At 33.5% G+C, this 57,671-nt stretch carries 56 protein-coding genes (2 of these 56 cut by a window edge); 40 read left to right on the top strand and 16 right to left on the bottom strand.

Features of this window, described 5'->3' with window-relative positions; all coding sequences use genetic code 11:
• The 4 genes from KCG49_RS04875 to KCG49_RS04890 form a co-directional block, all read right to left on the bottom strand.
• Positions 1-881, bottom strand: the 5' portion of a protein-coding gene (locus KCG49_RS04875) for a DUF349 domain-containing protein (protein ID WP_218545078.1). It extends 1,111 nt beyond the left edge of the window; only the first 881 of its 1,992 coding nucleotides appear in the window; its start codon is at positions 879-881; its stop codon lies beyond the left edge, outside the window.
• Between the two features lie 310 nt (positions 882-1,191).
• Entirely contained in the window at positions 1,192-1,881 is a 690-nt protein-coding gene (locus KCG49_RS04880; RefSeq protein WP_218545079.1) for an ABC transporter ATP-binding protein, read from the bottom strand.
• 86 nt (positions 1,882-1,967) lie between these two features.
• Entirely contained in the window at positions 1,968-2,753 is a 786-nt protein-coding gene (locus tag KCG49_RS04885; protein ID WP_256259866.1) for an O-methyltransferase, read from the bottom strand.
• Between the two features lie 254 nt (positions 2,754-3,007).
• Complete coding sequence (locus tag KCG49_RS04890) at positions 3,008-4,870, bottom strand: ABC-F family ATP-binding cassette domain-containing protein (protein WP_218545080.1); 1,863 nt, start codon at positions 4,868-4,870, stop codon at positions 3,008-3,010.
• 101 nt (positions 4,871-4,971) lie between these two features.
• Here KCG49_RS04890 and KCG49_RS04895 point away from each other — a divergent pair, with 101 nt between their 5' ends.
• The 33 genes from KCG49_RS04895 (at position 4,972) to KCG49_RS05055 (ending at position 40,644) form a co-directional block, all read left to right on the top strand.
• The gene (locus KCG49_RS04895; protein WP_218545081.1) at positions 4,972-5,772 is read left to right on the top strand and encodes a polysaccharide biosynthesis/export family protein; all 801 of its coding nucleotides are present in this window, start codon (positions 4,972-4,974) and stop codon (positions 5,770-5,772) included.
• Between the two features lie 3 nt (positions 5,773-5,775).
• Positions 5,776-8,259, top strand: coding sequence for a polysaccharide biosynthesis tyrosine autokinase (locus KCG49_RS04900; protein WP_218545082.1), 2,484 nt, complete (start codon positions 5,776-5,778; stop codon positions 8,257-8,259).
• Between the two features lie 20 nt (positions 8,260-8,279).
• A complete protein-coding gene (locus tag KCG49_RS04905; RefSeq protein ID WP_256259867.1) occupies positions 8,280-8,870 on the top strand; it encodes a sugar transferase in 591 nt (196 codons plus the stop codon).
• The gene (locus KCG49_RS04910; protein ID WP_218545083.1) at positions 8,867-10,162 is read left to right on the top strand and encodes a nucleotide sugar dehydrogenase; all 1,296 of its coding nucleotides are present in this window, start codon (positions 8,867-8,869) and stop codon (positions 10,160-10,162) included. Before KCG49_RS04905 ends, KCG49_RS04910 begins: the two co-directional genes overlap by 4 nt.
• A gap of 21 nt (positions 10,163-10,183) precedes the next feature.
• Positions 10,184-11,161 (top strand): SDR family oxidoreductase, encoded by a 978-nt coding sequence (locus tag KCG49_RS04915; protein WP_218545084.1) that lies wholly within the window; start codon positions 10,184-10,186, stop codon positions 11,159-11,161.
• Positions 11,162-11,283: 122 nt separating this feature from the next.
• A complete protein-coding gene (locus tag KCG49_RS04920) occupies positions 11,284-12,231 on the top strand; it encodes an NAD-dependent epimerase/dehydratase family protein (RefSeq protein WP_218545085.1) in 948 nt (315 codons plus the stop codon).
• A 109-nt stretch (positions 12,232-12,340) separates the two neighbouring features.
• Positions 12,341-13,207 (top strand): ABC transporter permease, encoded by an 867-nt coding sequence (locus KCG49_RS04925; protein WP_218545086.1) that lies wholly within the window; start codon positions 12,341-12,343, stop codon positions 13,205-13,207.
• Positions 13,208-13,210: 3 nt separating this feature from the next.
• The gene (locus tag KCG49_RS04930) at positions 13,211-14,062 is read left to right on the top strand and encodes a class I SAM-dependent methyltransferase (protein ID WP_218545087.1); all 852 of its coding nucleotides are present in this window, start codon (positions 13,211-13,213) and stop codon (positions 14,060-14,062) included.
• Positions 14,063-15,337, top strand: a complete 1,275-nt coding sequence (locus KCG49_RS04935) for an ABC transporter ATP-binding protein (protein WP_218545088.1) — start codon at positions 14,063-14,065, stop codon at positions 15,335-15,337.
• Between the two features lie 19 nt (positions 15,338-15,356).
• Positions 15,357-16,610, top strand: coding sequence for a glycosyltransferase family protein (locus KCG49_RS04940; protein ID WP_256259869.1), 1,254 nt, complete (start codon positions 15,357-15,359; stop codon positions 16,608-16,610).
• Positions 16,611-16,677: 67 nt separating this feature from the next.
• Positions 16,678-17,196, top strand: coding sequence for a methyltransferase domain-containing protein (locus KCG49_RS04945; protein WP_218545089.1), 519 nt, complete (start codon positions 16,678-16,680; stop codon positions 17,194-17,196).
• Positions 17,193-18,287, top strand: coding sequence for a glycosyltransferase family 2 protein (locus KCG49_RS04950; RefSeq protein WP_218545090.1), 1,095 nt, complete (start codon positions 17,193-17,195; stop codon positions 18,285-18,287). Before KCG49_RS04945 ends, KCG49_RS04950 begins: the two co-directional genes overlap by 4 nt.
• On the top strand, positions 18,287-19,102 hold the full coding sequence (locus tag KCG49_RS04955) for a polysaccharide pyruvyl transferase family protein (RefSeq protein ID WP_256259870.1): 816 nt from the start codon (positions 18,287-18,289) through the stop codon (positions 19,100-19,102). The genes KCG49_RS04950 and KCG49_RS04955 overlap by 1 nt, the downstream gene beginning before the upstream one ends.
• Before the next feature lie 134 nt (positions 19,103-19,236).
• Entirely contained in the window at positions 19,237-19,977 is a 741-nt protein-coding gene (locus tag KCG49_RS04960) for an FkbM family methyltransferase (protein ID WP_218545091.1), read from the top strand.
• 6 nt (positions 19,978-19,983) lie between these two features.
• The gene (locus KCG49_RS04965; RefSeq protein WP_218545092.1) at positions 19,984-20,655 is read left to right on the top strand and encodes an acylneuraminate cytidylyltransferase family protein; all 672 of its coding nucleotides are present in this window, start codon (positions 19,984-19,986) and stop codon (positions 20,653-20,655) included.
• Between the two features lie 48 nt (positions 20,656-20,703).
• A complete protein-coding gene (locus tag KCG49_RS04970; protein WP_218545093.1) occupies positions 20,704-21,747 on the top strand; it encodes an N-acetylneuraminate synthase family protein in 1,044 nt (347 codons plus the stop codon).
• Positions 21,747-22,406, top strand: coding sequence for a TylF/MycF/NovP-related O-methyltransferase (locus KCG49_RS04975; protein WP_218545094.1), 660 nt, complete (start codon positions 21,747-21,749; stop codon positions 22,404-22,406). Before KCG49_RS04970 ends, KCG49_RS04975 begins: the two co-directional genes overlap by 1 nt.
• A 1-nt stretch (position 22,407) precedes the next feature.
• Positions 22,408-23,529: a UDP-N-acetylglucosamine 2-epimerase gene (neuC, locus tag KCG49_RS04980; protein ID WP_218545095.1), complete on the top strand. Its 1,122-nt coding sequence runs from the start codon at positions 22,408-22,410 to the stop codon at positions 23,527-23,529.
• Positions 23,516-24,910, top strand: a complete 1,395-nt coding sequence (locus KCG49_RS04985) for a CDP-glycerol glycerophosphotransferase family protein (RefSeq protein WP_218545096.1) — start codon at positions 23,516-23,518, stop codon at positions 24,908-24,910. Before neuC ends, KCG49_RS04985 begins: the two co-directional genes overlap by 14 nt.
• Before the next feature lie 23 nt (positions 24,911-24,933).
• On the top strand, positions 24,934-26,367 hold the full coding sequence (locus KCG49_RS04990) for an MBOAT family O-acyltransferase (RefSeq protein ID WP_218545097.1): 1,434 nt from the start codon (positions 24,934-24,936) through the stop codon (positions 26,365-26,367).
• A 16-nt stretch (positions 26,368-26,383) separates the two neighbouring features.
• On the top strand, positions 26,384-27,247 hold the full coding sequence (locus KCG49_RS04995) for a hypothetical protein (RefSeq protein ID WP_218545098.1): 864 nt from the start codon (positions 26,384-26,386) through the stop codon (positions 27,245-27,247).
• On the top strand, positions 27,244-28,395 hold the full coding sequence (locus tag KCG49_RS05000) for a glycosyltransferase family 4 protein (protein ID WP_218545099.1): 1,152 nt from the start codon (positions 27,244-27,246) through the stop codon (positions 28,393-28,395). The genes KCG49_RS04995 and KCG49_RS05000 overlap by 4 nt, the downstream gene beginning before the upstream one ends.
• Positions 28,385-29,920 carry a glycosyltransferase family 2 protein gene (locus KCG49_RS05005; RefSeq protein ID WP_218545100.1) on the top strand — a complete coding sequence of 512 codons (1,536 nt, stop codon included), beginning with the start codon at positions 28,385-28,387 and terminating at the stop codon, positions 29,918-29,920. Before KCG49_RS05000 ends, KCG49_RS05005 begins: the two co-directional genes overlap by 11 nt.
• A 6-nt stretch (positions 29,921-29,926) precedes the next feature.
• Positions 29,927-30,937, top strand: coding sequence for a glycosyltransferase family 2 protein (locus KCG49_RS05010; protein ID WP_218545101.1), 1,011 nt, complete (start codon positions 29,927-29,929; stop codon positions 30,935-30,937).
• 31 nt (positions 30,938-30,968) lie between these two features.
• Complete coding sequence (locus KCG49_RS05015; RefSeq protein WP_218545102.1) at positions 30,969-31,775, top strand: hypothetical protein; 807 nt, start codon at positions 30,969-30,971, stop codon at positions 31,773-31,775.
• Positions 31,776-31,777: 2 nt separating this feature from the next.
• A complete protein-coding gene (locus KCG49_RS05020; RefSeq protein WP_218545103.1) occupies positions 31,778-33,307 on the top strand; it encodes an aldolase catalytic domain-containing protein in 1,530 nt (509 codons plus the stop codon).
• 6 nt (positions 33,308-33,313) lie between these two features.
• Positions 33,314-34,045 carry a 3-deoxy-manno-octulosonate cytidylyltransferase gene (locus KCG49_RS05025; RefSeq protein WP_218545104.1) on the top strand — a complete coding sequence of 244 codons (732 nt, stop codon included), beginning with the start codon at positions 33,314-33,316 and terminating at the stop codon, positions 34,043-34,045.
• A complete protein-coding gene (locus KCG49_RS05030; RefSeq protein ID WP_218545105.1) occupies positions 34,023-34,661 on the top strand; it encodes an HAD family hydrolase in 639 nt (212 codons plus the stop codon). The genes KCG49_RS05025 and KCG49_RS05030 overlap by 23 nt, the downstream gene beginning before the upstream one ends.
• Positions 34,662-34,682: 21 nt before the next feature.
• Positions 34,683-35,801 (top strand): glycosyltransferase family 4 protein, encoded by a 1,119-nt coding sequence (locus KCG49_RS05035; RefSeq protein ID WP_218545106.1) that lies wholly within the window; start codon positions 34,683-34,685, stop codon positions 35,799-35,801.
• Positions 35,738-36,865: a glycosyltransferase gene (locus KCG49_RS05040; protein ID WP_218545107.1), complete on the top strand. Its 1,128-nt coding sequence runs from the start codon at positions 35,738-35,740 to the stop codon at positions 36,863-36,865. The genes KCG49_RS05035 and KCG49_RS05040 overlap by 64 nt, the downstream gene beginning before the upstream one ends.
• A 137-nt stretch (positions 36,866-37,002) precedes the next feature.
• Entirely contained in the window at positions 37,003-38,232 is a 1,230-nt protein-coding gene (locus KCG49_RS05045) for an O-antigen ligase family protein (protein ID WP_369680347.1), read from the top strand.
• Complete coding sequence (locus KCG49_RS05050) at positions 38,186-39,193, top strand: glycosyltransferase family 4 protein (RefSeq protein WP_218545109.1); 1,008 nt, start codon at positions 38,186-38,188, stop codon at positions 39,191-39,193. Before KCG49_RS05045 ends, KCG49_RS05050 begins: the two co-directional genes overlap by 47 nt.
• A 56-nt stretch (positions 39,194-39,249) precedes the next feature.
• Positions 39,250-40,644, top strand: a complete 1,395-nt coding sequence (locus tag KCG49_RS05055; RefSeq protein ID WP_218545110.1) for a sugar transferase — start codon at positions 39,250-39,252, stop codon at positions 40,642-40,644.
• Position 40,645: 1 nt separating this feature from the next.
• Here KCG49_RS05055 and KCG49_RS05060 read toward each other — a convergent pair whose 3' ends face one another.
• Positions 40,646-41,815 (bottom strand): lipoprotein N-acyltransferase Lnb domain-containing protein, encoded by a 1,170-nt coding sequence (locus tag KCG49_RS05060; protein WP_218545111.1) that lies wholly within the window; start codon positions 41,813-41,815, stop codon positions 40,646-40,648.
• An 81-nt stretch (positions 41,816-41,896) separates the two neighbouring features.
• Positions 41,897-42,967 carry a putative type IX sorting system protein PorV2 gene (locus tag KCG49_RS05065; protein ID WP_256259871.1) on the bottom strand — a complete coding sequence of 357 codons (1,071 nt, stop codon included), beginning with the start codon at positions 42,965-42,967 and terminating at the stop codon, positions 41,897-41,899.
• A 144-nt stretch (positions 42,968-43,111) separates the two neighbouring features.
• Between KCG49_RS05065 and KCG49_RS05070 the strand changes: the two genes are divergently transcribed.
• Positions 43,112-43,870, top strand: coding sequence for a CDP-alcohol phosphatidyltransferase family protein (locus KCG49_RS05070; protein ID WP_218545112.1), 759 nt, complete (start codon positions 43,112-43,114; stop codon positions 43,868-43,870).
• Positions 43,871-43,892: 22 nt separating this feature from the next.
• The gene (locus KCG49_RS05075; RefSeq protein WP_218545113.1) at positions 43,893-44,780 is read left to right on the top strand and encodes a DUF808 domain-containing protein; all 888 of its coding nucleotides are present in this window, start codon (positions 43,893-43,895) and stop codon (positions 44,778-44,780) included.
• 18 nt (positions 44,781-44,798) lie between these two features.
• Here KCG49_RS05075 and lptB read toward each other — a convergent pair whose 3' ends face one another.
• From lptB to KCG49_RS05095, 4 genes are all read right to left on the bottom strand, one after another.
• Complete coding sequence (gene lptB, locus KCG49_RS05080; RefSeq protein WP_218545114.1) at positions 44,799-45,539, bottom strand: LPS export ABC transporter ATP-binding protein; 741 nt, start codon at positions 45,537-45,539, stop codon at positions 44,799-44,801.
• 73 nt (positions 45,540-45,612) lie between these two features.
• Positions 45,613-45,969 carry a carboxymuconolactone decarboxylase family protein gene (locus KCG49_RS05085; protein ID WP_218545115.1) on the bottom strand — a complete coding sequence of 119 codons (357 nt, stop codon included), beginning with the start codon at positions 45,967-45,969 and terminating at the stop codon, positions 45,613-45,615.
• The gene (tatC, locus tag KCG49_RS05090) at positions 45,962-46,783 is read right to left on the bottom strand and encodes a twin-arginine translocase subunit TatC (protein ID WP_218545116.1); all 822 of its coding nucleotides are present in this window, start codon (positions 46,781-46,783) and stop codon (positions 45,962-45,964) included. Before tatC ends, KCG49_RS05085 begins: the two co-directional genes overlap by 8 nt.
• Entirely contained in the window at positions 46,783-47,748 is a 966-nt protein-coding gene (locus KCG49_RS05095) for a KpsF/GutQ family sugar-phosphate isomerase (RefSeq protein ID WP_218545117.1), read from the bottom strand. The genes tatC and KCG49_RS05095 overlap by 1 nt, the downstream gene beginning before the upstream one ends.
• A 218-nt stretch (positions 47,749-47,966) precedes the next feature.
• On the opposite strand from KCG49_RS05095, the gene recQ reads away from it, so the two are divergent.
• Complete coding sequence (gene recQ / locus KCG49_RS05100) at positions 47,967-50,168, top strand: DNA helicase RecQ (protein ID WP_218545118.1); 2,202 nt, start codon at positions 47,967-47,969, stop codon at positions 50,166-50,168.
• Positions 50,169-50,233: 65 nt separating this feature from the next.
• Here recQ and KCG49_RS05105 read toward each other — a convergent pair whose 3' ends face one another.
• A complete protein-coding gene (locus KCG49_RS05105; protein WP_218545119.1) occupies positions 50,234-50,677 on the bottom strand; it encodes a hypothetical protein in 444 nt (147 codons plus the stop codon).
• A gap of 204 nt (positions 50,678-50,881) precedes the next feature.
• Between KCG49_RS05105 and KCG49_RS05110 the strand changes: the two genes are divergently transcribed.
• Positions 50,882-51,814 carry a peptidylprolyl isomerase gene (locus tag KCG49_RS05110; protein WP_218545120.1) on the top strand — a complete coding sequence of 311 codons (933 nt, stop codon included), beginning with the start codon at positions 50,882-50,884 and terminating at the stop codon, positions 51,812-51,814.
• A gap of 104 nt (positions 51,815-51,918) precedes the next feature.
• Positions 51,919-52,638, top strand: coding sequence for a tetratricopeptide repeat protein (locus KCG49_RS05115; protein WP_218545121.1), 720 nt, complete (start codon positions 51,919-51,921; stop codon positions 52,636-52,638).
• A 52-nt stretch (positions 52,639-52,690) separates the two neighbouring features.
• Here the strand turns inward: KCG49_RS05115 and KCG49_RS05120 are convergent, their stop codons facing one another.
• Together KCG49_RS05120 and KCG49_RS05125 are read right to left on the bottom strand one after the other, a co-directional pair.
• Positions 52,691-53,233, bottom strand: coding sequence for a DinB family protein (locus tag KCG49_RS05120; RefSeq protein ID WP_218545122.1), 543 nt, complete (start codon positions 53,231-53,233; stop codon positions 52,691-52,693).
• A gap of 205 nt (positions 53,234-53,438) precedes the next feature.
• The gene (locus KCG49_RS05125) at positions 53,439-54,347 is read right to left on the bottom strand and encodes an NAD(P)/FAD-dependent oxidoreductase (protein WP_256259888.1); all 909 of its coding nucleotides are present in this window, start codon (positions 54,345-54,347) and stop codon (positions 53,439-53,441) included.
• Between the two features lie 188 nt (positions 54,348-54,535).
• Here KCG49_RS05125 and KCG49_RS05130 point away from each other — a divergent pair, with 188 nt between their 5' ends.
• Entirely contained in the window at positions 54,536-54,916 is a 381-nt protein-coding gene (locus tag KCG49_RS05130; protein ID WP_218545124.1) for a Fur family transcriptional regulator, read from the top strand.
• A gap of 50 nt (positions 54,917-54,966) precedes the next feature.
• Here the strand turns inward: KCG49_RS05130 and KCG49_RS05135 are convergent, their stop codons facing one another.
• The 3 genes from KCG49_RS05135 to KCG49_RS05145 all read right to left on the bottom strand — a co-directional run bounded on the left by KCG49_RS05135 (position 54,967) and on the right by KCG49_RS05145 (position 56,566).
• Positions 54,967-55,332 carry an NAD-dependent epimerase/dehydratase family protein gene (locus KCG49_RS05135; protein WP_256259872.1) on the bottom strand — a complete coding sequence of 122 codons (366 nt, stop codon included), beginning with the start codon at positions 55,330-55,332 and terminating at the stop codon, positions 54,967-54,969.
• A gap of 107 nt (positions 55,333-55,439) precedes the next feature.
• A complete protein-coding gene (locus tag KCG49_RS05140; protein WP_218545125.1) occupies positions 55,440-56,015 on the bottom strand; it encodes a superoxide dismutase family protein in 576 nt (191 codons plus the stop codon).
• Between the two features lie 62 nt (positions 56,016-56,077).
• On the bottom strand, positions 56,078-56,566 hold the full coding sequence (locus tag KCG49_RS05145) for a YdeI/OmpD-associated family protein (protein WP_218545126.1): 489 nt from the start codon (positions 56,564-56,566) through the stop codon (positions 56,078-56,080).
• Positions 56,567-56,653: 87 nt separating this feature from the next.
• Here KCG49_RS05145 and hemN point away from each other — a divergent pair, with 87 nt between their 5' ends.
• Positions 56,654-57,671, top strand: partial view of an oxygen-independent coproporphyrinogen III oxidase gene (hemN, locus tag KCG49_RS05150; RefSeq protein WP_218545127.1) — the 5' portion only. It continues 347 nt past the right edge of the window; only the first 1,018 of its 1,365 coding nucleotides appear in the window; the start codon lies at positions 56,654-56,656; the stop codon falls past the right edge of the window.

The raw sequence follows: 57,671 nt of genomic DNA on the forward strand, positions 1-57,671 counted from the left end.
TCTCTAAAAGCTCTGTTGATATTGTTGTCCTTGGCAAGTTCTTCGGCACGTTCTATGATTTTGATTTTTTGATCATAGTTATGCTTAAAATCCATATCTCTCAAATCGTTATTGAGATGTAAAAAATCATAAAAACGCTCTACGTGATGATGGTAATTATTCCAGGCATTATTGTATTTATCTCTCGGTATAGGGCCAGCATTACGCCATTTTTCCTGCAATTCCTTGAAGTTTTTATAGGTCGTGCCCATATTTTCCTCAACTGTAAGTAAGCCTTTTATTTCTTCAATAATGGCTAATCTGTCGTCTAGATTTTGCTTAAGGTTTTGCTCGCGTTCTTTGTAATAGCTGCTTATAGATTGCTTATAATCTTTATAGAATTGATTGAAAAGCTTTTTGGTTTCGTTGGTGTAATAAAAGTCAATTTCGTTTCCACCATCTTCTAAAAATTCTTCCTTTTTCTGTTCGAGCAGTTCATTAAACTTGGCATTGAATTCTGCCTTGATTTGATTGACCTGCTTAGATATAGTTTGAACTTTATGATGTTTTAAAAGCCGATTGAGTTCTGTTGCTAAGTCTTGTATTGACATAGCGTGGTAGTCTTTTTCTTCTACTTCGTGGCGCTCAGAATTGGATTCGTCTTCAGCATCTTCAGCATTAGACGCTTCAATTTCATCTACATGTTCCTCTACAGAATCTAGGGCCGGAGTTTCAGCATTTGTTTGTTCCTCAAGAGTTTCAGCCTCAACAACGGTTTCAGTTTCTACTTCAGTTTCTGCCTTGGTTTCAAAGGTGTTGGTTGCATCTTGTTTTGGCGTAGAGTTTTGAGTTTCTATTTCTTTTTTTCCATCTGCATCTTGCAGGTTATCAGTCTCAGACATAAGTCGTAAATTTATTTTAGGATGTTAAAGATACTAACAACTCCTTGAACTACAAAGGAAATGAGCGCTGAGATTCAATCGGCGCGTTTGTGGGTCTCGGATTTGGTTAAAAGTTGATTTGTCTAGCACTTTTTGGTGGTATGCTTCTTAATTTTACAGGTCACTAACTGTTTATAATTTGCTAATCTCTAAATCTTCTTTTTCTGAATTTACTTGGGCTTTGGTTGGTTTTTCGTTCCGTATTTTCAGCAATCGCTTTTACGATTAAGTAGACTCCAACAAGTATTAAAATAACAAGCATTAAATCTGTTTATTCATTAAAAGTATCACTTTCAATTACACCGTCGCGTAAACGGATAACGCGTTTGGCGTGTGCTGCAATATCTTCTTCGTGTGTTACCATAATAACTGTATTGCCAGCAGCGTGAATTTCATCAAAAAGGCCCATGATTTCAGTACCGGTTTTAGAATCAAGGTTACCAGTTGGCTCATCTGCTAAGATTATTGACGGTTTATTCACCAAAGCACGACCCACAGCAACACGCTGTCGTTGTCCACCAGACAATTGATTGGGTTTATGATCCATACGGTCTGCTAAACCGACATCAGTTAAAACTTCGGATGCTCTATCATTACGCTGTTTTTTTGATGCGCCAGCATACACCATTGGTAAAGCTACGTTATCTAAAGCCGTCGTTCGAGGTAATAGGTTAAAGGTTTGAAAAACGAATCCGATTTCGGTATTTCTAATATCGGCCAACTCGTCATCAGACATTTGACTTACGTCCTTGCCATTTAATCTATACAAACCAGCGGTAGGGGTATCTAAACACCCCAATAAGTTCATTAAAGTGGATTTGCCAGAGCCCGATGGTCCCATTATGGCCACATATTCACCACGTTTTATATCTAAATCAATACCTTTTAATACATGGACAATTTCTTGGCCTAATTTAAAATCCCTAATGATGCCTCTAATCTCAATGACGTTGTCACTCATGGTAATCTATCTATAGCTGTTGGTTGAAATTCTTCCTGCAAGATACAGGAATTTACAGTTAATAAGACGTTAAAGTTGCAAGCTTGTTACACTCTAATTCTAAAATGTTCTTTGGCTTGTTCTTTTCTAAAGAATACAAAGCCTAAATGGAAACAATCTACAGTCACGGTAACAGCTTCGTGAGATTTGATATATTCCCATGCTTCTGTCATTCCTTTGGACCAATATATGTCATCAAACACAAAAACAGTTTCGTTATGGATCTTTGGTAAAAGTGATTTGAAATATTGAATTGTAGCAGCTTTGTTGTGATGCCCATCAAAAAAAATAAAATCGAATTTTTCTTTTTTTAGTGATGGGATCATTAGTGTGAAATCACCTCTAACAAATGATACATTTTTCACCTCTAATACTCTGAATTTTGATTTAGTAAAGTTTGATGTATTGGGGCAGCCTTCAATTGTAGTGATACTTGAATCCTTATTGGCTAATGCCAAAGCATAAGCACCCATGCCTAAAGAAGTGCCTAATTCTAAAATTGTTTTTGGATCAAAGTATTTAGTTGCTTTAAAAAGCAGTTTGGTTTCTTTTTTAGTACTGCTAGAGTTGCGTATCATTTTAGCAACTCGACGTTTTTTAGAGCCAAGTACTTTTGAACCTTCCCCTAAGTCTGTAATTTCTAGAATTGTATTTGATTGTTTTAAAGTATTTCGATAAGTATTGAGTTTTTTGTATTCAGGATAATTAAATTTATCATACAAACATTTTGTAACGAAATTATATATGAACGGTGAATGAACACCATGTTGATTGGTGGATGAGAAGAGGAATTTTATGTAAGATAATGTTTGATACATTTTTTCTTTATCCATTTTGTCTTGATACAAAACGAACCAAAAAATCACAATCAAAATTAGGAAATTGCAAAGCAACATTTGCTTTCGAAACTTCATGCTTGAAGCTGCGCTTCGCAGTTACGTTTCTTCGCTCATTATTTCTGAATTTTGATGCTTCCGACTTTGTCGGAAATGGGACTTGCTTATTTTTAAGATTAGTAAAAAATTTTAAGTTTTTGATTGTTTTCCTTATAAAGATGAAACTGGGTACTCATAACTGAGACTGAAAACTAATCACCTAGTTTCTCAGCCAACTCAAACCAACGCATTTCTTTTTCTTCAATCATATCAATGATAACCTGAAGCTCATCAGACAATTTATTAATATTATCTTGTGATAGTTCTGGGTTATTGAATTTAGTTTCCAAGGCTTTTTTATCAAGCTCTAAAGACCGAATTTTAGATTCTAAATTCTTGTATTCTTTCTGTTCATTGTAAGATAATTTATTGGCTTCGTTTTGCTTTACTGCTTTTGTACTATCTGCTTTTGTAGACGCTTCAGTTTGCTTAGGTAAGCTGCTATCATAAAACCTAAAGTCTGAATAATTTCCTGGGAAATTATCGACTTTGCCACTGCCTCTAAATACAAATAAGTGATCCACAATTTTATCCATAAAATACCTATCGTGAGAAACCACCAAGAGCACACCAGGAAAATCCATTAAGAAACTTTCCAATACATTTAAGGTTACGATATCCAGATCGTTTGTTGGTTCATCTAGGATTAATACATTTGGATTTTGGATGAGAACCGTGCATAAATAGAGACGTTTTTGTTCACCACCACTTAGTTTTTCAACAAAATCATATTGTTTCTTTCTATCGAACAAAAAGCGTTCTAATAATTGTTGGGCACTTATTTGTCTTCCCTTGGCCAAAGGAATGTAATCTCCATAAGCTCTAATAACATCAATAACTTTTTGCTCTGGTTTTACTGTGATGCCACCTTGTGTATAGTACCCAATTTTTACAGTTTCACCCAATACAATTTTTCCTCCATCTGGCTGAACACTACCAGTAAGTAAGTTTAAAAACGTAGATTTCCCTGTTCCATTTTTACCAATAATACCAATGCGTTCGCCTTTTTTAAATGTGTAATCGAACCCGTTGAGTATTTTTTTGTCTTTAAATGCTTTAGAAACATTATGAAACTCTATGATCTTGCTGCCGAGGCGTTCCATATTAATTTCTAATTGTATCTGATGATCTTTTCGTCTCTGATGTGCCTTTTTCTTTATTTCAAAGAAATCATCTATTCTACTCTTGGATTTTGTTGTACGTGCTTTGGGCTGACGACGCATCCAATCGAGTTCTTTTTTAAAGAGCTGTTTTGCCTTACCGGTTTCAATGGCTTGGTTTTCAATTCGGGCTTCCTTCTTCTCTAAATAATAAGAGTAATTGCCCTTATATGTATAAAGCTGACCATGATCTAGTTCTATAATCTCATTACAGACACGCTCTAAAAAATAACGGTCGTGCGTTACCATAAAAAGTGTTTGTTGGGTTTTTGAAAAGTAATCTTCTAACCATTCTATCATTTCTAAATCGAGGTGATTGGTGGGCTCGTCTAAAATTAAGATATCAGGTTTGCTCAACAAAGCCTGAGCCAGTGCCAACCGCTTTTTTTGCCCACCAGAAAGTGTGCTCACTTTCATGGATAAATCATCTAGTTTTAATTGCGATAGTACCTGTTGGTATTGCGTTTCAAATTCCCAAGCATTGTTTCTGTCCATAGCTTCAAAGGCTAATTGGTAAGCTTCTGTATCCTCAGGGTTTTTCAATGCATTCTCGTAAGTTTCTATGGTTTTTAAGATAGGAATATCTGACGCAAAAATCGTTTCTTCAATGGTAAGCTTTTGATCTAAATTGGGCTCTTGATCTAAAAAGGCCAGGCGCAATCCTTTTCTAACAACTACTTGCCCTTCGTCTGGTGTGTCTTTTCCAGATAAAATATTTAGAATAGATGTCTTTCCGCTTCCGTTTTTTGCAACAAAAGCAATCTTCTGATCTTTATGGATACTAAATGACAAATCCTTAAAGAGAACAAGCTCTCCATAAGACTTGGATATATTTTCTACATTGAGGTAATTCACACTAAAATTTTTACAAAGAACGAAATAAACCAAAAAGAAACCTAATAGTTTTGTTATTGCTATTGATACATTATATTTGTCTGTAAACATCCATTTTACCTATGAGAAGCATCAAGCTTTTGATTATTATTCTTAGTAGTATTCTTATCTCTTCTTGTATTCCTCACAAAGACACGGTTTATTTACAGAACAAGGAAAACGCTACAAATGATACAATTCCATATAACTTATCTGAAGTTCAAAAACCTTACAGGATTCAGGTTGATGATATTCTAAATATTAGAATAAAAGTTTTAGATCAGGATAATGTTCAGATATTCAACCCGATAGGAGAGGCAAACCTTAATGCCAGTAGTGCTGAACGCGCTTACTTCGATGGTTTTACAGTAGATTTACATGGCAATGTTAGAATTCCTGTTTTGGGAGATATGAATGTTTTGGGTTACACGGTTGCTGAAATTGAAGAAAAAATAAAAAAGAAATTATTGGATGAACAATTTAAGGAAACCTCTAATATTTTCGTTACCGTAAAGCTGGCGGGTTTGAGGTACACTGCTACTGGAGAAATCAATAGTCCAGGAACCGTTACTTTATTTAAAGAGCGTGTTAATATCTTTGAAGCTATCGCCAATGCTGGGGAAATACCAATAACGGGCAATAGAAAGGATGTTATGGTAATTAGGCAATACCCACAGGGTCAAAAAATCCACCATTTAGATTTAACGGATGTTAATGTTATGCAGTCACCATATTACTATATTCAACCCAACGATATGATATATGTTAAGCCTCTAAAGCAAAAATCCATTGGTACAGGTGAGACTGCAGTCTCTAGCTTAACTACTATTGCAACTATTGTTTCGTTAATTACGTCTTCAGTTTTAATTTTCACAAGATTATAATACATGGATTATAAAGATTTTGAGGATATTGAATCGCAAGAGTCACAACACATAGGTTTTGATTTTAAAGGCTTTTTATTCAAAGCACTTAATCTTTGGAGGCTAGTATTGCTTTGTATTGGTGTTGCTTTAATTATAGCATATTTTATTAACGTAAGAAAGCAGAATATTTACAGGCTTGATTCACTGATTACAGTGGAGAACGACCAAAATCCTTTTTTTACCTCTACAACAAGTATCTCCTTTAACTGGGGTGGAGTATCTGGGAAAGTGGGAAGTATAATAACTGAAGTGAAAACAAGAACTCATAACGAACTTGTTGTGGATTCTCTAGAGTATTACAAGCAATACTTAGAAGAAGGTAAATATTACCTCTTGGATATTTACAAGGACGCACCATTTATTGTAGAAACCGATAAATCTAAACCTCAAGTTCTAGGAAAACCTATAGGAATTAAAATAATAGACAATAATACTTATGAATTGTTCTATGAGTTTGAAGTTGAAAAAGTATTATGCCAATTTTATGATTCTAAAAAGAAAATATCAGTACCAGTAAAACAAGGTAAGTTTAGTGAATCATTTAAGTTTGGCGAAACAGTGAATCTACCTTTTTTTAATGGAGTTGTTGATTTAAGGCCTAGAGCTAATATTCCAATAGGGAAAAGTTATTTTGTAAGATATTTAAATTTTGATGCTGTCGTTAATAACTATAAAAATAATATTAAAATAGAGCCTTCTTCCAAGCAAGCTTCCTCAGTTCTAAAGTTATCTTTAATCGGAAAGAATAAATCTAAAATAGTAGATTATCTCAATGCTACTTCGGCAATATTAAGTAGAACAGAACTACAAAGAAAGAATTTGTATGCTACAAATACTATAAAATTTATAGATAGCAGTCTTGGTGCGGTTAATACAGACTTAAAAGCTGTAACCGACGAAATGAATGAGTTTACAAAAGCTAACAAAGTTTTTAATGTAGAAGCTTCTGCTGCACAGCTTTCAGATCAACTTAAGGATTACGATCAAGAAAAATTGAAAGTACAATCAAAGCTCAACTACCTTAATTCACTCGAAAGTTATTTGAGAACTAAAAATGATTACAGCCAAATAGCGGCACCATCATCAGTAGGTATTGAAGAGGTTAATATCTTATCTAGTGTTAGTAAAATTATCGCTCTATCTGTTGAACGCCGGAATTTAGAATATTCCACAAAAGAAGGATCTATACTTTTTGATGAATTAGATCGTAGAATTGATACGGAAAAAAGTGTTCTGTTAGAGGCCATTGATGTAACAAAACAAACAATAAGCATACAATTAGGAACTATAAACAGAAAAATAGCCAATCTAGAATCTGATTTAATAGGGCTGCCAAAAGACCAACAAGAATACCTTCAGATACAGCGAAAGTTAGATTTAAGTAGGGAAGCTTTTGATATTTATCAAGCTAAGCGTGGTGAAGCTGCCATTGTAAAAGCGGCTAACGTATCGGATATTACAGTTATAGATGAGGCCAAGGACATAGGTAATGCCCCAATAGGACCAAAGAAATCACTTAATTACATGATGGCTTTGATGACGGGATTCTTTGCACCAATGTTTTTAATATTTATTATTTACCTGTTAGATAGTACAATACACGGATCTGATGAAATTACTAAAATATCCAAGATTCCAATTTTAGGGCTAATTGGTAAATACCGCTACAAAAATAATTTAGTGGCTTATGAAAAACCAAAGTCGGCAGTAGCAGAGTCGTTTAGAGCTATACGATCGAGCTTGCAATTTATATTTAAGAATAACCCATCATCAACCAAGGCTAATACATTAATGATTACTTCTTCAGTGAGTGGAGAAGGAAAAACGTTTACATCAATTAATATTGCTACTGTTTATGCTATTTCTGGTAAAAAAACCATATTGCTGGGCTTAGATTTAAGAAAACCAAAAATCTTTGGTGATTTCAATATAACAAATGAAAAAGGTGTTGTAAATTATTTGATAGGAGATAGTAGTTTTGATGAGATAATAACCAATACCCATATAGAGAACTTAGATTTAATTACATCTGGTCCAGTTCCCCCTAATCCTTCAGAATTGTTAATGGGCAATAAGCTTAGGCAACTTATGGAAGAGCTTAAGCAACAATATGATATTATAATTTTGGATACACCTCCGTTGGGTCTGGTAACTGATGCTTTGGAATTGACTCAATATGCTGATGCTACTATATTTATGGTAAGATTAGATTATACAAAAAAAGGCATGCTACAACTTGTTAATGCCAAGTATAGAACAGGTGAACTGAAAAATATTAGTTTTGTTCTTAACTTTTACAGGCATAAAAACAACAATAACTACGGTTATGGCTATGGATACGGTTATGGCTATGGATACGGCTACGGAGTCTACGGAAGTGCTTATCATGAAAAAGATAATCAATCATTGTTTAAAAAGGTTAAGAATTTCTTTAAACGGTCATGATCTTTACTAAATCCTAAATTTTGATTACTAAAACACAACAAAAGACAAAGCGCATATTTGATGTCGTTTTAGTTTTGGTGTTATTCCCCATATTAATTATTCCAATCTTAGTTTTGGTAATTGCTGCCACTATAGATACTAAGAAATGTGGTGTGTTTTCCCAACTGAGAGTAGGGCAACATGCAAAATTATTTAGAATATATAAGATAAGAACCTTAAGAGAGGAAGAGCATAGATTAGGGCATTTGGGGAAAAGCGCAACTTCACTGGGAAAGTATCTAAGAAAGACCAAACTAGATGAATTGCCACAACTTTATAATGTATTCATTGGAGATATGAGTTTTGTTGGTCCAAGACCTGATATTCAGGGATTTGCGGATAAGTTAAAAGGGGAGGATCGTATTATTTTAAAAGTAAAGCCAGGTATAACAGGAGAGGCTACTTTAAAATACAAGGATGAAGAACGTGTATTAGAACGACAAAAAGACCCTGAACACTACAATAGAACGATTATTTGGGTAGATAAAGTGAAAATCAATAAAAACTACGTTAAGAATTACAGTTTTTATTTAGATTTGACACTCATTTTAAAATCTACTTTAAACAAATGACACATTCTGAAGACAAAATTGCAATCATAGGATTAGGTTATGTCGGTTTGCCCCTAGCAGTAGAATTTGCAAAAAAATTCTTCGTTGTTGGTTTCGATATCAACAAACAGCGCATTGAGGAGCTAAATTCTGGTGTAGATAAAACATTGGAAGTTGAAAATGATAATCTCAAATCTGTTTTAACAACAGACTTAAAAGCGGATAAAGGCTTATATATTACTGACGATCGAGATGCCTTATCAGTTGCTAATATATATATAATTACTGTGCCAACTCCAACTGATGCTTTAAATAAGCCTGTATTTACTCCGCTTATTAAAGCAAGTGAAACAGTTGGTAATGTGATTGGAAAAGGAGACATTGTTATATATGAATCAACTGTGTACCCAGGAGCCACAGAAGATATTTGCATTCCTGTCTTAGAGAAGATTTCTGGAATGGAGTTTAATAAAGATTTTTATGCTGGTTATTCTCCTGAGCGTATCAATCCGGGCGATAAACATCATACGGTGACTAAGATATTAAAAGTAACATCTGGTTCAACACCAGAGATGGCAAAAAAAATAGACGACTTATATAAAACAGTTATAACAGCCGGTACGCATTTGGCTCCTTCAATAAAGGTAGCTGAGGCTGCAAAAGTGATTGAGAACTCACAGCGCGACATTAATATTGCCTTTGTTAACGAATTATCTAAGATTTTTAGGCTTTTGGATATTGATACTAAAGCCGTATTAGAAGCTGCTGGTACTAAGTGGAACTTTTTAAAATTCTCACCTGGCTTGGTAGGGGGACATTGCATAGGTGTTGATCCCTATTATTTAGCACAAAAAGCAATAGAGTCTGGTTATAATCCAGAAATTATTTTGGCAGGTCGAAAAATGAATGACAGTATGGGGGGTTATGTAGCTACCGAAACTGTTAAGATGATGATTAATAAAGGGGCAACTATAAAGGGATCTAATGCACTTGTCTTGGGGATTACTTTTAAGGAAAATTGTCCTGATATTAGAAATTCCAGAGTAATAGATATTATTGAAGAATTACAATCGTATCATGTCAATGTAGATGTTTACGATCCATGGGCTTCCAAAGAAGAAGTAAAGCACGAATATAACTTGGATTTAAAATCATCAACTTCAGAATTAAGCTCTGATTACGATGCTATAATTTTAGCGGTATCGCACAATGAGTTTTTAGAAATGTCCATTGACAATCTTAAATCTGATAAATGTGTGGTTTTTGATGTAAAGTCGTTATTGCCGCATCATACTGTAGATGCTCGTTTATAGGTTAAAATCAACCCAATTACTATGTACTCAAATCAATATCACACGGAAGACCTATCTCAATTAAGCTTTTTAGTTACAGGTGGCGGTGGCTTTATCGGATCCAATATTGTAGAATACTTACTAAAGTATGGTGCCAAAAACGTTAGGGTTCTAGATAATTTTTCTAACGGTTATCGTGAAAACTTAACTGAGTTTATGGACAACCCTGCTTTTGAATTACTTGAAGGCGATATACGGGACATAGATACATGTAAAAAGGCTATGGAAGGTATAGACTACGTGTCGCACCAAGCGGCATTGGGTTCTGTGCCACGATCCATCAATGATCCTGCAACTTCAAATGAGGTTAATATCTCAGGATTCTTAAATATGTTAATTGCAGTTAAAGACAGCTCAACTGTAAAACGTATGGTCTATGCGGCGTCTAGTTCCACTTATGGTGACAGTAAAGCATTGCCAAAAGTTGAAGACAACATTGGCAGACCATTATCGCCTTATGCCGTTACAAAATATGTCAATGAATTGTATGCTGATGTCTTTGGAAAGACATATAATACAGATGTAATAGGCTTAAGATACTTTAATGTATTCGGGCCAAAGCAAAGCCCTAATGGAGCGTATGCTGCAGTTATTCCATTATTTATGCAAGCACTGAAAGATAACGAGCCATCTAAAATAAATGGTAACGGTGAGCAAACCAGAGACTTTACGTTTGTTGATAACGCTGTGCAAGCTAATATAAGAGGCTTTTTTGCGCCTAAAGAAGCTGCAAATGAGGTGTTTAATGTAGCTTGTGGTGAACGTATTTCTGTAAATTACCTTTGGGATTCGCTTAGAGTTGCAGCTGATTCAGATTTAAAAGCTGTTTATGGACCACCAAGACAAGGAGATGTAAGAGATTCTTTGGCAGATATCTCTAAAGCACAAAAATTATTAGGCTATAAACCTCAATATACAGTTCGTGAGGGCTTAAAAATTACTTGGGATTATTTTAATTAAGGAAATCTTATTCTTAATTGGTTTTCTATATCAAAAAATTATATATTTATTCTTCTGTTTAATCAATCAAAAAGTCTAGACATATTCCCTAAATATATGAGGCTTTAATATTCATATTATTAATGACAAATATTTTAATTACAGGGGGAGCTGGGCAGTTAGGGAGCTCATTGGCTTCAAAGTTAGCATCAGATAAAGATGTAACCGTTGTCGTTATCGACAACCTTTCCACAGGCAAAAAATCAAAAGTTCCAAAGCGTGATAATGTAATATTCATTAAAGCAGATGTAAATGATTATAATGATATTATCTCAATTTTTTCGACTTTTAAATTCACATATGTTTTTCATTACGCAGCTGTAGTAGGAGTGGAGCGTACTCTCAGTAACCCAATAAATGTTCTTAGAGATATTGATGGTATAAAAAATGTATTGTCGTTGTCTAAAAACTCAGGTGTAAAGCGAGTGTTTTATTCGAGTTCTTCAGAAGTTTATGGAGAGCCTTTCGAAATCCCACAAAATGAAAAAACCACACCATTAAATTCCAGATTACCTTATGCTATTGTTAAGAATGTTGGGGAGGCATTTTTTAAAGCATACCAAAAAGAATATGGATTAGATTATACGATTTTTAGGTTTTTTAATACTTATGGTCCTGCCCAAAGTAATGATTTTGTAATGCCTCGGTTTATGCGTTTAGCTCTTAACAATCAACCTATTCCTATTTATGGCGAAGGTAGTCAAACACGCTCATTTTGCTATATTGATGATAATGTAGATACATGCATCAATGCTTTAAAAAACAATGAATATGTAAATGATGTATTAAATGTAGGTAATGATTTAGAGATAAGCATTTTGGAATTAGCAGAAAAGATTGTTAAAATAACTAACTCTAAATCTGAAATCATATTTTTACCGGCACTCAAGGAAGGTGATATGAATAGAAGATGTCCAGATATATCTAAAATGAAAGCCTTATTGGGTAGAGATTTAATCTCAATCGATGAGGGTATAAAATTGCTCGTTCACAAATACCAAATGGATAATAAAACAAGTATGAGCATTTAATTTTAGTTGCTAGTCTTTTTCTACCGTATCTCAGAATTTTAGATACTTAAAAGATGTGATTTTTAATTGCATTTAGTATTTTTAGGCAAAATAAAAATCACGACGAATTTTGAAGATTCAAAATGACAACCAATGGTTATATACCATATCTTCCAAGCATAAACTGTTTGCTCTAAACTTTAAAGAAATATGGCGCTATAGGGATTTATTGGCAATGTTTGTTAAAAGAGATGTTGTGACACTCTACAAGCAAACAATTCTTGGGCCGCTCTGGTATCTCATACAACCCCTATTTACATCTGTGATTTTTACGCTCGTTTTCAATAATCTAGGAAATATTAGTACGGGTTCAATACCACCTTTCCTTTTTAATTTGGCAAGTATAACAGCGTGGAACTACTTTAAGGAATGTCTCACTGGTACGTCTAATACATTTACTAAAAATCAGGCTATATTTGGTAAAGTCTATTTTCCCAGAGTTATAATGCCAATGTCCGTAACGATTTCAAATCTTCTAAAATTTGGTATTCAATTACTCATTTTCTTAGGGTTCTATTTGTACTACTTCATCGTTGGAAGTTCTGTAGAAATGAATCTCAACATACTTCTATTTCCAGTTTATGTAATTATGATGGCACTTTTGGGCTTAGGTTTGGGTATGATAATTTCATCAATGACTACAAAATATAGAGATCTACATGTACTGGTTGGTTTTGGGGTTCAGTTGTTGATGTATCTTTCTGCTGTTCCTTATTCAGTAGCTGAAGCAAGATTAAAGTTTCCTGAGTTTGTAGTTCCGTTTGTGGAGTACAGTCCTTTAACACAAATTATAGAAGGTTTTAGATATATGTTATTGAACAGTGGTGACTTTAGTTGGATGTCCTTCACTTACACGTTGGTAAGTAGTTTTGTTATATTTCTGCTAGGTTTAATTATTTTCAATAAAACAGAAAAGAAATTTATAGATACCGTATAAGTAATGCAAAAAGAAGCAAACATAGAGCAGAACAAATCGCATTACGATAACCAGTATCAGAGAATAAATATTGATAGAATTGCAGATGTATTAAATAATCGCGATAGTTATTTAGAGGGAGCGACCAAAACAGATATAAGCTGGGTTGGGATGTATTATGGTAACTTAGAACAAAGGCTGTCAGGAAAGAAAGTTTTAGAGCTTGGTTGTGGTGACTGTTTTAATGTTGCAATAATGGCATCTTTGGGGGCTAAGGTCTATGCCAATGATATTTCTGATAGGAGTGGAGAAATAATAAAAGCGCTTAATAAAAGGTTTGAATTCAATTACCCTATTGATTTTATTTCAGGAGATATAACACACGCTAATTTTACTGAACATAATTTTGACTATGTTATAGGTAAAGCTTTTCTCCATCACTTAACACTTCAGCATGAGGAGCAAGTTTTAAAAGTTAGCAGTTCAATCCTAAAGGCAACAGGCGAAGCTCGTTTTTTTGAACCAGCTATTAATAGTAAATTATTGGATGAAATAAGATGGGCAATACCAATTAAAGATCGCCCATCCAAGTTATTTAGTCCTAAAAAGTTTAAGCAATGGGAGGAAAGTGATCCGCATCCCCATAGAGATAATTCTTCTAAGCATTTTAAAACTATGGGGGCAAACTATTTTGATGAAATCTCTATTATACCCTTGGGTGTACTAGAGCGATTTTACAGATTAATGCCCAGTACAAAAGATAAGAATGGCGCTTTTAAACGTAGAGCACTGAAATTAGAAAAGTACCTCCCTGGTTTTATGAGGTACACAGGAGCAAGAAGTCAAACAATTATCTATAAGAAACCCAAGGGATAAATGAACGACATAATATTAAAAGTTGAAAATATTTCTAAGCAATACCGATTAGGCCTTATTGGCACAGGTACATTGCGACACGATTTAAACAGATGGTGGTATAAAATAAGAGGGAAGGAAGATCCTTTTTTACAAGTTGGCGAAGTTAACGATCGTTCAGTAAAGGGCGAGAGTGATTATGTTTGGGCATTGCAAGACATTAATTTTGAAGTTGAGAAAGGTGAGGTATTGGGTATTGTCGGAAAAAATGGAGCAGGTAAATCTACATTGCTAAAAATTTTATCGAGAGTAACGGCACCTACACAAGGTGAGGTGAAAACCAAAGGTGATATAGCTTCATTACTAGAGGTTGGTACAGGATTTCATCCAGAAATGACAGGACGGGAGAATATCTTCTTAAACGGAGCTATCCTTGGGATGACCAAAAAGGAAATTAAGCAAAAACTCGAACAGATTATTGCCTTTAGTGGCTGTGCACGATATATTGATACGCCAGTAAAAAGATATAGTATTGGCATGCGAGTGAGATTGGCGTTTTCTGTCGCCGCATTTTTAGAGCCAGATATTCTAGTTGTTGATGAAGTCTTAGCTGTAGGCGATGCTGAATTTCAAAAGAAAGCCATAGGAAAAATGCAGGATATAAGTCAAGGAGAAGGTAGAACAGTATTGTTTGTAAGCCATGATATGACATCGATTGAAGCCTTATGTTCTAGAGTGATTGTTTTACAAAATGGAAAAATTGCACTAATAGATACGCCTCAGAAAGCCATTGAATTTTATTTAAAATCGGATCAAACAGATGATGAAATTAACTACGTTAATGTTAGGGGAGATAAGCAATTTTATATAAAAAAGATTACGATTAATGGTGGACATAATCGAAACAATATAGTTAAGTCTGGTAGTTCTATAAAAATGAAATTTGAACTCAATAAAGGCTTGTTGCCAGAGGAGTTAAAAAAAATTGCCTTTTATCTAATTATAAAAAACGAATTGCAATCCCCTGTATTAACTCTTTCTAATATGTATGACTCCAGTTTTGAATATTCAAAAATAGCCACTAGATATTTAGAGTGCGAAATTAAAGGTATTAATCTCACTGAAGGTAGATATTCTGTTACAACTTGGTTAACGTTTAATAACGCTTTGTCTAATCAAATCAACGACGCATTTGTGTTTGAGGTTATTCAAACAGATTTTTATAAAACAGGGAAAATGCCAAGCCCAAGAGAACATGGGTATATGTTATTAAATCAAAATTGGAGTTGTTCTTAAATATAATTTCATTTATAAGATGAAAAAAATTTTAGTGGTCGTAGAATCTATTAATGTAAATGATAGCAGTGCTAGTAAAGGAAGGGTTGCACTAATTAAGAACTTAAAAAAATGTAATTACGACATTAAGGTATATCACTACACGAGAAAAGATATTTCTATACAAGGCATTCCGTGTGTAGCTATAAAAGAAAAAAAAGTAACATTCTTGGCCATAGTCAATAAACTTCAGCTTATTTTTTACAAACTCACTAAGATTAGACTTAGTAAATATTATGAGATGCTAACGGGCTTTTCATTTTCTTTTTTAAATGATGCGAAGAGCATAAAAGCTGCTCTTAAGAACGAAAAAGATTTTAATCCAGATTTTGTGTTAACATTAAGTAAAGCAGCAAGTTTTACTGCTCATAAGGCTATTCTTGGAATACCGAAATGGCATTCAAAATGGTTGGCTTACGTACATGATCCTTATCCATTCCATTTTTATCCAAGACCATACAACTGGGTTGAGCCTGGTTATCATAAAAAGCAAGAATTTTTTAGGGAAGTGTCTAAAAAATCTGCCCATGGTGTCTTTCCAAGTCAACTATTAAAAGAATGGATGGGTAGTTACTACCCTGATTTTTTAGAACGTGGTATTGTTATACCGCATCAAATACAAGATGAAGAGGTAACCAATAAAGTATTACCAAATTATTTTAGCAAAGAAGGATTTACTATTTTACATGCTGGCAATTTAATGTTACCTCGTAATCCAAAAGGTTTAATAGAAGGCTATAAAGAATTTTTAAAAAATAATAAAGAAGCAAAAAAAGATACTCAACTACTTTTTATAGGATCAAATGAAGCTTTTAATGAATACTTAAACCACGAAAAGAATAATTTAGAACAATTATATGTAAGTAAGGGTTATGTACAATATAATGAGGTGCAGATTATGCAAATGAATGCTTCTATAAATGTTATATTGGAAGCTAAAGCCGAAATTAGTCCGTTTTTACCGGGAAAATTTCCACATTGTATTAAAGCAGATAAACCAATTTTGCATTTAGGCCCACAAATGAGTGAAACATCTAGACTTTTAGGTGAGGATTACAAATACAAATCACAAATAGATGATACTCAAAAAATAGCTCAACATATTGAAGAGCTCTACCAAAAATGGAAAAATGATAAGTATAATCACCTTAACAGACCTGACTTAGTTGATTATTTATCAATAAAAAATTTAAAAACCGTTATGAATTCTTTGTCCTCAGATGCAAGTAGCTAAAATCAGAAATAAAGTAAAGCACTTATATAACAAATACAGAAAGATTGTTATTACAAGATTTCATAGTATGAGGGGCACATCAGACAAGAACAGATGGAGTAAGAAAAAATCTTTATTTGAATCTTGGGATGAACGCACGCAGCTTTTAGCAAATGAGGTGCAACCAAATAGTAGGGTGATTGAGTTTGGAGCTGCACGTTTAGTTTTAGAAAAGATGTTACCAGAAGGATGTACTTATTATAACTCTGACATAGTTAAGAGAGATAATAGCACAATTGTGTTAGATTTAAATATAGAATTACCAGTAATCGAAAGTGTAGATTATGTAATATTTAGTGGAGTATTGGAATATATATATAAAGTCGAAAGACTTTTAAAGCACCTTTCATCTTATACAGACTGCATAGTTTTTTCTTATGCGACTACAGATATGTTTCCTGATAATAAAGTTAGACATTACAACGGATGGGTAAGTGATTTAAGTCTAGAACAAATAAAGAGTATAGGAACAGATTTAGGTTGGTATTGTGAGATTATTGGAACATGGAAAAATCAAACACTATTTAAATTTAGTAAAGGTTTATGAATTCTAAGTACACTATAATTTTTGCTTACAGAAACAGAGATTCTGAACGTGTAAAGTTGTCCTTAGAATCGTTGAGTAAACAAACCAATCTTAATTTTGAAGTTATTTTCGTTGATTATGGAAGTGATGAAAACTATGCAAAAGAAATTTATACCGTTGTTAATTCATTTCGTTTTGTATTATACCATTATATTTCACATTCTGGACTTCTGTGGAATAAATCCAAAGCACTTAATTATGGAATTAGCAATGCAAAAAATGAATATATATTATTAGCGGATGTCGATGTTTTATTCGCTTCAAATTTTGTCGAGACACTTAATGATTATAAAGACTCAGACAGTTTTACATTATTTAAAATTAATTATTTAGCTCAGGCTGTTCAATCATCTGATATTATAGAAAAACCTTTAGATAAATTAAAAATTTCGCATAGTGGAGATACCTTTGGCATAGGTTTATTCCCCAAGAAAGCTTTAGAAAGAGTTAGAGGATTGGATACTTTTTTCCATTTTTATGGATCCGAAGATGAGGATTTAAACTCAAGATTAGAAACGGCAGGTTACAAACAGAAAAGATGTAATGTTCCACTGCTATGGCATCAATGGCATCCTACATACAACACGGAGAAGGAAATTTTAACCATAAACCCAAGATTATCTAATGTAAGGAGAATCAATCAGCGCCATTTTTTATGGCAAAAAGAAGAACGTACCATTATTCCTAGTGATTCAGAAAATTGGGGAAAAGTATTTTTCAAAACAGATTTAGATATTCTTAATCGTCCTACAAGTTCAGTAACAATAGTAAACATTGAAGCTCATGTCATTCATTTTCTTAGACTTATTTTACCTTCATTGACAAATCATGTAGTTAAAGTGGTTTTTCTACAAGATGATTATTACAAATCTTTGAAGTATAAATTAAAACATACATTAAATAAAGAGTCGCAACGCTATATTTCAATTAAGCAAGTGAACGACCTTATACTAGAAGAGATTATTTTTAAGTACAAAGATTATAATTATAAGTATGAAGTAGCTAAAAACCTAGAAACTATAATATTTACTATTGATCTAAATTCGAATTAATGAAAGGTAAAATAAGATTGTTCTGGTGGAGTGAGGTCTTTTTGATGAATAAATCAAAAGAAAATTATGGTGATTTATTAGGTGCTCATTTAGTTGAAAAGATTTCAAAAAAAAAGGTCGAATTCACAAACCCGAAAAAACATAACCTTAAAGATTTATGGAGCCCAATTTATGTGACTATTGGTAGTATTCTAATGCACATAAACAAAAAATGCATTGTCTGGGGAAGTGGTATAATTAAAAATAATCAGCCAATTAAGCCAGCAAGATTTCTTGCTGTTAGAGGACCAGAAACAAGACGTGCATTAATACAGCAAGGGTACAATGTACCAGAAGTATATGGAGATCCCGCTCTATTGTTACCAAAATACTTTAGTCCTAAAGTTAAAAAAAAATACAAGCTAGGGATTATACCTCATTATGTAGATTATCAATCAACTCTAGGTATGTACAAGAATAAAGAGGACATTTGTATTATAGATTTAATGACTAATGATATCGAAAAGACCACTACAGAAATTTTAGAGTGTGAACGAATAATTTCCTCATCCCTACATGGTCTAATTGTTCCTCATGCATATCAAATACCTGCCGTTTGGGTACGTTTTTCAGATAAGTTGTTTGGTGATGATATAAAATTTAAAGACTATTTTGCATCAGTTGAAATTCCTTATTATGAAGTAGATAAGCAAAATAAACCCCTGACCAGCCATGAAATAGATGGACTATTTAAAGATGTGACTGTGCTTCCCAAAGCGGATATAATAACTATGCTACAAGAAGGGTTGTTAAATTCGTGTCCTTTTATAGATTGATTTACTAAAATTCTGTTTCCGCACTATTTTAAAATGAATTCAATACATAAGCTAAATTTAGGTAATTTGCAGTAATAAAATGTCTCGTAGAAATTAATGAAACATCATTAAGACATTACAATTGAATTTAAAGAATGAAACCAAAAAAAATTCTTAAAAATACGTTTAAAACTCTTGGTTATGACCTTGTCCGTTTAGATGGTGGCCTTGGATACGGAAGTGCTGAAAACGAACTTTTAAAATTGATAAAGGAGGCCAATGTTGACTTAATATTAGATATAGGAGCAAATAAAGGACAATTTGGTAAGGCCATGTTTAATTTTGGTTACTCTGGTAGAATACTATCTTTTGAGCCATTGACTAAGATGTACAAAGTGTTAGTTGAAGAATCAAAAAAATATTCAAATTGGTCTGTGTACGAGCAATGCGCAATAGGAGACAAAGAAACCGTAACAACGATAAACATCTCCAATCTGGTTGGTAACAGTTCTGTTTTACCAATAAAATCAACAAAATATAATGTAGGCAATAGCCATTACATTGAAAAGGAAGACGTAAAGCAAATAACCCTTACAACTTTAAATGAAAATAAGAACGTAACTAATGCGGAGAATATCTTTATAAAAATGGATGTTCAAGGTTTTGAGCATTATATATTAAACACCCTAAAAGATGTTAATTACAATATTGTTGGGTTTTATATTGAGATGTCCTTAGTAAAACTGTATGATGGACAAGAAGACTATTTATACATCTGTAATTTGCTAAAGAAATTAGGCTATGATTTGGTTTATATAATTCCAGAAAGCATAAGAAACCAAAGAATGATTCAGTGCAATGGTGTTTTTTTACATAATTCATTAAGCTATAAATAATAAAAATTGAGTAAGACATTAACCATTATTCCTGCGAGAAGAGGTTCTAAAAGAATTCCAAGAAAGAATTTAAGAAAACTAAACGGCCTTTCACTTATTGAGCATAGTATTATCTATGCGCAGAACAATATAGAGTATACTCAACACATATGTATCTCAACAGACGATTCAGAAATATTAAAAGTTGCAAAAAAATATAATGTAGATGTAGTAAAAAGGCCTAAGGAACTTTCAGGAGACTTGGCAACAACAGTTTCTGCTATAAAGCATGTGCTTCAAACATTAGATAATAATTACGAAAACGTGGTTCTTTTACAACCTACAAACCCTTTAAGGCCCAAAAATTTATTAAAGGAGGCCTATGGAATATATAGTAAATCAAAAAGTGATAGTTTAATTACCGTAAGTAAAAATGATAAAAAACTGGGCAAAATCACAGATGGTAAGTATATTCCCTATAGTTATAAAATGGGGCAACGTAGTCAGGACATAGATCCTTTGTATTTTGAAAATGGACTTCTGTATATTACCAAAGCATCATTAATTTTAGAAGATAAAATACTTAGTGATAGCAACATTGCATTTATAGTTGACCACCCATATTCGTTAGTAGATATTGATGAAGAAGATGATTTTAAGTTCGCAGAGTTCGTGTTAAATAATTACCCTAATGAGTAAATCTATAACAAAACGTATTATTTTTCGAATTAGAAGATATAGAAGAAAATGAATAATCCTTTTATCACAATAGCTGGCCGTAAAATTGGTGCTGACTATTCACCTTTAGTTATTGCCGAAATAGGCATTAATCATGAAGGTTCTTTAAAAGTTGCCAAAGAAATGGTGGACGCAGCGAAAAGAGCAGGAGTTGAGGTTGTAAAACACCAAACCCATATTGTTGAAGATGAAATGAGTCCAGCGGCAAAAAAAGTTATACCTGGAAACGCTAAAGTGTCCATATACGAAATAATGGAGCGTTGTGCGCTCAATGAAAAAGACGAAAGAGCACTAAAGGTATATGTAGAAGAAAAAGGTATGATTTTTATCTCTACTCCTTTTTCGAGAGCGGCAGCCAATAGATTACAGGCTATGAATGTTGAAGCCTACAAAATTGGCTCAGGCGAATGTAATAATTATCCCTTGTTGGAGCACATTGCCTCCTTTGGAAAGCCTATTATTTTAAGTACGGGAATGAATACAATAGAAAGTGTTAAGAAAGCAGTATCTATATTTAATGCTCGTAGCGTTCCTGTAGCTTTGTTGCATACTACAAATTTGTATCCAACACCTTCACATTTAGTACGTTTTGGTGCTATGCAAGAACTGCATAGGGCTTTTCCAGATAAAGTATTTGGCTTAAGCGATCACACTTTAAATAATAATGCTTGTTTGGGAGCCGTTGCTCTAGGTGCTTCAATTTTAGAACGGCATTTTACAGATCATAAAAAACGTACTGGTCCAGACATTGTCTGTAGTATGGATGAAAACGATTGTAAATTACTTATTGAAGGAAGCAAAGAGATATGGCAAATGAGAGGAGGGACAAAAGCCCCCGCAAAAGAAGAGAAAGTAACCATTGATTTTGCCTTTGCCACAGTTTGCAGTATCAGTGATATTAAAAAAGGAGAGAAGTTAACAAATGACAATATTTGGGTTAAACGGCCTGGTACGGGTAAGATATTGGCAGAGCACTATAAAAATGTTTTAGGTAAAACAGCTATTAAGAATATTAAAACAGGTACACATCTGGACTATAGCGATTTTGAGTAATGAAGAAACTATATCAATTAGAGAAGAAATTTGAATACGAAAATGGGTTTTATGCTACAGCTGACCCTTCAAGATTCAGTAAATTTATAACGCATTTAGAACTCTTTAGACAAACCAGTAATATTCGAGGTGAAATTATGGAGTTCGGTATTTTTAAAGGCAACTCTTTCTTTAGATGGGTGAAATTTAGAGATTTGTTAGAACAGACGGCGAGCAGAAAAATTATCGGTTTCGATATTTTTGGTGATTTTCCTGAAGCAAACTTCAAAGATGACAAAGAAAAGAGAGATGCCTTTGTAGCAGAAACCAATGGAGGTAAAAGTATTTCTTATGAAGAGATAACTGATTTGTTGGCCAAACAAAACCTCAATAAAAATATTGAAATAATAAAAGGAGATATATTGATTACCTTAGACCAATACCTCAATAAAAATCCTCACTTAAAGTTGTCTCTTCTTCATATTGACGTAGATTTGTACGAACCTTCCAAGTTAATTCTAGAAAAATTGTACAGTAGAGTCACTAAAGGTGGAATTATTATTTTAGATGATTATGGTGCTTTTGCTGGCACAAATAAAGCTGTTGACGATTTTTTTGAAAATAAAGTCGAAGTAAGGAAGTTACCGTATTCTCATGCTATTTCATACATAGTTAAGTAAGATGAAAAAAATAGTATTTCTTACTGGGACTAGAGCTGATTTTGGAAAGTTGAAGCCTTTAATGGCTATTCTTCAAGACAATACATCTTTTATACCTCATATATTTGTTACGGGCATGCACTTACAAACATTGTATGGCTATACCCTGATTGAAATCCAAAAAAGTGGATTCAAAAATATTCATGAGTTCAAGAATCATGGTAAGGATATACCGATGGATCTTACCTTGGCAAAGACAATTGAAGGGTTTTCCCAGTATATTAACCAACTAAAACCAGACTTAATAGTAGTACACGGTGACCGTGTAGAAGCACTAGCTGGTGCTATAGTTGGTTCTCTTAACAATATATTGGTTGCACATATTGAAGGCGGTGAGGTATCGGGTACTATTGATGAGTTATTGAGGCATGCTACTAGCAAGATGAGTCATATACATTTTGTGTCTAACGATTTGGCGAAAAAAAGACTTTTGCAAATGGGAGAGATGCCAGAATCTGTTTTCACAATAGGCTCTCCTGATATAGACATTATGTTTTCTGATAACCTTCCATCACTAAAAATAGCCAAAACATATTACGACATAGAATTTAAGGATTATGCTATAGCCATGTTTCATCCAGTCACTACTGAGATGGATTCTTTAGATGAACAAATTTCTAATTATATCCAGGCTCTGACAAAGAGTGGTGATAATTACGTTGTGATATATCCCAATAATGATATGGGTAGTAATATAATATTGAAAGCCTTCGAGGTTATAAAAACCAATCCGAGGTTTAGAGTTTTTCCTTCCCTTAGGTTTGAGTATTTCTTAGTTCTTTTAAAATATTCTAAATACATTATTGGCAATAGTAGTGCGGGTATTAGGGAAGCTCCTTATTACGGAGTGCCAACAATAAATATTGGCACACGTCAGCGTAACAGAAGCCTAAATAAAAATATAATCAATATAAAAAGTGAAGAAGGTTTGATTATAGAATCCATAAAAAAGATAAAATGTCAGTCTAATGAAGCTATTGGTAAATTTGGAAAGGGCAATAGTGCTAAACTGTTCTTAAAATCATTAGAAACCAAGGCTTTTTGGAGAATTAATCATCAAAAACAGTTCGTTGACAAAAACTAAACCTAAAATATTCGTAGTTATTTCAGATGGTGTAAGCCTGCGTAATTTTGTATATTCAAACTTTTATCATCTTGCCGATAAAAGGGGATATGATGTTTACTTCTTAAATACTACTGTATTTGAATTAAGTGAATTGGGTTTAAATGAAATTAGAATCAATTCAAAAACTCACCCAATAACTAACATTTTGAAAAATGTTAGAAAGCATATTGAATTAAGACGTTTTAAAAAACGCTTCAAAGATAATATTTATTTAGAATACCTTTTTCCTCTTCCCTTTAAAGGAATTAAAAATAGTATTAAAAGCAGTGCCACCAAGCTATTGGTAGCTATGCTTAACAGTGAAATTGGTCTGGTTAAAGTTCGTAGATGGATTAAGAATTTAGAATCTAAAACCCAGACCCACAAAGATTGTCTCAAAATCTTTAAAGAGTATCAGCCTATTTTGGTGTACAACACAAGTCAAAGAGCTGTTTCATCAATAGCTTTAGTACAAGCAGCAAAACAGATGAAAATTCCCACTCTAGGGTTTATTTACTCATGGGACAATCTGCCAAAAGCAACTTTAGACGTAGAAACTGATTATTACCACGTGTGGAGTGAGCATATGAAAGCTGAACTCTTAAGATATCATAATTTCATTGGAGAAGACAAAATCACCGTTACTGGCACACCTCAATTTGAACCTCATTTTAATAAAGAAAAACTATTATCTAGAGAAGATTTTATTGCAAATTACAGACTCAACCCCAATGTGGATTATATTTGTTTCAGTGGTGATGATATTACAACATCTCCCAAAGATCCAATATATTTGAGAGATTTAGCAGAAGCTGTTAAGCAATTAAATAATGAAGGAAAAAATATCGAAATAATATTTAGACGGTGTCCTGTTGATATTTCAGATAGGTACAATTCCGTAATTAAGGAGTATGGTACTATCATCCATGCTATAGAGCCTGTTTGGAAACCACTTGGTAAAGTTTGGGATGCTATTTTACCAGCAGAGGAGGATGCTTTATTGTTGGCCAATATAGCAAAACATTGCAAGCTTGTTGTTAATTTGGGATCTTCAATGGTTTTTGATTTTGCTGCTCATAATAAACCGTGTGCTTATTTTAACTATAATTATTTAAATCCAGGCAATACTGAAGAGAAAGGCGTTTTTGTGTACGATTATATTCATTTTAAGTCAATGCCATCTCAAAGTGCAGTATTTTGGATCGACTCAAAAAAGGAATTTAGGGAAGTTCTTTTAAAAGCACTTCAAAGTCCAAAAACTCAAGTTGACTCGGCAAAGCAATGGTTTAAAAAGATAAATCAATACCCTTTTGAAAAAGCTTCTGATAGGATTTTGGAAGACATCTCAAATCATTTATAAGACGAGAAAGTAACAGAAGATATATGCTATTTAATACGTTTACTTTTTTTCTGTTTTTTATCACTGTTTTTTTTCTGTATTGGTTCTTGCTTAAGAAACGTAGAGTTTCACAAAATATATTGTTATTAATTGCTAGTTATGTTTTTTATGGCTGGTGGGATTGGCGTTTTTTATCTCTAATAGTAATTAGTACAATAGTTGATTTTGCAATAGGGAAACTCATATTTAATACTACCGATAAAAAAAGACGAAAAGTACTTTTGGTAATAAGTTTACTGGTAAACCTAGGGTTTTTAGGCTTCTTTAAGTATTACAACTTCTTTATAGAAAATTGGATTCTGGCTTGGGAATCTTTCGGAATTTCCATGAATTTGTCTTCACTACAAATAATTTTACCTGTAGGTATTTCATTTTATACATTTCAGACGCTTAGTTATACCATAGATATTTATCGTAAAAAGATTGAACCAACCGATAGTATTTTAAGCTTTGCAACATTTGTGGCTTTTTTTCCGCAGTTAGTTGCAGGTCCCATAGAAAGGGCTCAGCATTTACTGCCTCAGTTTTTAAGAGAAAGAAAGTTCTCTTACAAACATGCACTTTCTGGGATACATATTTTTATTTGGGGCCTATTTAAAAAAGTTGTTATAGCAGATACATGCGCTACCTATGTAGATGTCATCTTTCAAGACTACGGATCCATGAGTACACTAACTTTGATGTTGGGCGCAGTTTATTTTGCATTTCAGATTTATGGTGATTTCTCAGGATACTCAGACATGGCTATTGGTTTGGCTAGAATGCTTGGTTTTGACCTAATGCAAAACTTTAAGTACCCTTATTTTGCCAGAGATATTGCTGAATTTTGGAGAAGATGGCATATATCACTAACCACGTGGTTTAGAGATTATCTTTATATACCCTTAGGTGGTAGTAGAACAACCTTGGCATTACAAGTAAGAAATGTGTTTATCATCTTTTTGGTCAGTGGCTTCTGGCACGGTGCAAATTGGACATTTATTGCTTGGGGATTTTTAAATGCAATTTATTTTTTACCATTACTTTTGTTAAAAAGAAATAGAGTTAACAAAGACAATATAGAAATTGTTAATGTTGGTCAAGGTATTAAAACTGGCTTTAAAATTCTTGCCACCTTTACAATTACTTGCTTTAGTTGGGTTTTCTTTAGGGCTGATAATATACAACATGCCCTTGATTATATAATGAGAATGGTATCCAATAAGAATTTTGGCATTCAATTTTTAAGTATTGAAAGATATAACATAGAATTGATCGCAATCTTAGGGGTATTTATAGCGATAGAATGGTTTCACAGAAAACATGAGCATCCATTTACAGGTAAGTTCTATTTAGCGAAAATAATTCTCATCCTGTTTTTGACTATTGTACTAGGTGTGTTTTCTAATCACGAAGACTTTATTTATTTTCAATTTTAGTATGAAACGATTTTTAATGAAGATAAGCTTTTATTGCCTACTTGTTGTAGTACTACTTTGTATATTGGATGTTGTCTATACTCAGGTTTATAAAAAATCTAATCCTAGAAATAAAATTCAACGTGTATTGGCATTAAAAAACGAAAGCTTTGATTATGTTTTTCTGGGAAACTCTCGGGTAGAAAATATCATTGTTACGCCTTTAATTAATCAAGAAACAGATAAGAGCGCACTAAATTTAGGAATTCAGCAAGCAAAATTAAATGATGTTTTAGTAATCCTAAAATTACTGATTCATAATAATGTTAAAATGCAAAAGCTTTTTGTGCAAATTGATTCTCATTATAATGATTTAGGTAGCTCAGATATTGTTAAATCACAATTGTTACCTTATATACATTCTAACGAAATAATAAATTCTTATTTAAAAGAAAACGATTCAGAATTTAACCAAAAATATTACATACCATTTTATAGATATGCTGTAAATGATTATAGAGTTGGTTTTAGGGAGGTATTTGCATCTGTTTTATCTCAAGCCAAAAATACTGATTTTAATGATGGTTATATTCCTTTTGGTAATCGAAGAAATACAGCTATTCCAAAATTGCCGGCAAGTGTAATCTCTAAAAACATAGTTTTAGATGAAATTGTTGAAATTTGTAAATCAAATGAAATTGAAATTGTACTGTTTTGCGCACCTTACTGTCCTGGCCTACATAAAGATAACTATCTTAGTGAAATAGACTATGAAATTGATAATCTTTATAATTTTTCTTCAGCAATTACAGATAGTTCATATTTTGCTGATTGTGGGCATCTTAACCATAGCGGAGCAATGAAGTTTACAGAATTTTTAATTGACGAATTAAAGCTATGACCATAGGTTTTATAACATCCGAATATCCACATGCTAATTTAAAACGCTCTGCAGGTTTGGGGTCTAGCATTAAAAACCTGTCAAAAGGCCTAGTTTCCAAAGGGGTGAAAGTCGTAGTTTTTGCTGTATTTCAAAATAAGGACAAAACCTTTGAAGACGATGGTATTACTATCATTTCAATGGCTAGAAAAGGACATCGTTTTTTGGGTTGGTATTTTGAACGTAAGCACATAGAAAAACGAGTTAAGGAAGAGATCAAAGCTCATCATATTGATGTTCTAGAAGCACCTGACTGGACAGGTATCACTGCTTTTATGAATTTTAATGTTCCATTGATTATTAGACTGCATGGTTCTGATGCCTACTTTTGTAAACTAGAAAACCGTAAGCAAAAGTGGAAGCATTTTATGTTTGAAAAAAATGCCCTGAATAAAGCAGATTTTATTATTTCCGTAAGTGATTTTGCTGCTAATGTAACTAGAGATATTTTTAAATTAAAGCAAGAAATAATAACGATATACAATGGCGTTAATGTCACAACCTTTAAACCTAAAAGTGAATTAATAGTTAAAGGAAGGTTGCTGTATTTTGGAACCATAGTTAGAAAAAAGGGTGTTTTAGAATTGGCTGAAATATTTAATGGGTTAGTTGATAAAAAACCAGATGTATCATTGGTGCTGATTGGTAAAGATGCTATGGATGTATTTAAAAAAACATCGACTCTGAGCCTTTTTAATATAAAACTAAATGCTGAAGCCAAACAAAGAGTGGAACATATCAACGAAGTGGCATATAGTGAGATAAATAGCTATATAGCAAGTGCAGAAATTATAGTATTACCTAGTTTTGCTGAAGCTTTTCCCATGACTTGGCTCGAAGCACTTGCAATGGAAAAACCATTGGTTACATCAAATATAGGATGGGCAAAAGAATTGATGATTAATAATAAAACAGGTTATACTATAGATCCAAAAAACCATAACGACTATACTAATGCAATCCTAGATTTGCTAAATGATGAAACAAAGCAAAAAATCTTTGGATCTAATGGAAGAAAACATATTATAGACAATTTCTCAACAGAAATTGTTCTAGAGAAAAATATGGATTTATTTAACCAGATAATGCAGCAAAAAAGTGAAGCTTAAAACTTATCAAGCAGATAACGGCGAGGTGTTGTTGTATAATGGCAATCCTAATTTTAAAGTTTTGGAACAGTTAGTACTAGGCTCAGGTGATGTATGGCATAGTTCTTTAGACCAAGGTTTTAAAAACTGTTTACCAGAATTAGTATATCAAACAGCTGTATACTGGTGGTTTTTAAATGATTTTGAAAATTGTGATACTTGCGTGAATTGGAGAATTAACATCGATGAATTTGTAATTAGAGAATCCGTTTGGAATCAGTTGAATACATTTAATACCAATTATGAAAATCCTTTAGTTGCTGGCTTGGATTTTGGTTTTAACTTGCTTAGAAATCAAGGTGGTATTCCGTTATATGTTAAAGGTTTGTTTGATAAAAAACTTGCTGATGTTAAAATTAGTAAGCACGACCGTTACCTATTTTTTCTAAATAACTTTAAAAAGCGGCACAGTCACTATATGCTCTTGCGTAAAGGTATTTTTAATCTTCCGAAAGAATTTATTGCATTAAGGAAAGCTTCTAAAAACATCTTAAATAACAGCAATGTTATTATTAAACCTAAGGAATTAGAACCTGTCCAAGGAAATCCTTCAGTTAGTTTGGTTATACCAACGATGAAACGGCAAGCATTTACGGAATTGCTTTTGCAAGATCATAATGTTCAGTCATATCCTATAAAAGAAGCAATCATCGTAGATGCTACGCCACCAGAAGAGCGCAATGATAAGTTTTACAGGCAAGAGAATTATAACTTTAAAGTAAAGGTAAAGTGGCAGACTACCAAAGGAAGTTGTAAGGCCAGAAACGAAGCTATAGAAATGTGTACTGCCGACTACATTATTTTTGCAGATGATGACGTACGAGTTTTGCCAGATTTTGTTGAGAACCACATTAAATTACTTCAAACCTATAATGCAGAAGCTTGTAATGGCTTGGATATTATGGCAGAGCATATGAACCAAAATTTAGATGATCTAAAACGTCGACTGCAAGATCTTGGTGATGAACGTTGGAGAGTTGGAGTTTCTCATATGTTTAGTAATGCAAATTCTTGTGTAAAAAAATCACTTGTAGATGAGTTGATTGGTAATGATGTCAATTTTGATGGAGGTTATGGCGAAGATTCAGATTTCGGACTTAGGATTTTAAAATCTGGCAAGGTGTTGCTGCATAATCCTTTTTCACCCAACTTGCATTTAAAACCGCCAGTTGGCGGGTATCGTTTTTGGGGAAATCAAGCAAAGGTAATAGGCAAAAAGAGAAAGCCCCAGCCGTGGGAGTTAGGAGATCCGGTACGTTTTATTAGACCTGTACCAAGCCCAACAATGACTTATAAATATGTTAAGCACTATAAAGAACAACAGTTAAAAGAATGGAGATATCGCTACTTCTTTATGTATTTGTTCGGAGGTAAAAAGCGAGCATTTATTTTAAAATTTTTGAATTGGCCCATAAAAAAATTACAATTTAAAAAATCGATGTACTATGCAAAAAGACTCATGCATAGAGGACCTAAATACAATTAATTACAATTGAATAAATTTGCACTTATAGTATGTACTTACATGAGACCCATAGCTTTATTAAAGTTGTTGGAGTCGGTAAGGGAACAGTCACTATATCCAAATGAAATAATAATTGTTGACGGATCATCCAATAACCATACAGAAAAAGTTATTCGATCTAATGATTTCAATAACTTAACGTATCATAGGGTAGAAGAAAAAGATAGAGGACTTACCAAGCAGAGGAATTTTGGAATAAAAAAATTATCAGCAGATACTGAAATAGTTAGTTTTTTAGATGATGATATTGTCTTGACAAATAATTACTTTAAAGAGTTAATACAAACATATCATATAAAACCCGATGCCATAGCTGTCGGCGGTTATATAAAGAATGAGGTTGTTTGGCAAGCCTTAAAAGATGGCTCATATGCAGAAGGTAAATTTTGTATCGATGGATGGCAGCGCAACGAACCATTAAAATTCAAAGTACGAAAAAAGCTAGGATTATTACCTGATACACGTCCAGGAATAATTTGTTCATTTTCGCACGGAAGGTCTGTAAGTTTTTTACCGCCCAATGGTAAGGTTTACCAAGTAGAACAGTTTATGGGAGGTGTGTCGTCCTACAAAACTGAGGTGTTTAAAAAGGTAGGTTTTTCTAACTATTTTGAAGGTTATGGTTTGTATGAGGATGTTGATTTCTGCATTAGATTATTACCATTAGGCAAGCTTTATCTAAACACAGCTGCCCAACTCAACCATTATCATGAGCCATCTGGTCGCCCAAATCAATATAAATATGGTAAAATGGTGATAAGAAATGGGTGGTATGTGTGGCGTTTAAAAAACAATAAGCCATTATTGAAAACTAAGTTTAAATGGTATGCAGTTTCTGCTTTACAAACCTTATTTAGATTTTTTAATGTATTTAATACATCAAAAAAGGTTGAGGCTTTATCTGATACATTAGGTAGGATATCCGGACTTTTAGGATTGTTGATAAATAAACCTAGATTACCTCATAATAACCCTTAAATTAACGAACTGTAAGGAATTGTAATTATAAATGATTAAGAAATTCAACGCTTTTTTAGAACGTCTAAAGTATACCAACACGTATTCCAAATATACGATCCGTCTAATTCTTCCTATTCTTAATATTAGAAAAAGAAAACGTGTAGATTATGCCTTATCAATAGAAGATGCACTTAAAAATTTTGAAACTTTGAATGTTCTTGGATCGGGCCCATCTTTAAATAAATGCAACTTTAATAAAGACGAATTATATGTTACAACTAATTCGTCTTACTTAAGTTTATCTAATGCGCATAGTTTTGTACACATTATAAGGGATGGAGGATATTTAAAACAATTCTTAATGTTTGGCTTAAAATATAAACCAAAGCTGTTAATTGTTGAGTCCTTATATACAGACAAAGCACCTCTTACCCACATTGCCAATTATGGAGTGCAAGCCCTAAAAAAATATCTCGGAAGACGTAAATTTGATTACCCGATACTTATCACGGGTGGAAAGCCGTTTCCTTACTTAGAATTTAATGATAGTTATATTTTGAAGAATCAGTTTTTAAAGGATAATAATCTGCAATGGCACGACAGTAATAGTGGTATTACTATTTACAGTTATGCAATTTGGTGGGCTAATATTTATGGGCATATTAAAAATATCAATGTTTACGGTATTGATGCAGGTCAAGGTGGGGAAGTGTATTTTAATGGCCAGAAAACAAAATCAGACCACGTTGCAATGAAAGATCTAAACAAAAGTAAAATGGGTGTTTTTTTTGATAATTGCCAAGCTAAATATAAATTCATACAAAATTATTCATATTTTAAAAACAATGTCGATTAACTATGGTAAGAATTTTAGATTGTACTTTAAGAGATGGGGGTTATTATACAAACTGGGATTTTTCTAATCAGACAGTAGAACAGTACATAGAGACCATAAATAAGTTGCCTATCGAGTATATAGAGTTGGGCTATAGAAGTATAGATCTAGATGGATACCATGGCGAATTCTTTTATTGCCCCATAAGCACGTTGGAAAGCATAAAATCAACGACGGATAAAAAAATCGCTATCCTTTTAAACGAAAAAGATATTAAACCGTCTGATGTTGATGACTTGTTACAACCATGTATGCACTTGGTAGATTTAATTAGAATAGCGGTTAACCCTTCGAATATCCATAGTGCTATTTCATTAGCTAAGCGTGTGAAACAACTAGATTTTCAAGTTGCTTTTAATGTGATGTATTTATCAGAATGGGATAGCTATCCAGAACTTTATGAATCATTGCCTAAAATTGAAGATGTAGTTGATATTTTTTACCTCGTAGATTCTTACGGTAGCATTTTTCCTGAGCAATTAAAAGAAATTATAACAACCATTAAAAAGTCAACTGATATGGCCTTGGGCTTTCATGGGCATAATAATTTAGAATTGGCATTGGCAAATACAATGCAGGCTATAGAGTGCGGAGTGCAAATAGTAGATGCAACAATTACTGGAATGGGAAGAGGAGCAGGAAACCTAAAAACAGAATTGATCTTAACGGTTTTAAATAGGAAAAATGGTCTGAATATTGATTTTGATGCCCTAAGCCATGTTACCGAAATTTTTGAAGATTTAAAAAGCCAATACCAATGGGGGACAACTTTACCTTATATGGTCTCTGGTATTAACTCCTTGCCACAAAAAAATGTGATGCATCTTGTACAGAAAAAGATTTATTCTTTAAATACAATTATTAATAAACTGACTAAAAATAATAATAAGCAAAAACAGTTTGAAGAGTTTAAGGTTAACAATGGTTTTAAAAATGCAGTTATTATTGGAGGTGGTCCTAGTGCAGGGGTACATTCAAAGTTTATTAAACAATTTGCAGAGCAACAAAAATCTACATGCCTTATTCACTCATCCTCAAAAAATGCCAATCATTATTCCGATAGTAAAATAGCACAGTTTTTCTGTTTATTGGGTAACGAAGGTTATCGTCTAAAAAGTGTATTCAATAATTTTTTATCACATTTTGAAGGTCAATGTGTTTTACCGCCCACAAAGAACTTAAAGGGTACGTTTATTCCACGAGCAGTTGTTGAAAATACATTTCAGTTAGATGAAATAAAGTTCACCGAAATAAAAGAAGACTCACATTTGGCACTTGCTATTCAAATAGCACTAAAGCTACAAGTCGATACAATATATTTTGTAGGTTATGATGGTTATAGCCAAAATCAAATTGCAGCTAAGGATTTAAAATTTTTCAAAGAAAATTCAAAAATCTTTAACGATTTACGAAAAGAAGCCGTAGAATTTTGCTCGCTTACACCTACACTATATGATGTTTTGCCCAAATCAAGTGTGTTTAAGTATATCTAAATATTTATGAAAATTGTAACAGTAATACCTGCCAGATACGATTCTAAAAGGTTTCCTGGAAAACCATTAGTGGATATAGCTGGCAAATCCATGATTAAGAGAGTCTATGAAAAATGTAGAGAAGTTATCGATAATACTGATCTATACGTTGCAACAGACAGCCAGTTAATATATCAACATTGTATAGATAATAATATGAATGTTGTAATGACAAGCTCTAATTGTTTAACAGGAACTGATAGAATTGCCGAGTTTTCCTTAAAAATAAAAGCCGATTATTATATAAATGTTCAGGGTGACGAACCTGTAATTGACTCGCAAGATATTTTAAAAATCAAAGAATCGATTCTAAAACATCCTAGTAAAATTATTAATGGTTATTGTGCGATAAAATCTGAAGAAACTTTTCGTAGCCTTACAATGCCAAAAGTTGTTTTTAGAGAAGACGAACGTCTTTTATATATGTCTAGATCACCTATACCAGGGAATAAAAACGATCAATTTAACATTGGTTTTAGGCAAGTTTGTATTTATGCCTTTCCTTATAAATCATTAGAAGACTTTTATAAGTGCAAAGCTAAAACACGTTTTGAAAGTCAAGAGGATATAGAAATCCTTAGGTTTTTAGAATTGGGTTTTGATGTACAGATGGTTCTTTTATCCGATACTTCAATTCCTGTAGATACACCAGAAGATTTACAAAAGGTTATAAACTATGTCAATAAAATTGAAAGATAAAAATGTTATCCTGTGGGATTTTGATGGTGTAATTTTAAATAGTAATGACATTAGAGACATTGGATTTACTAAAACACTAGAAAACTTTCCTAAAGAACAGGTAGATGAATTAATGAAATACCACCACGAAAATGGAGGTCTTTCGAGATACAATAAATTCAGGTATTTTTTTGAAAAAATAAGAGACGAAACAGTTAATGATGCATTAATTTTAGAATATGCCTCAAGGTTTTCTCAGGTAATGCTCAATAGACTTATTAATAAATCACTTTTAATTGAAGATTCTTTTAAGTTCATTAAAGAAAATTATAGAAGTATGCGAATGCATATCGTCTCTGCTTCGGATCAAAATGAGTTAAGAACTATTTGTAAAGGATTGGGTATCGATAAATTTTTTCATTCAATTCAAGGGTCTCCAACTACTAAGATTGATAATGTATCAAGTATTTTAGAAGAAAATAAATATAAAAAAGAAGCTACAGTTTTAATTGGCGATTCAATAAATGATTACCACGCAGCATCCAAAAATGGAATTAGCTTTATTGGTTACAATAATATAAATTTGAAAGCTAATGTGCTTAATTACATAGAAAGTTTTAACGCTATTATATCATAATTTCCTATTTAGAAACCTATTATGAGATTGACCATATTTACGTCCGTTGAGCACGTTTTTCGAGATAACAAATTTTACGGTTACGGACCGTATATCAGGGAAATGAATATTTGGATAAAGTATGTAGATGAGGTCGTAATTGTGGCGCCAAAAAGTAAAAATGGTGAAATATTACCAATGGATTTACATTATGAGCATCCGAAACTCCAATTTGTTGAAATCCCAAGCTTTAATTTAACCACTTTTCCCAATGTGCTAAAAACATTAGTGGTAAGCCCATTAATATTATATAGGATGATTAAAGTTTTGCGAAAGGTAGATCAGGTACACCTTCGTTGTCCTAGCAATACCGGTCTCTTAGGCTGTGTAGCTCAGATTTTTTTTCCAAAGCTAAAGAAGTCAACAAAATTTGCAGGTAATTGGGATCCAAATAGCAATCAACCTCTAAGTTACAGGTTACAAAAAAAATTGCTTGCTAACACAACTTTGACCAAAAACATTAAAGTTTTGGTTTATGGAGAATGGCCAAATCAAACCAAGAATATTGTCCCTTTCATATCCGCAACTTATTACGAACACGAAATTGAGAAAACAGAAGAACGAGATTATACAGGGGTGTTAAATTTTGTTTTTGTTGGTAGTATTGTTGTAGGTAAAAGGCCTATACTAACCATTAAAATTATAGAGGAATTAAATAGAAGAAGAATCCCTTCTCAACTAGAATTATTTGGTGAAGGCACAATGTTTGAAGAAACAAAAGCCTACATTGATGAAAATAACCTAAAAGATGTCATCTTCTTAAGAGGTAACCAAGATAAGGAGACAGTAAAACAATCGTTGAAAAAAGCGCATTTTAATATACTGCCATCAAAAAGTGAAGGTTGGCCAAAAGCAGTCGCAGAAGGTATGTTTTTCGGCGCTATACCTATAGCTACTAGAATATCTTGTTTAGATTGGATGTTAGATTATGGTAACAGAGGTATCTTAATCGAGCCAAATGTTAAAGTAGCAGCAGATAGTATTTCTCAAGTTCTTAAGGATGCAGACCTACATAACATGGCAACAAAAGCGGTGCAGTGGTCTCAACAGTATACGCTAGACACATTAGAGGAAGCAATAAGGAAAACCATAGAGGAATAATGCGTGTTATACAAATTATAGATTCATTAAACTTAGGTGGCGCTGAACGTGTGGCTGTAAATATAGCCAATCAATTAGTAGATAAAATTGATAAATCTTTTCTTTGTACAACCAGAGAAGAAGGACTTTTAAAGGAGGAATTAAACAATGATGTTGGCTACTTTTTTTTAAACAGGAAAAAGACTCTTGATTTTAAAGCGATAAAACGCTTGAGAGATTTTATCACAGTTAATAAAATAGGTATTGTTCATGCACATGCGTCGTCTTATTTTATCAGTTCTATCATCAAAATACTTTTACCTAGAGTACAATTAATATGGCATGACCATCTAGGGAATAGAAACCAAATAAAACCAAATTCATCTTTCGTACTAAAATTGAGTTCATATTTTTTTGATAAAGTGATTGCGGTTAATAGTGAGTTAGCTAGTTGGGCAAAAACTAATTTAAAAACTAATGAAGCTATCTATGTTCCCAACTTTACAGTAAGAAGCAAAGTAGATAGCTATACACAATTAAAAGGTGTTAGAAGTAAACGAATATTATATTTAGCTAATCTAAGGAACCCAAAAAATCACTTACTTTTACTTAGAGTTTTTTATGAGCTAAATGAGAATTTTCACGATTGGACTTTGCATCTGGTTGGTAAAGATTACAATGACAATTATTCTAAAGAGATAAAATCATTTATTAAATCTAAGGATTTAGAGTCAAATGTGTTTTTACTGGGGCAAAGAAATGACGCCTCCAGTATTATCGGCCAGTGTAGCATAGGTGTACTAACATCAACTTATGAGGGGTTACCAATGGCTTTGTTAGAATATGGATTAGGAAGCCTGGCCGTTGTCGTAACAGACGTGGGTCAATGTAAAGAAGTAGTCTCGGATTATGGTTTTGTGGTTAAATCGCAATCAGAATCAGAGTTAAAAAAAGCTTTGGTAAAGCTTATGTCTAATGAAGAACTGAGAACTGAAAAAGGTAAGGCGTATAATTTGCACATAAATCAAAATTATACCGCTAAGCAAGTAATAAGTAGAATAATAGATATATATTCAATGAATTAATGGGTATTAACTCTGAATATAAGTATTTACAATTAATAGTATTACATATTATTATTGGGTTGTTAGTGTTCTATTTTAGGCCATTGGCCAAAATTTATTTTTTTGCTGTCGTTATATTTTTTCTTGTTAGAATCGTAGTGGCACCACCGCCTAAAAAAACGTATGAAGTTTTAAAAGCGTGCGCATATATAGTTGGTGTAGAGGTACTTTTTAGAATGAGTGATGGTGGGGTTTTTTATGAAGCCTCTAAGTACTTGGTAATTTTATTTATACTTTTTGGCATGTTTTATAATGGAGTTTCTGGTAAAGGCTATCCATATTTTATTTACCTTATTCTATTAGTGCCAGGTGTAATCGTAGCCAGTAATAATATTGGCTTTGATGCCAACTTTAGAACCAACGTGGCATTTGTACTCAGTGGTCCAGTTTGTTTAGGGATATCTGCACTTTATTGCTACGAAAAAAAAGTAACGAAGCATCAAATTATTGACATTGTAAAGGTTATTTCATTTCCAATTATATCAATGACCGTGTATGTCTATTTATATACGCCAAAGCTAGAAGATGTTTTATTGGGAACGGAATCTAATTTTGCAACATCTGGTGGGTTTGGTCCAAATCAAACCTCGACTATTTTAGGTTTGGGAATGTTTTCCTTAGTAGTTAGATTTTTCTTAAAATCGCCAACTTTGTTATTAAAGATTGTAAATGCTTCAATATTTGTATTTATTGCACATAGAGCTATTATTACATTTAGTAGAGGCGGGGTTTTTACGGCAATCATCATTATAGCATTTTTTTTATTTTCACTTTATAAAAAATCACACAGAATACAAAAAACTCAAATTTTAACAACTGGGATTTTGTTAGTTTTCATTGGTGTTGCAACCTGGTTATATAGTGCCCAACAAACAGGTGGACTAATAGAAAATAGATATACCAATAAGGATGCGTTAGGTAGGGATAAAGGTGATGTGTCTACAGGTAGAGTAGATCTCTTTTTGTCAGAATTAGAGGGTTTTATGAATCATCCCTTTGTTGGTGTAGGGGCAAGTGGCATGAAAGAGTTTCGTATTGAAACAAGAGGTAAGGGTATAGTGTCTCACAACGAAATAAGTAGAGTTCTGTCAGAACATGGGCTTTTTGGTGTTATAGTTATTTTAATACTAATTATTAAACCTCTTGGTTTCCGTTCTAGAAATAAAAAAAGCTTATTCTTCTATGCTTTTTTAGCTTTTTGGTTTGCAACTGTTAACCATTCAGCAATGCGTATTGCTGCACCTGGTTTTATATATGCTTTAGCGCTTTTAAATATACAATATGAAAAACGTCCTTTATCTAGGAAACGCATTATCTCAAAAGGGTAGAGCCTTAACGTCCATCGAAACTTTAAGTGTAAGATTAGAAGAGTTTTGCTCGGTCAAGATTGCGTCCAATAAGTCTAATAAAGTGCTTAGGTTGTTAGATATGATATGGCTTGTTTTTTCTAATAGGTCTAAGGCAGATTATATACTTATAGACACTTATAGCACTATTAACTTTTATTATGCTTTTATTGTTAGCCAGTTATGTAGACTTTTTAAGATTAAATATATTCCAATATTGCATGGTGGTAACTTGGAAAAACGTTTAAAAAACAATCCTAAACTAAGCAGTTTGATTTTTAAATATGCTTATAAGTTGGTGTCACCTTCAATTTTTTTGAAAAAAGTTTTTGAAAGGTATGGTTATACTAACATTCAACATATACCCAATAGTATAGAAATTGAAGATTTTGAATTTCAGAATAGAAATATTCAAACAATAAAACTATTGTGGGTAAGGTCATTTGCTTCCATATATAACCCAGAACTCGCAATTTCAGTTTTGGAAGTATTGGTGCAAAATGGTTATGAGGCAGAGCTGACCATGATAGGGCCTGATATAGATGGTTTAATGGCCAAAATTAAAAATCAGGTTGAAGAAAAAAACCTGAACGTAAACTTCACAGGTAAATTGTCGAGAGAAGCTTGGCGGGAGTTGTCTAGGCACTGTAACGTATTTATAAATACTACAAATTTTGATAATATGCCTGTTAGTGTTATTGAGGCAATGGCTCTTGGATTACCAGTAGTTTCTACCAATGTTGGCGGATTACCTTATTTAGTAATAGATGATGTCGACGGACTCTTGGTGCCACCAGAAGATATTGATGCAATGTTTAATGCCATTGTAAAGTTAAAGATCCACAAAAATCTGAAAGATAAAATGGTGATTAATGCCAGAAATAAAGTAGAGTTATTTGACTGGAAAGCCATTAAACCCAAGTGGGAAATGCTTTTGTCTTAATTTGATGTTGAAAATAAATTGTACTTATTATCTTTACGTTATTACCAACCTAAACGATGAAACATAAAAAAGGCATCCATTTTGAAGTTTCAGAGCGAAAGATTTTGCTCAGAATTATGGATTTGGCCATGGTTTTCCTTTCCATATACTGCTTGGGTCTGTTCTTTGATTTTGAGTATATTCTATTCAATCAGGAGAATACAGTAGCTTTGGTGTTGCTGGGAATATATATTACCGTTTTCGGAACCGTATTTGAACTTTACGACCTTCAAAAAGCAAGTAAACTAGACACTACATTTAGAAATTTAGTTATTGCCACATCAACAGTAGTACTGTTTTATCTTTTAACACCAGTATTGTCACCTTATTTACCAGAAGAACGTATGCAAATCGTATACTTCTACATGGCCATTATAATATCTATTTTATTATGGAGATTGGTGTATATTAATCTTATTGAGTCTCCCAGATTTTATAAACGTGTTCTTTTGGTAGGCGAGATCTCGAATATAGATGGATTAATTAAAGCACTGAATACTTCAGATCCGAATTATAAAATTGTCGGATTTATAAACAGTGAAATCTCTACACCAGAATCTGTAAAATTCAAAGGACTCGAAGAGTTTGAAGCAAATGACTTTTTAGAAACCATTGAAAAAGAAAGAATCTCTGAAGTCTTGGTTGCAAGTTTTAATACGGAATCTATTATTACAGAAGTTTATCACGATTTAATGCTATTGATGGAACGCGGTTTTAAGATTAGGGAATATACACAAGTTTACGAAGAACTACTATACAGGGTGCCAATCCAGTTTGTGGGTAAAGACTTTTATAAATATTTCCCTTTTAGTAGAAGTAACGAGAATAAACTTTACATTTTTTTTCAGCGTACTTTCGATATTGTCATTGCAATTATGGGTTTATTTATTGGCGTTCTTTTATCGCCATTTTTACTTTTAGGTAATATGTTGGGCAATAGAGGTCCAATGTTTTATTCTCAAGAACGGGTGGGCAGAAATAGCAAGTCCTTTAAAATCTTAAAATTGAGAACTATGGTTATCAATGCTGAAAAAGATGGCGCTAGATGGGCTCAAAAAGATGATAAACGTGTAACGGCTTTTGGGAGATTTTTAAGACGTTCTCGATTAGATGAAATTCCACAATTTTATAATGTCCTAAAAGGTGAAATGAGTATTATTGGCCCAAGACCAGAACGCCCATTTTTTGTAAATGAGCTGTGCCGTATCATTCCATTTTATGAAACGCGCCATATTATTAAACCAGGTCTTACAGGTTGGGCACAAGTCAATACAAGATACGGATCATCCATTGACGATAGCTTAACTAAACTTCAATACGATTTGTACTATATAAAGCACAGAAGTGTATTTTTAGACTTCAGCATAACGGTTAAAACCTTAAGTACTATATTGTATTACAGAGGACAGTAAATTAATTTCTACTGTAGAATCTTAACAAATAAATATACCTAATTATTAATGCTATGAGCAGCGGGATTAAGCCTATGGCAAATACTTGAACTCCAATAAGCCAATGTAAGGTTAAGAGGCAGAGCATTATAATCAAAAACTTAAGGTAAGCTTTAAACCAGTTTCTAATTTGTGCTTTAAACAGTTGGCCTAAGACAAATATGTTAAGTGGCACAGCCCAAAGTACGTTGTAATTGTGGGCAGTTGCAGAATGATCAGTAGCAAACCAAAGGCATAAGAGAAGTATGCCTATTATTCCTGTAATGCCAAATAACACAATATCTAACCATTTGCTACTTGTTTTATTTTTTGAATCTCTATAAGTAATGTAGAGAATTAGAGCAGCAATTATACCTAGAACCATTAATGGACTAAAGAGAAAGTCAGACCTTAATATTTCAGCTTTCTTCTTATATAAAGTAGATGAGCTTTTTACCAGATTTTCATTACCATTGATTTTGGCAACATCGAAAAAAGCATAAATGTATTTAGGTAAATACATATATTCTTGTGGTTTAGCTTCTATATCTATAACAGAACCCAAGGCAATATCTATTCCCAAACTTCCCCAAGAATTACGATTTAAATGTTCATGTATTAGCATCCTAAATGTTTTTGGTTCAAAATCTTTGGGCAATACAAAATCAATATTGGAGTTTGTTGAAACTTTTACAACATCTCTTATTCGTGTGGCACAATTATCATAAAAGAAATCGTACTTGTACCTTCGGTTCTCTGGCTTGTAGTTGTTTTCTAAAAAATCAAAAAGCTTCTGTTTTTCTTTTAAGGATAGGTTTAAAATTTGCTCATCTATAGTTCGGTTAGAGTTAGAATAATGGTAATAGATGTCAGAAAAATTGTGTTTACTTATAAGGTAATTCAATTTCCCTCTTGCAAATTTTAAATAAAAATTAGGAGCGTCAAAATCGTATTCCCCATAGCCGTACACTAAGTCAATACCTTTATTTCTATCAGTAATTCTAAAAGCATTATGACCGAAGGAGTCATTTAATGATTGCCCTGGGCCGAAAGTTAGTACAGATACTTCAGCTTCTTTAGATAATGGAGATTGCTGGCTAAAGATCCATAACGTAGTAAAAAGAAATAAGAAAGAGAGTATTTTTTTTGCCAAAATTTAGGTTTACTAATTTAATTGAACGACGAATTACATGTTATTTACCAAAATTTCCTTTAAAGGCTTTTGTAACCTTAGCTATCTAAAAACACTAAAATCTACTTTTAAGGAAAACACATTAGAGTACAAAGCCGCACTTTGATCACCTATGTCAGTAAATGCGTAATCGAGCTGTATGCCTTTATACTTAAACCCTACGCCAAAATTGGGTTGAAACGTTAAATCTTCGGAATCATCAATTTGTCTTTCATTCTGAAAATTGCCAACTCCACCTCTTAGAAATACTAAGTCAGTATAGCCAAACTCAAAACCCAAAGCAGGATTTATACTTGCAAATGATGTAGAAAACACATCGTTGTTCTCTTCAAAACGTACATTTAGATTGGCTGCTGCTAATAGCGAATAGTCATAATGGAAAATCCATTGTTTAGACATGCCAATTTGTAACTTAGGAATCGTGATTTCCGTAGTCTCGGGCAATTCTTGGTTTTGCCCTTCTATAGCACCACTGATCCTTTCAAAATTATCTTCGTCAATAGACCAAGCATTATATGTTGTGGTAATGTCTCTAGCCATTAAGCCAAATTTCCATCCCGATTTGTTTTCAAACTGAATACCAGCATCTAAACCAAAACCCCAAGCCGAAGCGAAATCTCCTATAATACGTCGTATTACTTTGGCATTTACACCAAAATTGAGACCATCCAAGGGCAATTTTCTGGCATAAGAAAACGTTAATCCGTAATCTGCGGTAGAGAATGTACTTATTCTGTCATAGTTAATATTACCTTCATCATCAATTAACTGTGTGGTATCTAAAATATCATCGACACCAAACCTAATCAGGGAGACGCCAACGGCACTTCTGTTATCCAGAGGCATACCAAAACCTATATAGTTGTAATTTGCAATGTTGGCAAAATAGCTAGAATGCATCAAGGCCAATTGTTTGTCTTCGAGATGTACCAATCCTGCTGGATTCCAATACCCAGAATTCACATCACTGGTTTGTGATACAACAGCATTGCTCATACCTAAAGCCGCAGCATCAACACCAATATTCATAAATTCATTTGAATACTTTCTTGTGGTCTGAGCCGAAGCGAAAAGTGTAGCAAGTGTTAAGAGAATTACAATGTAATTTTTCAACAGCAAAATTTTTTTACAAAGATGCACAATTTTTCTATTAATTTAACTTCAAAATAGCCGACTTATTGTCTGACAAAAGGGCAATTTGAAAAAAATAATAAGTTAAGCCCAAATACTTTTTTATTTTTACAAAAACTAAAGTTTATGAATTTAAAACGACAAATACCTAATGTAGTTACGCTTCTCAATTTATTTTCGGGTTGTATAGCAGTAATATTTGCAGTCTATGGAAATTTTGTTGTGGCTGCCATGTTTGTGTTTTTAGGTATATTCTTTGATTTTTTTGATGGTCTTTTGGCTCGCAAGCTCAATGTGCAAAGTCCGTTAGGAATTCAATTAGATTCTTTGGCTGATTTAGTAACCAGTGGTGTAGTGCCGGGAATTATTATGTTTAAGTTAATTTCCCTAACAGTTGATGCACCAGATTATTCAACTTATAATGATAATTGGAATTCTATTTTTCATTGGCAAGGCTTCAAACTCTCTGTTTTGCCGCTCATAGGATTGTTTATTCCGTTAGCATCTGCATACCGTTTGGCAAGGTTCAATTTAGACGAAGATCAGCAAACCTATTTTAAAGGGCTTCCAGTACCAGCGAATACCTTATTAATTTTGTCATTACCAATGATTTTAGAATATCAAAACAATGATATTATGAATTCTATTATTATTAACAAATGGTTTTTAATTGGGTTGACTCTTTTAAGTTGTTACCTGCTCAACTCCAAGATTAAGTTATTTGCTTTAAAATTCAAGGACTGGAGTTTTAAAAATAATGTAACACGATACCTTTTTTTAATATTAAGTCTAGTGGTATTAATCGTTTTACATTTTGCTGCGATACCAGTTATTATCATTTTGTATATACTCTTATCATTGCTAGATCAGAAACAAATCAATTAATAAATTTCACTAAACACATTAAATGGCTTCAGGCTTTTTTGCATTATTAGATGACATTGCAACACTTATGGATGATGTTGCAACTATGACCAAGGTGTCAACCCAAAAAACAGCAGGAATTTTAGGCGACGATTTAGCCGTAAATGCTGAGAAAGCCTCTGGTTTTAGTCCATCGAGAGAATTACCAGTGCTGTGGGCAATTTCTAAAGGATCATTGTTAAATAAGATTATTATATTACCATTGGCATTTTTAATGAGTGCTTTTGTACCCAAAATGGTAATTGTTGTTTTGGTACTTGGTGGACTTTATTTAGCGTATGAAGGTGCTGAAAAAATTTACGAATTCTTTTTTCATCGTACTGAGAAGAAAGTTGTAGTAGCACAAAAGGATATTTCAGCTGAAGAATTACTCAAAATCGAAAAAAAGAAAATAAAATCTGCAATTATTACGGATTTTATTCTTTCCGTAGAAATTGTAATTATTGCGTTGGGCGCCGTGGTCGAAGAAAGCCTAACCACTCAAATCATTGTTGTCTCCATCGTAGCGCTAATCGCCACAGTTGGAGTGTACGGAATTGTTGCGCTTATAGTACGTATGGATGATATTGGTCTTAAACTTATACAAAAAAGTAAATCCAAATCAGGACTTTTGTATAATACAGGTGTAGGATTGACAAAAGCACTGCCGTGGATTATTAAATCACTTTCAATTATAGGAACTCTCGCTTTATTACTTGTGGCAGGAGGAATTTTTGTACACAATATTGAATACCTTCATCATGTTTTAGAAGCCATACCAGGTATACTTAGAGATTTTGTTATTGGCTTAGCAGTAGGTGTTATTTGTTTATTGGTTGTAAAAGCCTTTAAATGGGTTTTGCCTAAAAAGAAAAACTTAGATACTCAATAGATAGCAAGCTAGGCTAGGTTAAAACTCTAACTTCTTCTTACGAAGCTCAAAGTTCTGACCTAAATATACTTTACGTACCATTTCATCATTGGCCAATTCTTCTGGGACACCAGCTTTTAAGATACCACCTTCAAACATAAGGTAAGTTCTATCGGTTATAGCAAGTGTTTCTTGTACATTATGATCCGTGATAAGAATACCAATATTCTTCTTGGTCAGTTTGGCAACGATGCGTTGAATATCTTCCACAGCAACAGGATCTACTCCGGCAAAGGGTTCATCCAAAAGAATAAAATTGGGGTCTGTTGCCAAAGCCCTTGCTATTTCGGTACGCCGTCGTTCACCACCAGATAGTAAATCACCTCTGTTGGTTCTAATATGTCCTAGACCAAACTCATCAATAAGAGATTCCATCTTTTCATGTTGTTGCTTTTTGCTCAACTTGGTCAATTGCAGTACACTAAGAATATTATCTTCTATACTTAATTTTCTAAATACAGAAGCTTCTTGTGCCAAGTAACCAATACCATTCTGTGCGCGTTTGTACATTGGGTATTTTGTAATATTGGTATCGTCTAGATAGATATTACCACCATTGGGTTTTATAATGCCAACAATCATATAGAATGACGTGGTTTTACCAGCACCATTGGGACCGAGTAAGCCAATAATTTCACCTTGATTAACTTCAAGAGAAACATCTTTTACCACTTTTCGCCCGCTATAGGACTTCATTAAATTTTCCGCACGTAACTTCATAATGCTAATTAGAACGCTAAAAATAACAAAATCATATAGATTCGGTCTGCGTCAATTGAGTTTTATTAAAAGTTTAACCTTGTGAATAGTGTTCTTCTAGGGCTTCCCAATATTCGTGAGCACGTCTTAAATGCGGAATTGTTATGGTTCCACCAATAAGTGTTGCAATGCTCAAAGCTTCACTTATTTCGGCTTTTGTTAAACCTTCGTTGTATGATGATTCCAAATGATATTTCACACAATCATCACATCTTAACACAGCTGAAGCGACTAAACCTAGTAACTCTTTTGTTTTTTTATCTAGAGCTCCTTCTGCAAAGGCATTGGTATCAAGATTAAAAATACGTTTAACGATTTTATTGTTATCAGCTAAAATCTTATCGTTCATTTTAGAGCGATAGTCATTAAATTCTTCAACGATATCAGACATGCTTTCTTTTTCTATTTTGATTCTTAACGACTACTGCCGAAATGTAAATACTTATTTGATATAATACTAAAATTGGTATAGCTACTATAACTTGGCTTGCAATATCCGGAGGAGTTATGATTGCCGATAATATTAAAACAATGACCAGTGCATATTTTCTATACCTTCTTAAAAATTGAGGTGTCACCAATCCGACTTTGGTTAAAAAGTATATAAGTATTGGCAGCTCAAAAACAAAACCAGAGGCTATAGCAGAAGAACGCACAATGGCAATGACAGAGCTTACATCAAACTCATTAGAAATTTGTTCACTAATTTGATAGTTGGCTAAAAAGTTAATGGACAACGGAGTGATTATATAGTAACCAAACAAAACTCCAGTAAAAAACAGAAGTGAAGCAATAACCAAAAACCCTCGGGAATTTTTACGCTCACTGGGTTTTAAACCAGGACTTATAAAACTCCATAGTTGATACAAAACATAAGGAAATGCTACAATAAATCCAGCGTAAATCGATGTCCAAATATGGGCAGAAAATTGACCTGCAACTGTTCTGTTTTGAATGATAAATGGGAATTTATCAGCACAAAATGTCGTATCTGTCATTCCAAAAAACTTTGAAACTTGGCATAGTCCATTGTAAGTGAGGAAATCCATTTTTGTTGGCCCAAATATAATGACATCAAAAATAAATTTCTTGCAAATAAAAGCTATAGTAGCTGCAATGACAATTCCTAAAGTCGCTCTAATTAAATGCCATCTTAAATCCTCAAGATGATCTAAAAAAGACATGTCGTCAATCTGTTTTGTCATTAGATAATGCCTTCTTTAATTAAATCGTGAAGATGAACAACACCTGCATATTTTCCATCATGTTCAACCAATAATTGTGAAATACCGAATTCTTCCATCACTTCTTTGGCATCCACAGCCATAGCATTTTCTTCAATAAGTCTTGGATTTGTGCTCATAATGTCCTTGGCCCTTAGTTCTGTAATAGCATCACTTTTGCTAAGCATTCTTCTTAAATCGCCATCTGTAATAATACCAACAATTTTATTATTGTCAATCACTGCAGTAACCCCAAGCATTTTTTCTGTAATCTCAACAATTACTTCCTTTAAGCTTGCTTCTAGGCCAACTTGAGGTTTTAAGTTTTGTGATGATAAATCGTTTACTCTTAAATAGAGGCGTTTTCCTAAGGCACCACCAGGGTGGTATTTTGCAAAATCCTTGCTGGAAAATCCTCTTAATTCGAGCAAGCAAACCGCTAAGGCATCACCCATTACCAACTGAGCTGTTGTGCTAGTAGTCGGTGCTAAATTGTTAGGACATGCTTCCTGTTCTACATAAGCATTGAGAATATAATCGGCTTGTTGTCCCAAAAAGGAATCTATGTTACCCGTAATGGCAATCATTTTATTTTTCGCATTCTTAATAAGCGGTACCAAAACTTTAATTTCGGGTGTGTTCCCACTTTTAGAAATACAAATAACCACATCGTCTTCTAAGATCAATCCCAAGTCACCATGTATGGCATCTGCTGCATGCATAAAAACTGAAGGCGTTCCCGTGGAATTCAAAGTTGCTACTATTTTGTTAGCAATAATGGCACTTTTGCCAATTCCTGTTATAATAACTCTCCCTTTGGAATGATATATTAGCTCCACTGCATTTGCGAAATCTTCTGTAAGCAATTCCGATAAATTTGCAATGGCTTTACTTTCAGACTTTATGGTGCTTTTTGCAATGTTTAAAATAGAAGACACAGTGTTCAAAACTAATTATTTATAGTGTTTTTTAGATTTAAAGAAATTGTTATCTTTAAGGTTATGCAAAAGTACATGAATTTTTTTATTCAAAAATTCTCTAGGAACGATTGTATAAATTTTGTGTACTAAAAAGTAGTTAATTATGTAAAGCTAAATTTTGCCCCTATTTATAGCGAATTTTAGTTGCTTACAGAAAAAATGTATTAAAATACGAACAGGTATTAATGAGTATTGCAGAAATAGATTTACACTCCGCATTAAAAAAGTACTTTGGTTTTTCGGGATTTAAAGGGCTTCAAGAAGAAGTTATAAAAAACGTCGTAGCAGGTAATAATACCTTTGTTATTATGCCTACTGGTGGTGGAAAATCATTGTGCTACCAGTTGCCGGCTTTAATAAAAGAAGGGACGGCTATTGTAGTGTCACCACTTATTGCTTTGATGAAAAATCAGGTTGATGCCATTAGAGCAGTATCTGAACATGAAGGAGTAGCGCACGTTTTAAATTCATCATTGAATAAAACAGAAGTTAAACGTGTAAAAGACGATATTGTAAATGGCGTTACCAAATTGCTTTATGTGGCACCAGAATCATTGACCAAAGAAGAATATGTTGACTTTTTAAGAACGGTCAAGATTTCTTTCATGGCTGTAGACGAAGCGCACTGTATTAGTGAATGGGGACACGATTTTAGACCAGAGTACAGAAACCTTCGGCATATTATTAAGCGTATAGGAGACGATATTCCTATTGTTGGTCTAACAGCTACAGCAACCCCAAAAGTGCAAGAAGATATTCTTAAAAACCTTGGGATGAGTGATGCTGTAACGTTTAAGGCTTCATTTAATCGTCCAAATTTATATTACGAAGTACGTCCAAAAACAAAGAATGTAGATGCCGATATTATTCGTTTTATTAAACAGAATGAGGGCAAATCCGGTATTGTATATTGTTTAAGCAGAAAACGTGTTGAAGAATTGGCACAAGTACTTCAGGTTAATGGTATTAAAGCCGTGCCTTATCATGCAGGATTAGATGCTAAAACCAGAGTGAAGCATCAAGATATGTTCTTAATGGAAGATACCGATGTTGTTGTGGCTACTATTGCCTTTGGGATGGGAATTGATAAACCCGATGTACGTTTTGTAATACATCACGATATTCCTAAAAGTATAGAAAGTTATTATCAGGAAACTGGACGAGCTGGCCGCGATGGAGGAGAAGGGCACTGTTTGGCTTATTATGCTTATAAAGATATTGAGAAGCTCGAAAAATTTATGTCTGGCAAACCTGTTGCAGAGCAAGAAATTGGTCATGCACTTTTACAAGAAGTAGTTGCTTTTGCTGAGTCATCAATTTCTAGGCGTAAATTCATTTTACATTATTTTGGTGAGGAATTTGATAACGAAACAGGTGAAGGTGGAGATATGGACGATAATGTCCGCAATCCTAAAAATCAGGTTGAAGCCAAAGATGATGTAAAAATACTGTTGCAAACGGTTCAGAATACAAATGAAAAATATAAATCCAAAGATCTGGTACAGGTTATTATCGGTAAAGAAAATGCCTTAATATCTTCGCACAAGACAGATACATTACCGTTTTTTGGAGTTGGTAAAGACAAAGAAGCTAGGCATTGGATGGCTTTAATTCGTCAGGTTATTGTTGCGGGTTATTTAAAAAAGGATATTGAAACCTACGGTGTATTGCGACTAAGTGATACAGGCAAAGCGTTTATAGAAAATCCAAAATCCTTTATGATGGCAGAAGACCATGTGTTTGATGATACTACAAATGATGGTATTATCACAAACTCTAAAGGAGGTGGTGCGGCAGCCGACGAAAAGTTAATGACCATGCTCAAAGATTTACGAAAACGTAATGCAAAACGTTTGGGTGTTCCGCCTTTTGTGATTTTTCAAGATCCTTCTTTAGAAGATATGGCTTTAAAATACCCTATCACCTTAGAAGAATTATCCAATGTTCATGGGGTTGGTGAAAGTAAGGCCAAAAAGTACGGTAAGGACTTTATTGCTCTCATTGCAGATTATGTTGAAGAAAATGATGTGATGCGACCAGAAGATTTGGTGGTGAAGTCAACGGGATCCAACTCTGCATTAAAGCTATACATTATTCAGAATGTAGATAGAAAACTACGACTCGATGATATAGCATCATCTAAAGGTATGGAAATGCCAGATTTTATAAAGGAAATGGAAGCCATTGTCTATTCTGGTACCAAACTGAATATCAACTACTGGATTGATGAAATTTTAGACGAAGACCAACAGGAAGAAATCCACGACTATTTTATGGAGTCCGAAAGTGATAAAATCTCTGATGCCGTTGAAGAATTTGATGGAGACTACGAAGACGAGGAACTACGCTTATATCGTATTAAGTTTATGAGTGAAGTGGCTAATTAGACTATAGTTTACAGTCGCAGTATCCGGTTTCAAAATTTAGATTTTAGTATTTAAAGTTTGATAATTTACTCTTCTTCATCAGAGGTAATGTACTTGTTAAAAGAAAGCTCCTGCTTTTTAACTTTCAACAAAATGCTGGTCAATTTTGCGTCCTGTAAGTTTTTAATATCGGTTTCCTCTACCTGAAAATCTATTTTAGTGACATGTCTACCTTTAACATCGGTAAATTCAGACTCAAACTCTATGGAATCCGAATCTAATTGTAATTCAAAATTATCACTGAGAAATATAAGCTTTGCTCCATTTTTTACCTTAATTTTTAATTGACCAACAATTACGGTTTGGAAAAAATGATAGCCGCCAAGTTCATTTAAGCCAGCATAAAGTACATTGTGTTCTGAAACTGCATAAGGTGTATTCTCAACAGCTTCTATTATTACTTCGATGCTGTCATTGTTTTCTGTTTCTGTTTCTGCTTTTCCAAAAAGTTTTGAAAATGAAAATCCCATGTGAAATTTTTTGCCAAAGCTAAGGAAAAAATAAGTTTTTATTGATGAGATTGCCGCGTCCTTCGTCCTCACAATGGCATCAGGATTTTTTTAATTAGAGATTACAGTTTTGCACGTTGTGTTTCGTGCGTACAATTCGCCAATCTAAATTCGTAAATCATAAATCATTGATTATCTTTGCAGCCTTAAATAAAAGAAAACACAATGCAAGACGGTTTATACGCAAAATTTAACACCTCGAAAGGTGAAATAGTAGTGAATTTAGAGTTTGAAAAAACTCCGGGAACAGTAGGTAATTTCGTGGCACTAGCAGAAGGTAATTTAGAAAATTCGGCTAAACCACAGGGTACACCTTATTATGATGGATTAAAATTCCACAGGGTCATTCCAGATTTTATGATACAAGGAGGTTGTCCTCAAGGTACGGGAACAGGAAGTCCTGGTTATAAGTTTGATGATGAAATCCATCCAGATTTAAAGCACGATGCACCGGGAAAACTATCCATGGCCAATGCTGGGCCTGGCACTAACGGAAGCCAATTTTTTATAACCCATGTGGAAACACCTTGGTTAGATGGTAAGCATACCGTTTTTGGTAATGTGGTAGAAGGACAAGATGTTGTAGATGCTATTGCACAAGGTGATGCTATTGAAAGTCTTGAAATTATAAGAGAAGGTAAAGCAGCTGAAGATTTTAATGCTATTGAAGCTTTTAGAACTTTTGAAGGCGCACGTGAGAAGCGTATTGCGGTAGAACGCGAAGCTGCCAAAGCTGAGCTAGATAAATTGGCAGCTGGTTTTGACGAAACTGCATCAGGATTGCGTTACAAAGTGATTCAAAAAGGTGATGGTCAAAAAGCAGAAAAAGGGAATATGGTGTCTGTACACTATAAAGGACAATTGGCAGATGGAACTGTATTTGATTCGTCTTACAAACGAAATTCTCCATTAGATTTTCAAGTAGGAGTAGGACAAGTTATTCCAGGTTGGGATGAAGGTATTTGTTTGCTTAATGTGGGTGATAAAGCACGTTTGGTAATACCAAGTGACTTAGCTTATGGTTCTGCTGGTGCTGGAGGTGTAATTCCACCAAATGCTACTTTGGTTTTTGATGTAGAACTAATGGGTGTGAATTAAGCACATTTTATAGTCACTTTGGTAACAAAACTTAAAAAGAATCGTCTCACTTTTAGTGAGACTTTTTTTTGCTCATATTTTTAGACTAATCAATCCAATCATAAATGAAATTAAAAGCTGTAATCTTAGTAATGCTATTAACAACAGTGTTCTACAGTTGCTCAAATTCTGTTGAATATTCTGAAGTTTTTAAAAAAGAAACTTCGGGAAAGTACAGTTATAATCCAAATGAGGTTATAGAGGTGTCTTACGAAGGTAACAATATCTACATTAACTGGCGAGGTGGTAAGCTTAAAACCATTTCATTAAGTGAAGATGAATTTTATGTCGCCGATATGAATAAGAAATTACGTTTTGTTGAGCATCCAGAAACTGAAGCACAATATTTGTCTGTGGTATCTGAAGATGATACCAAAACCACTTACGATTATCGTAAAATGCCAGATGATTATATGACACCAAGTATGCACCTTAAAGCTGGTAATTACGAAGCTGCATTAGAAGGCTTTTTAGAAATTAAAAGACAAGATTCATTAAGTCCATTTATAAATGAATGGGATTTTAACAGACTTGGCTATGATTATTTTGGGAAGGGTAAATATAAGGATGCAATTGCCGTTTTTACAATGAACACAAAATTACATCCTACAAGCGATAATGTGTATGATAGTTTAGCTGAGGCTTATTTATTTACAGGTGATAGTCTACAAGCCTACCATAATTACAAAAAAGCATTACAATTTAATACGGGTAACCGACGTGCAAAACGCTTTTTAAAGGTTTATAGACCAAAGCAAGAATTAGATAGCGTTCAGAATGATTAACCTATAAACTATAGTTGTGTATAATTTAAAGGTTTTTCATTTATATCATAAGTTATTGAAACAATACATACCTGGGCGGCACAAGTCCGTTTAATCGCATATAGACGAGCATTTGTCCCCTATGATGGGTAATATGGTCGGTCAGTAATAATAGAATCTGTCGTTTGGTTCTGGTCAATCCAAAGTAATCGAGTTTATTGTTAAGTAGATCTACATCAAACTCAGATATTAATTTAATAGAGTCGTCAAATGTTTTGTTGATCAATTCTATCATCTCTTCTTTAGATTTATTGGCAACCTTAAACACAGTATCTGTGCTCCAATCCCTAGGTTCTCGTCCACCCAATAATGACTGGCTATGCCAATCCATCGCATAACCTATATGCAATAGGTTTTCTGCAAAAGTTAATGAATCTGGTGACGCCTTAAAATTATATTTATCCTCAGGCATTATTTCTGCGACAAGAGTTAAATATTTACGAGAATTTTCTAAGCGTTCTAAATAGTCCTTTATAAAATCATTTTGCTGAGCAAATAGAGGTGAAGAAATAATACCTAAAAGTATAAAGCTTGTAAGTGTTATTATCTTTTTCATGGCATTTAGATGTTGTTTAAGTTGTTTTTATGAATACTTTTTTGAAATTTAAATCAATAATTTCTGCTACAATGAGTTATTAACACATTATTAGGTAATGTTTTGTCTCGCGCCTATTAAAAGTATCACTTTTTATTATTTACTAAACTGATTTGTGCTGTTAGGTCCGACCCAGCAACACTTCAACTATGATTTATATAGTTGTCTAAAATTGCTCATTGGTTAATTCCATATTTACAACAGCACCAACAATGTTTCCAGATGCAACAGCATTAGCTACGGAACGCATTCTTGAGCAGTTGTCACCACAGGCAAATACACCTTCAATAGTTGTTCTATACATCGTGTCTACTTGTATATATCCCTGTTCGTTAAGTTCACAACCCAGTAATTCTGGTATGTCTGAATGTTGTTTAAATGGAAGTGGTGCATAAGTTGCTTCAAAAGGTTCTCTGCTATTATCATTAAAGATTACATTTTTAATATATCCATTCTCATGTTCTATTTCTGTGATTTCCTTTTCAATAATTCTTATGTTGTTCTTATTTAATTTTGCCATTTGTTCGGGGTCAAATATAGCTTTTCCCCTAGTTAATATACCAAGATCATCAGTAAGGTTATTGACCAAAGATGCTAAGTGAAATGCCATTTCTCCATTAGCTATGATTCCTGTTTTTTTATTTTTTATTTCGTAACCATGGCAATATGGACAGTGGACTACTGAAATTCCCCAACAATCTGAAAATCCTTTAATTGATGACATTATATCTTTAATTCCGGTAGCAAAAATCAATTTTTTAGTTTCAAATTCTTTTCCAGATGCTGTGAGGATATGAAAAGTATTGTTTGCTTGTTTTCCTTTAATTGCTATTTCTTCAATGAAATTTACCGTATTATATTTTAAAACTTGAGATTTTGCCTTTTGTGAAATTTCTTTTGGTGTAGCTCCATCTTGCGTTATAAAGTTTTGTGAATGAGGTGTTTGCCGGTTGCAAGGTAAACCGCTGTCAATGATTAAAACATTGCGTAATGAACGCCCAAGTGCCATGGCTGCTGATAGGCCTGAGTAACTACCACCTACTATTATGGCTTCAAACTTTTTTGGTGTATTCATATCATTATAATTTTTAAAACTGTTTATTGAAGTCGGAAGCGTAAATGCTAAAGCAGCCATACTTATTTGTTTTAGCATTTCTCTTCTAGTCATTAAATTTAATTTAATGCAATTATGTCGCATTAGTGTGTTTGCAAATATAGAAACATTTTGTATTATTGCAATAAAGTCGCAATAATAATTTTATAATGAAAAGAAGAAATACGGCTACAAAAGAAGCAGTGCTCTCAGTTTTAAATTCGTCGGATAAAGCGATGAGTCAAGGGGCAATTGAAAAGAAAATAGGTGTTAACATTAATAGAGCTACTATTTACAGAGTACTTAATCGCTATTGTGAAGATGGTGTTTTGCATAGGATTGTTGCAGATAATGGCAAGCAATATTTTGCACTTTGTGAGGAATGTGATAAGCATCGAAAACCTTTACATCATTTTCATTTTCGTTGTGAAAAATGTGAAACTATAGAATGTTTACCTGAGCCTGTGCATTTTTCATTATCAAATGCTTATGTTGTAGAAAAAGTTAACTGTGTTCTTACAGGAATTTGTAAAGATTGTAGCAAGTTTTAGCTATTGATGAATTATACATAATGGACATTTGGACGGATTTAGCACAGGCGTTAACTATTCCGATTGGATTTTCGGACATGGTTTCTGGGCTCGTCAATAGGCTCGATGTAGGTTTTGTTGAAGGATAGTTGTACATCCAACTGAAAAGGTGTACCTCCATGAACCACTATTTCGCAACCTTTTGTGAAGTCTTTTAATTGATTTTTGTTTTCAACTTTTAAAGGAAGAATTTTAAGATTTTCTGCGTTTGGTAAATCTTTTAAGTGCTCATATTTTTCTGTTTTGGAAATATCAGTGGCAGAGACCCTGACCTTAAAACCTTCTTGTAAAAACTTCTTTGTAGTATGGCTTCCAATGAAGCCAGAACCACCAATAATTCCAACTGTTTTCATATTTTCTATTACTTTGTAGTTCATAATTTTTCTCAAATGGCATACAACAATTACCGAAAAAAAGTCTTTTGCCCCAAAATATTTTTACTTCAAATTACTGAAAATAAGTGAAACCAAATGTGATGTAGTAATTATTCAATAATACCGGCACAGCTTACGCGAGCACCAGCTGCTCCTGAGGGTTGCGATGTGTAATCGTCTGTACCTTCATGTACAATCACAGCTTTTCCCAAAATATCCTTGGTCTCGTCACCGCAGCCAATACACCATTGGTCTGTAGTCATTGTAACTGTACCTTTACCGTCAGCTACGACTTTAAAATTACCAATATCACCTTTGTGATAACCTGTTTCAGCATTCCACTTCCCATGAGGTTGTCCGGTTGGATTCCAGTGACCGCCAGAAGATTTTCCATCAGGTGATGTACAATCTGCTTTTTCATGAATGTGTATGGCGTGTTCACCTTCGCTCAAACCTGTCATATAAGCGGTCATACTTACAATTCCGTCTTTTTCTTTAAAGGTTACTGTACCTTCAACTTGGCTGTCACTTTTGGGTGATAAACTGATGGTTAATTCTTTTTTTGTCGAGGCTTCTTTTACAACCTCTTCCACTTCAGTTTCTTTTACTTCTTCTTTTTTGTTCTCCTTACAAGATGTTGCAAATACAAGTGCAAAAGCAATAGCAGCTAACGTTATGTTTTTCATGATTGGATAATTTTAGTTTTTAGTAAAGTTAATAATATCACAGCGCTTCTGCAAATGCCAATTCAAAACTTCTTTAGCCATAATTTAGGGTCTTTAACGCCTCGTTTTAAATTTTCAGTAAGCAATATGGCCTTATCAATACGTTTTTGTGAGGATTTGTATCGAGAAATCGTATATATAATACTTCGTTGGCGACCAGGTGTAAGATCTTCAAAAATTGTATAGGCTTCATAATCGCTTAGTAGAACGGCCTTGAGTTCTTCTGACATTTCCACACCATATTTCGATGTGTCTTCAAATACCTGAATTGTAAAATAATCGTTCATAAAAACCTCGAGCTCTTTTTGCTTGGCTTTACTAAAATACATGCGATACAAGCCACTTTTTTCACGTTTTAGAGCAGCATAGAACTCAATTTCATTATGAGGAGATGAAGCTTTAACCTTTATGCGTTTATGTTTGTTTTCAATAAATTCTGTGATGTGCTTATCTGGTAAAATCACACTTTGTTTATCAGCCAAGGAGACTTCAAAAGGTTTACTTTTTAGCATAATACCTCTGATTAAATCGTTTACATGACAAATATCATATTTTTTAAGCACATGTAGATTTAATTTTGAATATTGAAGTCAACGCTTATGTGCCAATCTTTAGTTAATAAATATAATGTTGCGGGCCCAAGGTACACCAGTTACCCTACAGTTCCGTATTGGGATATTAATACATTTTCGTTACAGCTATGGAAAACATCCTTGCAAAAATCATTTGAAGAGAGTAATGATTCTGAAGGTTTGAGTTTGTATTTACATTTGCCATTTTGCGAAAGCCTATGTACGTTTTGTGGTTGCCATAAGCGTATTACAAAACGGCATGAAGTAGAATCTCCTTATATAAAGGCACTCCTAAAAGAATGGAGTTTGTACAGAAAACTTCTGGGAGGTAAGCCAAAAATTAAAGAGTTACATCTCGGTGGTGGTACCCCTACGTTTTTTTCACCACAAAATTTAGAGTTTTTAATTTCTGAATTACTAAAAGTATCTGATTTGGCAGAAAACTATGAGTTTAGTTTTGAAGGTCATCCAAACAACACAACCGAAGCACACCTTAAAACCTTATATGATTTAGGATTTAGACGTGTAAGCTTTGGAGTTCAGGATTATAACCTAAAAGTCCAGAAGGCCATCAATCGTGTTCAGCCTTTTGAAAATGTAAAGCGTGTTACAGAATTGGCAAGACAGATAGGTTACACTTCCGTGGGACATGATATTATTTTTGGATTACCATTTCAAACGGAAGCAGATGTTGTAGAAACCATAAGAAAAACGGAAGCTTTGATGCCAGATCGCATAGCATTTTATAGCTATGCACATGTACCTTGGATAAAAGGGAATGGCCAACGTGGCTTTAAGGACGGGGATTTACCAAGTGGTGAATCCAAGCGCCAGCAATATGAAACAGGAAAGCATTTATTGGAGCAAGTTGGCTATGAAGAGATAGGAATGGACCATTTTGCACTTAAGAAAGATTCGCTTTACCAAGCCATGGAAACCGAAACCTTGCATCGTAATTTTATGGGATATACAGCCTCTAAAACTCAGGCCATGATTGGTCTAGGCGTATCCTCAATTAGCGATAGTTGGTATGGATTTGCCCAGA

Origin of the sequence: Winogradskyella luteola (assembly GCF_019203985.1) — a bacterium.
Taxonomy (GTDB): Bacteria; Bacteroidota; Bacteroidia; order Flavobacteriales; family Flavobacteriaceae; genus Winogradskyella; species Winogradskyella luteola.

Excerpts from the sequence above, each read along its gene's own strand:
- KCG49_RS04880 (WP_218545079.1), bottom strand. The coding sequence starts at position 1,881 with ATGAGTGACAACGTCATTGAGATTAGAGGCATCATTAGGGATTTTAAA.
- KCG49_RS04885 (WP_256259866.1), bottom strand. The coding sequence starts at position 2,753 with ATGGATAAAGAAAAAATGTATCAAACATTATCTTACATAAAATTCCTC.
- KCG49_RS04895 (WP_218545081.1), top strand. The coding sequence starts at position 4,972 with ATGAGAAGCATCAAGCTTTTGATTATTATTCTTAGTAGTATTCTTATC.
- KCG49_RS04900 (WP_218545082.1), top strand. The coding sequence starts at position 5,776 with ATGGATTATAAAGATTTTGAGGATATTGAATCGCAAGAGTCACAACAC.
- KCG49_RS04910 (WP_218545083.1), top strand. The coding sequence starts at position 8,867 with ATGACACATTCTGAAGACAAAATTGCAATCATAGGATTAGGTTATGTC.
- KCG49_RS04915 (WP_218545084.1), top strand. The coding sequence starts at position 10,184 with ATGTACTCAAATCAATATCACACGGAAGACCTATCTCAATTAAGCTTT.
- KCG49_RS04920 (WP_218545085.1), top strand. The coding sequence starts at position 11,284 with ATGACAAATATTTTAATTACAGGGGGAGCTGGGCAGTTAGGGAGCTCA.
- KCG49_RS04930 (WP_218545087.1), top strand. The coding sequence starts at position 13,211 with ATGCAAAAAGAAGCAAACATAGAGCAGAACAAATCGCATTACGATAAC.
- KCG49_RS04935 (WP_218545088.1), top strand. The coding sequence starts at position 14,063 with ATGAACGACATAATATTAAAAGTTGAAAATATTTCTAAGCAATACCGA.
- KCG49_RS04940 (WP_256259869.1), top strand. The coding sequence starts at position 15,357 with ATGAAAAAAATTTTAGTGGTCGTAGAATCTATTAATGTAAATGATAGC.
- KCG49_RS04945 (WP_218545089.1), top strand. The coding sequence starts at position 16,678 with ATGAGGGGCACATCAGACAAGAACAGATGGAGTAAGAAAAAATCTTTA.
- KCG49_RS04950 (WP_218545090.1), top strand. The coding sequence starts at position 17,193 with ATGAATTCTAAGTACACTATAATTTTTGCTTACAGAAACAGAGATTCT.
- KCG49_RS04955 (WP_256259870.1), top strand. The coding sequence starts at position 18,287 with ATGAAAGGTAAAATAAGATTGTTCTGGTGGAGTGAGGTCTTTTTGATG.
- KCG49_RS04960 (WP_218545091.1), top strand. The coding sequence starts at position 19,237 with ATGAAACCAAAAAAAATTCTTAAAAATACGTTTAAAACTCTTGGTTAT.
- KCG49_RS04970 (WP_218545093.1), top strand. The coding sequence starts at position 20,704 with ATGAATAATCCTTTTATCACAATAGCTGGCCGTAAAATTGGTGCTGAC.
- KCG49_RS04975 (WP_218545094.1), top strand. The coding sequence starts at position 21,747 with ATGAAGAAACTATATCAATTAGAGAAGAAATTTGAATACGAAAATGGG.
- neuC (WP_218545095.1), top strand. The coding sequence starts at position 22,408 with ATGAAAAAAATAGTATTTCTTACTGGGACTAGAGCTGATTTTGGAAAG.
- KCG49_RS04990 (WP_218545097.1), top strand. The coding sequence starts at position 24,934 with ATGCTATTTAATACGTTTACTTTTTTTCTGTTTTTTATCACTGTTTTT.
- KCG49_RS04995 (WP_218545098.1), top strand. The coding sequence starts at position 26,384 with ATGAAGATAAGCTTTTATTGCCTACTTGTTGTAGTACTACTTTGTATA.
- KCG49_RS05000 (WP_218545099.1), top strand. The coding sequence starts at position 27,244 with ATGACCATAGGTTTTATAACATCCGAATATCCACATGCTAATTTAAAA.
- KCG49_RS05015 (WP_218545102.1), top strand. The coding sequence starts at position 30,969 with ATGATTAAGAAATTCAACGCTTTTTTAGAACGTCTAAAGTATACCAAC.
- KCG49_RS05020 (WP_218545103.1), top strand. The coding sequence starts at position 31,778 with ATGGTAAGAATTTTAGATTGTACTTTAAGAGATGGGGGTTATTATACA.
- KCG49_RS05025 (WP_218545104.1), top strand. The coding sequence starts at position 33,314 with ATGAAAATTGTAACAGTAATACCTGCCAGATACGATTCTAAAAGGTTT.
- KCG49_RS05030 (WP_218545105.1), top strand. The coding sequence starts at position 34,023 with ATGTCAATAAAATTGAAAGATAAAAATGTTATCCTGTGGGATTTTGAT.
- KCG49_RS05035 (WP_218545106.1), top strand. The coding sequence starts at position 34,683 with ATGAGATTGACCATATTTACGTCCGTTGAGCACGTTTTTCGAGATAAC.
- KCG49_RS05050 (WP_218545109.1), top strand. The coding sequence starts at position 38,186 with ATGAAAAACGTCCTTTATCTAGGAAACGCATTATCTCAAAAGGGTAGA.
- KCG49_RS05055 (WP_218545110.1), top strand. The coding sequence starts at position 39,250 with ATGAAACATAAAAAAGGCATCCATTTTGAAGTTTCAGAGCGAAAGATT.
- KCG49_RS05070 (WP_218545112.1), top strand. The coding sequence starts at position 43,112 with ATGAATTTAAAACGACAAATACCTAATGTAGTTACGCTTCTCAATTTA.
- KCG49_RS05075 (WP_218545113.1), top strand. The coding sequence starts at position 43,893 with ATGGCTTCAGGCTTTTTTGCATTATTAGATGACATTGCAACACTTATG.
- lptB (WP_218545114.1), bottom strand. The coding sequence starts at position 45,539 with ATGAAGTTACGTGCGGAAAATTTAATGAAGTCCTATAGCGGGCGAAAA.
- KCG49_RS05085 (WP_218545115.1), bottom strand. The coding sequence starts at position 45,969 with ATGTCTGATATCGTTGAAGAATTTAATGACTATCGCTCTAAAATGAAC.
- tatC (WP_218545116.1), bottom strand. The coding sequence starts at position 46,783 with ATGACAAAACAGATTGACGACATGTCTTTTTTAGATCATCTTGAGGAT.
- recQ (WP_218545118.1), top strand. The coding sequence starts at position 47,967 with ATGAGTATTGCAGAAATAGATTTACACTCCGCATTAAAAAAGTACTTT.
- KCG49_RS05105 (WP_218545119.1), bottom strand. The coding sequence starts at position 50,677 with ATGGGATTTTCATTTTCAAAACTTTTTGGAAAAGCAGAAACAGAAACA.
- KCG49_RS05110 (WP_218545120.1), top strand. The coding sequence starts at position 50,882 with ATGCAAGACGGTTTATACGCAAAATTTAACACCTCGAAAGGTGAAATA.
- KCG49_RS05115 (WP_218545121.1), top strand. The coding sequence starts at position 51,919 with ATGAAATTAAAAGCTGTAATCTTAGTAATGCTATTAACAACAGTGTTC.
- KCG49_RS05120 (WP_218545122.1), bottom strand. The coding sequence starts at position 53,233 with ATGAAAAAGATAATAACACTTACAAGCTTTATACTTTTAGGTATTATT.
- KCG49_RS05125 (WP_256259888.1), bottom strand. The coding sequence starts at position 54,347 with ATGAATACACCAAAAAAGTTTGAAGCCATAATAGTAGGTGGTAGTTAC.
- KCG49_RS05130 (WP_218545124.1), top strand. The coding sequence starts at position 54,536 with ATGAAAAGAAGAAATACGGCTACAAAAGAAGCAGTGCTCTCAGTTTTA.
- KCG49_RS05135 (WP_256259872.1), bottom strand. The coding sequence starts at position 55,332 with ATGAACTACAAAGTAATAGAAAATATGAAAACAGTTGGAATTATTGGT.
- KCG49_RS05140 (WP_218545125.1), bottom strand. The coding sequence starts at position 56,015 with ATGAAAAACATAACGTTAGCTGCTATTGCTTTTGCACTTGTATTTGCA.
- KCG49_RS05145 (WP_218545126.1), bottom strand. The coding sequence starts at position 56,566 with ATGCTAAAAAGTAAACCTTTTGAAGTCTCCTTGGCTGATAAACAAAGT.